Consider the following 41,545-nt stretch of genomic DNA (forward strand, 5'->3'; position numbering starts at 1 on the left):
TCCTTCCGGCGAGAGCTTCGAGGACAAGGTTTCGACCCACGGGCAGCCGCTTACGGCCGCCGGTGCCGACTTCGCCGCTACGGTGAAGAATTTGGGCGGGGATCCGAACGATCCGTTCGCCGTTTTCTCCGAGAGTCGCGAAGCGTTCTCCGAGCGCCGCGAAGCGTTGCGCGCATGGGCCTCGCGTCAGGCCGAGGTCGAGAAGACGTGGCGCGCCGAACACGGCGATCTCGCCCGCAAACTGGATATGTTCCTTTCGGGGCGCGTGCCCGAAATCGACTACAAGTCGATCGAGGTGAAGGCCGGTGTGGCGACGCGCGCGGCATCGGCTGCCGTGCTGGGCGTCTTCGCCGAAAAGATCGAGAACATGATCGTGGCTTCTGCGGACCTTTCGAACTCGGACAAGACGGACGGCTTCCTCAAGAAGACCAAGGCCTTCACGAAGGGCGACTTCAGCGGTAAATTCTTTCAGGCGGGAGTCTCGGAGCTGACGATGGCCTGCGTGGCCAACGGCATGGCGCTGCACGGGGGTGTGATTCCTGCGTGCGGCACGTTCTTCGTCTTCTCGGACTACATGAAACCGGCAGTGCGTCTCTCGGCGCTGATGCGCCTGCATGTGATCTATATCTGGACGCACGACTCGTTCCGCGTTGGCGAGGACGGTCCTACGCATCAGCCGATCGAGCATGAAGCCCAGATCCGCCTGATGGAACACCTCCGAAACCACCACGACGAACGTTCGATGGTCGTGCTGCGCCCGGCCGACGGCGATGAAACCGTCATGGCGTGGAAGCTGGCCGTCGAGGAGCAGCGTCCCGTTGCGCTGGTGTTGTCGCGTCAGAACATCAAGAGCCTTCCGGCGCTGGGGGCAAGCCGCCGCGAGGAGGCCTCTCAGGTCGCCAAGGGCGGTTACGTGGTGCTTGATTCGGCCAAGCCCGAAGTTGTGATGGTCGCCACCGGCTCGGAGGTCTCGACGCTCGTGGAGGGTGCCAGCCTGCTTGCCGCCGAGGGTATCGCCGTACGTGTGGTGAACGTACCGAGCGAGGGTCTTTTCCGCGACCAGCCCCGTTCGTATCAGGAGAGCGTGCTTCCGGTGGGCGTGGTGCGCTACGGCCTGACGTCGGGACTTCCTGTGAACCTGATGGGTCTTGTGGGCGAGAAAGGTATGATCCACGGTCTGGATCACTTCGGCTATTCGGCTCCCTATACGGTTCTCGACGAGAAGTTCGGTTACAACGGCAAGACCGTAGCCGAAGAGGTCAAGAAGCTGCTCGGAAAGTAGTCGGGACGTTTGGACTCTTCGGCAACGGATATTAACTTGTCGAATGGAATAGTTAATGGCTGCCTGTTTATCAATATATCCTGAAGATCTGCCGAAAGGTTATAAGTTGTACCTAATCGCAATTAGTGGAGCCGCGTATCGCGTAAGTGATACGCGGCTTTTGTTAATTTAGAAATCGTATAGACGAGCAAATGTTTTTAACACACATGAAACTTCTGAATATGGAGCAAGAGATCAAAAAAGTTCTACAACTTTAGATATTTGGATAAACCTTATACTTCATTAGATAATAATCAGAATCAATTTGCAGCAATAAACTTACACTCAGATAGACAAATTGTTACATGCGTCTTTATATCGGGTCATCTTAAATAACCGAATCGCAATGTTTCCGCATGCAAACCTGCTTTTACGAATTTGCGCGCCATATTACAGTCCTTTGTGTTAATACGATTGTATGTCGGTATTGCATAAGTTAAATTATACGTAAATTCAATTACAATCCTTCTTATTTCGAGTTTCTGAATTTTCTGTATCGGCTGCGGGCGATTCGCTCGGCTTACTGCGCGACCTTGAAGATACTGTCGAGTTTCTCGCTCAACGCCGCCATATCCCGGCCGATCTTGTCATTGGTGATTTGGGCGTAGATTTGGGTCGTGGTGATCCGTTTATGTCCCAGCATTTTGCTGACCGTTTCCAAAGGTACGCCCTGTGCAAGCGTAACCGTCGTGGCAAAGGTATGCCGGGCCATGTGCATTGTCGGATTGAACGATAATCCTGCGAGTCTGGCAACATGCCGCAAGGACATGTTCATCGTCTTATAGTAGCGTTTGATCGGAAAGACCTTATTACCTTCCAGATGCAGATTTTTATAACGGTCATAGATTATTTCGGCTATAGGAAGGAGTTTAACACGGAACTGTGTACCCGTCTTTTGCCGCTTGTCGATGATCCAATGATTCCTGTTGTAGTCCGTATGGATGTCCGCATGGGTAAGTTTCACCACGTCTGCATGGCTCAGACCCGTAAAGGCGCAGAAAACGAAGACATCCCGGTTAATGCCCGTACGGTAGTTGGGAAGTTCGACGTCCATCACGGCCTGCAGTTCCGAAGCGGACAAATAGCGCCGTTCGGCGTATTTAGGCCTGACATGGAATCCTGCAAAAGGATCGACGAGAATCCACCCGTTCTTATACGCCGTATAGGTCATCAGACGCAGTTTCTTGACCCCGGCACTGATCGTTCCGGAAGCAAGACCTTTTACCGTGGAGAGGTAAACGACGAACTTTTCGATAAAATTCCGATTCAACTCTTTGAAAGGAATGTCCTTGACGTGGTATTCGTATTCGAGGAAAGCGGCAAGACGTCTGCGACGCAGACAGTAATCCTCGTAGGTGGAATAAGCGCGGTCTTTGCCCACACGCTTGCGGAACTCCGCAAGATATTCGTCGAAGGTCTGTAACAGCAGGCGGCAATCATCGCCCATACCGAGGAAGGCGTTGCGGACCTTTTCGGCCGTAACGTATGAGTCCCGGTCGCAGAGACGCTGGTACTGTTTGCCGATATTGGTCTTGATATTCTCCAGCTTCTCGTTGATGCGCTGCGATTCGAGACTTTTGCCAGAGGCTTTGTTGGCTTTGGCATCCCAGAGAGAGGAACGAACGGAGAGTTTGCAGCTGAACTGCGACATTGTACCGTTGATCGTAATACGACCCATGACGGGAACCTGACCGTGTTTTTCCGACTGCCTTTTTACGTAGAAAAGGACTTTGAAAGTGCTGCGTTGCATGATAACTTGAACTTTGTGGATGGGTTAAACGTTAAGTCAAGTTATTTGTTATGCGGAAATTCGATGCAACGAACTGAAAACGACTGCCTTAAATGCAAATCAAAGCATTTCGGGCAGGTAACGGATAAGTAACAAAACTCATCGTTAAACCTGCCCGATTTTGCAATTGTATCACTCCGAGTACATGTAGAAGAGAGAATTTAATAACTGTAAACAAAATATTTACTCTTTTCTGCACTTTCTCTTACCTACAAAACTCCGGCCTGTAAGGCCGGGGTTTTTTGTTCCAGCTCCCGGCGGGGCGGAGTTACCGGGTCGTCGGGTGTTGTTTGCGGCGAATTTAGGGGTTGAATTTCTGTTTGTCAGATGTAAACTATATTTTTTAGTTTAAAAACTATGTAAAATAGTTGCATGTGAATTTTTTTTAGTTACCTTTGCTGTCGGACACCGGGACTTACTCTTTTTCCCGGTCTTAAAAACAACCGACGCTATGGAAAAACTGACACGCAGGGAAGAGGAACTGATGCGCTGTTTCTGGGAACACGGCCCGCTGTTCGTGCGGGAACTGGTCGCGCTGGCCGCCGAGCCTAAACCCCATTTCAATACGCTCTCGACGATGGTCCGCGCCCTCGAAGCCAAGGGCTATGTCGGTCACAAGACCTTCGGAAGCACCTATCAGTATTATCCGGTGGTGACCGAAGAGGAGTTTTCCCGCCGCACGCTTGGCGGTGTCATCAGCAAGTATTTCGAGAATTCCTATCTTGGGGCGGTTTCCGCGCTGGTCGAGGAGGAGAAGATTTCGGTCGAGGACCTTCGAGAGCTGATCGACCGCATCGAAAATCAAAACCGCCGGTAGCCATGTACGCCCTGATGATCTACAGCCTGAAGGTCGGCGCCTGTCTGGCGGTGTTTTACCTCTTTTTCAAACTGCTGCTGAGCCGCGAGACCTTCCACCGCCTGAACCGTATCGTGGTGCTGGCGGCTATGGTGTTGTCGTTTATACTGCCGTTCTGTGTCATTACGATCTACCGTGAGCTGCCTGCCGCACCGGAGATGCCGGCTGCGGAGCAGCTCTTCGAGGCGTCAGCCGAACCGCAGCCCGAACCGTTTCCGTGGGATAAGGCCGCTGCCCTTGTTTTTCTGACCGGAGCGGGGGCGACGCTGCTCTGGACGTTCGGATCGGTTTTCGGCGTGATCCGCATGATCCGCCGGGGGCGTCGTGAACGGCTGGCCGACGGAACGGTGCTGGTGCGTATTGGCCGTTCGGTGACGCCTTTCAGCTGGTGTCGTTATATCGTGCTGTCAGAGAAGGATTTGGCCGAAAACGGCGACGCGATCGTCCTGCACGAAAAGGCCCATCTGCGTTTGCGCCATTCGGTCGATCTGCTGCTCACCGATCTCGCGGGCTGCCTCCAGTGGTTCAACCCCGCGATGTGGCTGCTTCGCCGCGAACTGCGGGCCATTCACGAATACGAAGCCGACGAGGCCGTCCTCGACAGCGGCGTCGATGCGAAACATTATCAACTATTATTAATAAGGAAAGCTGCCGGCGGGAGGTGGTACTCAGTCGCCAACAGCTTTAATCACAGTAAACTTAAAAACCGTATTACCATGATGTTACGTAAAAGATCGTCGCGGTGGGCCGTAGCCAGAGTGCTTTTCGTGCTGCCGCTTGCGGGACTCGCCCTCGGAGCGTTCGCCCGCACCGCCTATGTTTTTCCTGATGACAAAGGTAAAAAAGAAAATGTTACGATTCTCATTCGGAACGCAAAAATCGACCCTTCGGACGGAAAATCCGGCAATCCGCTGATTCTGGTGGACGGCCGCGAAGTGAAATCGATCGATTCGCTGTCGCCCGACCGGATCGCTTCGGTCTCGGTGCTCAAGGATTCCGCGTCGAAAGCTTCGTACGGCGAAAAGGGCCGGGACGGCGTGATTATCGTCACGACGAAGGAGGGCGGTGCCGACCCGCAGATGCAGACGTTCACGTACGGCGGCAACAGCAGTTCGACTGCCCTCGTGGTGCGCGGAGCCGGGACAGAGCCTGATTCCCTTGCGGGGAGAGTGCGTACGATGACCTACAGGATCGACGGCAGGCGCGACTCGCTCGGCGGAGACATGGTCTGGAAAATAAACGGGCGGGACGTCGATGCCGGCGACTTGGAAGAGTTGTCCGGAAACGTCCGGTCGATCCGCATTACCAAGGACGCTGCCGTGCAGGGGGAAGACTCCGCTGCTGCGGAGGGGATGATGCGCATTATGACCGGACAGACGATGCAGGCTGCGGACGCCGGCCTGAAAGCCGCCGAAGCGGGGATGCAGGCCGCCCGTGCCGGGCTGGATGCGGCACGCCGGTATATGTCGGCCGAGGAGTGGAAGCGGGCGCAGAAACAGCTCGAAATGGCGCAGAAGCAGCTGGACGAAGCCCGCGCGCAGGCAAAGTCGGAAATCTCCTTCTCCGAGGCGATCGCAGTCGATATGCAGGACTCCTCCGCCGATACTGCTGACGGCGGGGCGGTCGTCGCGGGTGCGGTCGGCGGGACGGCGTCGGAAACGCCGTCTTATTGGCGCGTTACGACCGGCGAAGGCACGACGCGCGTGGATCATTCGAAAACGGAGTCCGGCAAAACGGTCTTTACGGGCCGCGTCACGCTGCACAATCCTTCGGAGATACCGGATAACTACGTGATTTTCATTAACGGCGAGCAAGCGTCCAAAGCGGACGTGCTTCGGCTTGCACCCCAGAAAATCAAGCGTATGGAGGTGTTGCGGGGCAAGGAGGCCGCCAAGGAATACGGTGCCGGCAGCGAGGGCGTAATCAAGATTACGACGCGCAGATAGCCGCAGGTAACCGCAGACAGCCGGAGGGGGACGGATTGCCGGGTTGAGACGATAAAATCCGTTGCCGTCCGGTTGTATACGACGAAAACCAACCGCCATAAGCATAAAAAGTTCGCGCCCGGAACGGTTTTGCCGTTCCGGGTTTTTTCGGCGTGCGGGCAATGCAGGCCCGAAACTTGCGGAAATCGCCCGTGACAAGTTGTCCTTGCCTGCGTAAATTCCGGTTGGCGGCAGTCTCGGCGGGCGTCGGCGCGGTGAATTTTCAGCCCGGCCGCCGTCGGTTTTGCCGGGACGACGCCTTCCCTGCGGAGAACCGTTCCGGGCGAAACCGAAAAATTTGGTTCTGCGCCCGGCTTGCGCTATCTTTGCATGGGAAACACAAAACAGAAGCTATGAAACGCCTGCTATTTTTTCTTACAGTCGTAACGCTCGTCTCGTGCGGCCAGTCGTTCGAAAAACGTACGGCCAAATATGCCGAAGTGGGGGAGATGAGCGACAACCGCGCGGCCGTGCTCGATATCAACGAGGGCGTAGGCCGCTGGGGCTATGTCGATGGAACGGGGCGGCTGGCGATCGAATGCCGCTATGCCGACGCCCGCCGATTTGCCGACGGACTGGCCGCGGTGCAGGTCCCCGAAGGAGCTTGGGGATATATCGACACCGTGGGACGGCTCGTGATCGCTCCGCAGTTCGTGCTTGCCGAACCGTTTGAGGACGGCATGGCGTGGGTGCAGGCCGCGGGCGAGCTTTGGGGCCGCGTCGATAAGTCGGGGAAGATGGTTATTCCCTGCCTGTACTCCGAAATCGGCGAGCCGGACGAGCGGGGCTGGATGCGTGTGCTGCGCGACGGCAAGTGGGGCTATCTGCGCGAAAACGGCGAAGTGGTCGTGCCGTGCGACTACAACCTGATCGGCGAGCCTAACGCATACGGGCTGATTCCCGTGACGAGCGGCGGCAAGCACGGCTTCTTGGACGCCGACGGCCGCGAAGTGCTTCCCTGCTTCTTCACCTACATTTCCGATTTCAAGGACGGCTATGCCCGGACCAACTACGGAGGCAGCATGATGCTGCGCGACGAGCCTTACGGCGGGCAGTGGGGACTGATCGATACGCTGGGCCGCGAGACGATTCCGTGCCGGTACTACTACCTCGATACGCCGGGCGAAGGACTTGCGGCCTTTATGCTCGAACAGTTCGGCAATTTCGGCTATGTGGACGTAAAGGGCAATGTGGCGATTTCGCCCCGTTTCGCCGTGGCGAAGCCCTTTTCGGGCGGTGTCGCCGTGGTGAGCTACAACAATGTCAATTACGGACTGGTGGACCGCAACGGCAATGAAGTCAGCTCGTTCCGCTATAAACGCATCGGGGAGTTCCATGACGGTCTGGCGCCGTTCAATACCAACCTTTACGGCATGAATTTTCAGGGGATGGAGCCGCGCTGCGGGTATATCGACACCGAAGGGCGCGAAGTGCTCCCCGCCAAGTGGGACGATGCCGGCGAGTTCAGCGAGATGCGCGCCCCGGTGATGCGTTTCGGCGTAAATTCCGAGGATTTCTACGACGCCCGCTGGGGCTATATCGCCACGAACGGCCAGCTCGTCGTACCCTTCAAATACCACGAGGCATATCCTTTCAGCTGCGGTCTGGCCCGCGTTTTCGTCAAGGGGCTGGGGTACGGCTATATCAACCGCAAGGGCGAAGAGGTCGTTCCCTGCAAGTATCAGGAAGCCGAAGATTTCCACGACTTTACGGCGAAAGTGAAACAGTACGACCGGGTGATGACGATCGACGACAAGGGGCAGATCGTCGAAGGGCAATAAAAAAACGGAGGTCCGAGACCTCCGTTTTTTTGTTGGCTGTCCGGTCCGCCGACTTATTTGAATCCCACGATTTCGGGCCGTGTCGGACGGTAACGGTATTGTTCGATGCGGGTCTGGTTCGATACGCGGACATATTCGCTCTCGACCAGTCCGCGTTTGCCGAAGGCGAGTCCCAGACGTATCTGTATCGTGTTGAAAATCAGCCTTTCGTTCTTGATGCGCACGCCGAAGCCGAACGAAGTGAAGAAGTCGTTCTTGAAGATGTTGGGGGAATAGCCGATCAGTCCGAAGTCGGCGAATCCGAACAGGGCGATACGGAAGCCGAGGGGCTGGTAGGGGGTGAAAAATACGGTCTCCGTGTTGAGGATCATGCGGTTGGTGCCGGTGACATGCTCTTTGAGCGCCTGCAGTCCGTTTATGCGGGTCATGCGGATTATTTCGTCGCTGCCCGTGCCGCGGTTCCATCCCTGCGTATAGTTGAAGGCCAGAAACTGGCGGATGCGGCTGCGTTTGAACATGAAAAGGTTCGAGAACCACTTCAGGTCCACGTCCACCGCACTATGGCGCCACATGCCGGTTGCAAGGTCGATATAGCTGCCCAGCGTGAAACTCCCCATGACGTAGCCCACCGAGCGGAATCCGCCGGTCGTATAGGTCATGCCCAGATACATTTCGTCGTTGAATTCGCCCCACGAGTATCCGCCGACCAGCTCGGCCTTGTAACCCGTCGCAAGGTACTCCCTTGTGCCGAATCCGTAGATCATGTTGGCCGAATAGAACTTCTCGCGGTAGAGACCGGCCCCGAAGAGCATGGCGTCGTAGTCGTGCAGCGCGGGGTTGTGGTTGGGGGCTACCAGCGGCCGCCGGCTGAAACGGGCGTAGCTGTAGCGTCCCGTGAAATATATGCTCGAATTGATGGAGCGGATATAGCGCGACTTGCCGCCCCATGCGTCCAGATTGCGGACCTTGATGAGCAGCGAAGTGTCGAGGTCGATCATGTAGCGCTTCGACTTGACATCGCTGTACGTAAGGCCGATTTCATAGTCCGTCGGACGTATGAACTCCTTGCGCAGCCCCATGTTCAGCTCCGAGTTGTAGAAGTCGCGTCCGGCCGAAAAATCCGCCGTGTAGAAACTTCCCAGAACGTTGGGGATTTCGTATTCGACGATGTTGCCGCCGTATGAGAAGTCTTTGCGGCTGAAGTTGGTATTGAACTTCAGGGTGTTGCCCCAGCCGAAAATGTTGGCGTCCGACAGTCCGACCATCGTGCGGCCCTCGCCGTGGATGGCGCCGTCGACGCTGATCGTCCAGCTGTCACGGGTGCATATGACCATATTGACGCGTGTCGAATCCAGCGAATCGGGCATCAGGGTGATATCGACGTCGGAGATGTAGGGGCGCGAGCGGAGCAGCTGCTTGTTGCGCACGATCAGCTGCGGGTCGATCTTGTCGCCCGGCTTGAAGAGCAGGTCGCGGCGGATGACCCGGTCGCGCGTCAGCATGTGTATCTTGTTGCCCGTGCGTTCGAGCCAGTTGCCGTCGGAGTCGAAGGGATGCTGACGCTCGATGGTGATGTCGCCCACGGTTTTTCCCGCATAGGGTTCCAGCAGGCGGCTTTCGTCCACTACGCGGCCGCTGAATGTGGTGTCCAGCACGGGCTTTACGAAAAGCATTCTGTAGAGCATGCGCGGCACGGCGCGGCGGTTAGTCTTGGACTGGATGCTGTCATATAGCCTTTGATTGCGCTCGGAGGTGGCGGTGTTCAGGCTGTCGGGCTTGAATCCGTCGGGCGAGTTTATGTTGGGCGAAGTTATTTCGGGACCGCGCATGCCGGGACCGGCCGTTCGGGCGAAACAAACGCTCACTGCCGCGAGGACGGTTAGTACGAGTATGCAGATCCGGCGATACATGTCATCAAAGATAACGTAATTTTTCGGCAAAACGTATAAAAAAGCGGCTCCCCGAAACAGGAAAAGACGGCCGTGACGGTCGTCTTTTCCTCAATATACACTCTCTGCGGATGTTATCTCCGGGCATGTCCTGCGATTTTTCCGCCTTCCGGAATCGTACCGGGGCCGTGACGCCGCGTCGGAGTCCGTCTGCGCGCCCTTCCGGTTCTACCTGCGTCCCTCCTTGGCCTCGATACACTCGGTGGCGTGGGGCACTTTCATCAGGCGCTCCTTGGGAATGAGCTTGCCCGTGGTTTTACAGATGCCGTAAGTCTTATTCTCGATACGCACGAGCGCCATTTCCAGATTGCGTATGAACTTCATCTGGTGCGCCGCCAAGCGTCCGCTCTCCTCTTTCGAGAGAGTCGCTGCGCCCTCTTCGAGGACCTTGAACGTCGGCGAGGTATCTTCCGTGTCGTTGTCTGCCGTGTGGGTGATAGTGGCGCGCAGCAGCTCGTAGTCCGCACGCGCGTTCTCCAGCTTCTTCAGGATAAGCTGCTTGAACTCTTCGAGTTCGGCGTCGCTGTATCTCGTTCTTTCGTCTGCCATAGTCGTCTTCTCCTTAATTAGGTTTTATGTAAAATTAACTATTTTTTTCGTAAATACCAAATTTTACATCTCATTATACGATTCCGTCCGGACATACCCGCGCATCGTGCTCAGCATGAAACACTTGCCGTTCCAAATTCACCGAAAAAGGGATTCGGAGACGTTCCGGACGGGCTAAATCCGCGTTACGGCGATCCGTACCGGCTCGTCATCGACATCCGAATCGACGATCACTCCGCCCGCAGGTTGTGCCGCGGTCTTGACCTCGACGGCCAGCGTCTGCGATGCGATGTAACCGGCGTATTTGGTGACGGCGTCGGCCACAAGCTCCTTCTGCTCGATCTCGACCCGGATCTTGTCCGTCACTTCGAATCCCGAATCCTTGCGGATATTCTGGATGCGGTTTATCAACTCGCGTGCCACGCCTTCCGCGCGCAGCTCCTCCGTTACGGTGATGTCGAGCGCCACGGTCAGCTTGCCTTCCGACGCCACGAGCCAGCCCGGCATGTCCTCCGAGGTGATCTCGAAATCGGCGGGGGTTACGGCGATCTTCTCGGCGCCGAGGTCGAGAATCGTCTCCGGAGCGGCTTCGATTTCGGCGATCCGCTCCTGCGTGAACTCCGCGGTCATGGCGGCGATCTGCTTCATGTATTTGCCGTAGCGCGGTCCCAGCGTCTTGAAGTTGGGCTTGATGCGCTTGGTGATGATGCCCGCCGTGTTCTCGATCAGCTCGATCTCCTTGACGTTCACCTCGTTCATGATGAGCGTCTTCACGGCGGCGATATGCTGCGTCATTGCCGGGTCGAGCACCGGAATCAGTATTTTGGTCAGCGGCTGGCGCACCTTGATCGAGACTTTGCGGCGCAGGGCCAGCACCATCGACGATACGCGCTGGGCCAGCGACATCATCTCTTCCAGATCGGCGTCGATCAGCTTCCCGTCGGCCTTCGGGAAGGTCGAGAGGTGTACCGATTCGTCCGTATGGCGGCCGCTTACGGCGTTCAGGTCGCAGAAAATGCGGTCCGAGATGAACGGTGCGAACGGCGCCGCGAGCATCGAAACGGTCTCCAGACAGGTGTAAAGCGTCTGATAGGCCGCCAGTTTGTCCTCGTTCATGCCGCCGCCCCAGAAACGCTTGCGGTTGAGGCGTACGTACCAGTTGGAGAGGTTTTCGCCCACGAACTCCTGAATGGCGCGCGCCGCAGGCGTCGGGTCGTAATCTTCGAGCGAACGCGTCACGTCCCTGACCAGCGTGTTGAGCAGCGAGATGATCCAGCGGTCGATCTCCGGACGCTTCTCCACGGGAACCTCCGGCTCCCGGCCCGTAAATCCGTCCACGTTGGCGTAGAGGGCGAAGAACGAATAGGTATTGTAGAGCGTTCCGAAGAACTTGCGGCGCACTTCGTCCACGCCGTCCCTATCGAATTTGAGGTTGTCCCACGGCTGCGAGTTGGAGATCATGTACCAGCGCGTGGCGTCGGCTCCGTAGGTGGCCAGCACCTCGAACGGATCGACGCCGTTGCCCAGGCGCTTGGACATCTTGTTGCCGTTCTTGTCGAGCACAAGACCGTTCGAAATGATGTTCTTGAAAGCCACCGAGTCGAACAGCATCGAGGCGATGGCGTGCAGCGTGAAGAACCAGCCGCGCGTCTGGTCCACGCCTTCGGCGATGAAGTCGGCCGGATAGACCGTCTTGAAATGCTCGCCGCCGTTCTCGAACGGGTAGTGCAGCTGCGCATAGGGCATGGCTCCCGAATCGAACCACACGTCGATCAAGTCGCTTTCGCGCTTCATCGGCTCGCCCTTCGACGAGACCAGCACGATGCCGTCCACATAGGGGCGGTGCAGGTCGATATTTTTGGTCGAATAGTTCTCCGCCGACATGTCGCCGACCTTGAAATTTTTGTAGGGATTCTCCTTCATGAAGCCTGCGGCGACCGACTTTTCGATTTCGCCCGTCAGCTCTTCGATCGAGCCGATGCACTTCAGCTCCGAGTAGTCCTCCGTCGCCCATACCGGCAGCGGGGTTCCCCAGAAGCGCGAACGCGAAAGGTTCCAGTCCACCAATCCTTCGAGCCACTTGCCGAAACGGCCCGTGCCGGTCGATTCGGGCTTCCAGCGGATCGTCTTGTTCAGTTCGATCATCCGCTCGCGCAGGGCCGTGGTGCGGATGAACCACGAGTCGAGCGGGTAGTAGAGCACCGGTTTGTCCGTACGCCAGCAGTGGGGGTAGGAGTGGGTGTGCTTCTCGATCTTGAAGGCCTTGTTTTCGGCTTTGAGCATCACCGCGATGTCGATGTCGAGCGTCGTCTCGGCATCGCAGGCGATATTCGGATCGTATGCGTTTTTCACATAACGGCCCGCATACTCCCTGTATTTTGCGGCGTCGACATTATTTTTCACGAATTCGGGATCGAGCTCCTCCAGCAGAAAGAATTTGCCCTGCCTGTCTACCATCGGCTGATTTTTGCCGGCCTTGTCCACCATGAACAGCGGCGCAATGCCTGCGGCGCGGCCTACGCGGTCGTCGTCGGCACCGAACGTCGGCGCGATATGCACGATGCCCGTACCGTCCGAAGTGGTCACGTAGTCGCCGACGATCACGCGGAACGCGTCGCCCATCGGCTTTACCCACGGGATGAGCTGCTCGTAGCGGATGCCTTCCAGTTCGGGACCCTGCCAGCTTTCGCCCGTAATCTCATAGGTTCCCTCCATTTTCTTGGTGAAGTATGCGGGCACGAGCTCTTTGGCGAGGATGACCGTCTGCGGACGGTCGGTATAGGGGTTGCGGCATTTGACCTTGACGTATTCGATCGCGGGACCTACGGCCAGCGCCGTGTTCGAGGGCAGGGTCCACGGCGTGGTAGTCCAAGCCAAGAAATAGAGCGGTCCCTCGACGCCGGCGAAAAGCTTCTCGCTCTTCTGGTCGCGGATGACTTCGAACTGCGCCGTGCAGGTCGTGTCCTTGACGTCGCGGTAGCAGCCGGGCTGGTTCAGCTCGTGGGTCGAGAGACCCGTTCCCGCCGCCGGCGAGTAGGGCTGGATGGTGTAGCCCTTGTAGAGCAGCCCCTTGTCGAAGAGCTGCTTGAGGAGCCACCACAGCGTCTCGATGTATTTGTTGTCGTAGGTGATGTAGGGATCGTCCATGTTGACCCAGTAGCCCATCTTGCGGGTCAGGTCCTCCCACATGCCCGTAAACTCCATGACGGCTTCGCGGCAGGTGCGGTTGTATTCTTCGATGGTGATCTTTTTGCCGATGTCCTCCTTGGTGATGCCGAGCTTCTTCTCGACGCCCAGTTCGACCGGAAGTCCGTGCGTATCCCAGCCCGCCTTGCGGTGCACGAGGTAGCCCTGCTGCGTTTTGTAGCGGCAGAAAACGTCCTTGATCGTACGGGCCATGACGTGGTGGATGCCCGGCGTGCCGTTGGCCGACGGGGGGCCTTCGTAAAATACGAACGCGGGGTGTCCTTCGCGCGTGGTGATGCTTTTATGGAATGTATCGCGGGCGTCCCACTCGCCGAGCACGTCGGCGGCCGTCTGCGCCAGATCGAGACCTTTATACTCTTTGAACTTCATGGTGTATGTGTTTTGTTTTCGTTCGGATCCTGCACCCGGAGCAAAGCCGGAACTGCCGGAAACGTCATTCGTTTTCCGACAACTCGCAAAGATATAAAAAAGATTTGAAAATCTGCAAAATTCCGCCGATTAGGCCGCCGCCGCAAAAACGGCGTGGGCTTATTCCGCGATCGGCATTTCGACCCGGAAGCAGGAACCTTCGCCGACGGCGGAATCGACGCCGATTTGTGCGCCCATCTGCTCCGCGATGCTCTTGCAGATCGAAAGTCCGAGTCCGGTGCCCTGCGTGAAGGTGTCCACCTTGTAAAACCGTTCGAAGATTTTGTCCAGCTCTTCGGCCGGAATGCCGATGCCCGTGTCGCGGACATAGAGACTCAGCCGGTCCCGTTTGCGTTCGAATCCCACCGTGACGAATCCTTTTGGTGTGAATTTCAGTGCGTTGCGGATGAAGTTGGCCAATATCTGCATCAGCCCCTGCCTGTATTGGCAGACGGTGCAGGAGGGCAGTCCCTTTTCGACGTCCAGCACGACTTCCTCCGGAGTCTGCAGGCGGAACGTTTCGACGGCTTCGCGGCAGAGCGTCCGCAGGTCGAACCGGGTCCTGACCAGATCGGCATGCCCCGATTCGATGCGCGAGAGGTCCAGTACGTCGGATATGATCTGCAGCAGCAGTCCGTTGTTGAGCGACACGATGTCGTTGTACTCTTTGCGCACTTCGGGGTCCTCCTCGGTGGTCAGCAGCTGCGAAAAGCCTACGATGGCGTTGAGCGGCGTGCGGATTTCGTGGCTCATGTTGGCGAGGAACGCCGTCTTGAGCTTGTTGGACTCCTCGGCCCGCTCCTTGGCGGCGATCAGCTCCTGCTCGGTCTGTTTGAGCGCCGTGATGTCGTAATTGATTCCCAGCATGTCGATCACCTGCTCCTGCGGCCGGTATTCGCGGCAGATGAGGTGGCTTTTGATCCATGTCGTCCGGCCGTCGTCGTGCAGGACGCGGCAGGAGACCGATGCCGACTGTATCTCCCCGGACTCGAACTGCGCCAGCCGGTTCAGCAGCACCGTGCGGTCGTCGGGGTGGATATGACGGTATTTGCCGATGACGTCGCCGATGGCGGCCGTGTCGGCTTCGCCGTAGTTGCGCAGCCAGACGCTCTGCGCATAACCCTCTTTGTTGCAGAGGTTGTAGTTGATGTATCCCACCTGCGCGTATTCGGAGATAAGGCGGAACAGCGCTTCGAATTCCGTGAGCCGGTCCTGCGTCTGGCGGAGTTCCGTGTTGTCGATGTTGATGAGCAGGTAGTGGGTGATTTCGCCCGTGTCGTTGTAGAGACACCGGATGCGGGCCGTCCAGTCGATGTAGCCGCTCCGGCTGGTGTCGTAATAGCTTCGGGCTTTCGAAAAATCGTAGCGTGTGGTGAAGTCCGTACCCCGGCCTTCGCGGATGCAGTCCTTGATCTCGGCCGAGAAGTTGGGGTTGTCGAAAATGCTGAGTCCCCGGATGCCTGCCGGATCGGTTACGCCGAACATTTCCAGATCGCGGGCGTTGATGTCCACCAGATGCCCTGTGCGGTCGTATATCTCGATGCCGATCGGGGCGTTCTGAATGACGTTGCGCAGCAGTTTCTCCTTTTCGTCGAGCGCCTGATGCGCCGTGACGACGTCCGTGATGTCGAGGATCAGGATCACGATCTCCGTCGCGTCGTTGGGGGTGTTGTAGAGGAAGCTGCGGCAGTAGCGGCCGGTTTTGGAGGCATGCCACTGGTCCATCTTGTAATCCCCCAGCCTGATGGCCGCCAGCTCGTCGATGTGCCGGTCTACGGGGATGTCTATTTCGCGGGCGGTCTTGTCGAGGTAATCAGCGGCGTCTACGCCCAGAATCTGCTGCGCCGTCTGGTTGACCGAGAGGAAAAGGTAGTCGGTCGCCTGGCCGTCGTCGTCGTAGAGCAGCCGGATGCGGAAGTAGCCGATCGGCAGGTGGTCGAGCAGCTCGTCCATGTGTTTGTTCTCCTTCAGCACCGCGTAATAGTTGCTTTCGAGCGTGAGGACGTCCGCCTCTTTCCGGCCGGCGACCGGAACGCGCTGGAGGTAGCCGAAGAGTTTGATGCCCTGCTGCGGGTCCGATTGTTTGCGGACGAGCTGCGTATGGATCCATATTTCGCCTTCCGGCAGTACGACGGGGAACGTTTCGTCGAAATGGTTTCCGACCTTGAGCGACAGGAATTCGTTGTGTATCCGTGTCCGGTAATCTTCGCGCGTCAGCGGCATCAGTTCCCCGACTGCGGCCCGGTTGCTGCCGAGTCCCAGCAGATCGACGATGTAGTCGGAGAAGAACAGTTCGCCCGTGCGGAAATCCGCCTTCCACCACCCCATTTGGGCCGCGTCGAGCAGCTGCATCAACGATTGAAGATCGGGAGCGCCGGAGGTAAACATAACGGAGTCGCAGTTAAGTGTGTGAAATCGTGCGGGTTACGCGGGTCGGATTGCCGGCGGCAACCGAATCCGCGGGAATGTCGCGCGTAACTACCGAACCCGCTCCAATTATCGCGCCGTTGCCGATCCGGACGCCCGGACAGACGATGACGCCGCCGCCCAGCCAGCAGTTGTCGCCGATGGTGATCGGTTTGCCGGCTTCGCGGCCTGTCGCACGCAGGTCGGGGTCCAGCGGGTGGTGCGGGGTGAGCAGCTGTACCTTGGGGCCTATCAGCGTATTGCGTCCGATACGGATCGGAGCCAGATCGAGGAAGACGCAGTCGAAATTGACGAAAGAGCCTTCGCCGATATGGATGTTGTAGCCGTAATCGCAGTAAAAGGGCGCGCGGATGAATCCGGCTGCATTGGGACAGAGCTCGCGCAGAGCGGCGCGGTATGCTGCGTCGTGGCCGGGACATTCGACGTTGAGCCGGTGCATCAGCAGCGTGGCGCGGTCGCGGTCGGCCGTCAGCTCCTCGTCGCGCGGGTCGAACCATTCGCCCGCCAGCATCTTCTCTTTCTCGCTTTTCATACGAGCGGGATATTTTATTCGAACGACTGCAGTTCGATCAGTTTGGCGTAGATTCCTCCGCGGGCCATCAGTTCGGCGTGCGTGCCCTGTTCGGCGATGCGTCCGTGATCGACGACGATGATCTTGTCGGCGTTGTGGATCGTGCTCAGACGGTGTGCGATGACTACCGAAGTACGGCCCTCCAGCAACTTGTTGAGGGCGTCCTGCACGAGTTTTTCGCTCTCGGTGTCGAGGGCCGAAGTCGCCTCGTCGAGAATCAGGATGTCGGGGTTTTTCAATACGGCGCGGGCGATGGAGAGACGCTGCCGCTGGCCGCCCGAAAGTTTCACGCCGCGGTCGCCGATATTGGTCCGATAGCCTTCGGGCGCTTCGGTGATGAAGCAGTCGGCATTGGCGATTCGGGCCGCTTCGACGATCTCCTCGTGCGAAGCTCCGGCCTTGCCCATGGCGATGTTGCCTTCGATGGTGTCGTTGAAAAGCACGGTGTCCTGCGATACGACGCTCATGTGTGCGCGCAGGCTCTCCTGCGTGTAGTCGCGGATCGAAACGCCGTCGATGAGGATGTCGCCCGCCGTAACGTCGTAGAAACGCGGAACAAGCTCGCTGAGCGTCGATTTGCCGCCTCCCGACGGTCCCACGAGCGCCACGGTCTCCCCGCGTTTGATGTCGAACGAAATGCCGTCGATCACCTCGCGGCTGCCGTCGTAGGAGAAGTGTATGTCGCGGAATTCGATCTTGTCTTTCAGGCCGTTCAGCTCCAGCGCGCCGGGCTTGTCCTGAATTTCGCTCTGGGCGTCGATGATCGAGAAGATGCGCTCTCCGGCCGCGATGCCCTGATTGATGTTGGCGAACTGGTCGATGAAGGTGCGCACGGGGCGCGTGATCTGCGAGAACATGGCGACGAAGGCGATGAAGCCTTCGGGGCTGAGCGACCCCTTGAATACGAGCGAACCGCCGAATACGAGGATGACGCCCACGGCCGAGATGCCGAGGAATTCGCTCATCGGCGAAGCCAGCTGCTGGCGGCGCGCCATCGAGAGGGTCAGCCGGGCCAGATCGGCGTTCAGGTCGTAGAACTTCTGCTTGATATAATCCACGGCGTTGTAGCTCTTGATGACCTTGATGCCCGAAAGGGACTCGTCGAGCGTCGATACCAGCTCGCCCATGCGCTGCTGGCTCGTGCGGGCCGGGTGGCGCAGGCGTTTGACGATGCTGCCGATGATGAGGGCCACCACGGGCAGAAACAGCACCGAGAAGAGGGCCAGCTCCCACGATATGGCGACCATCATCACCGTGTAGCCGATGATGAGGAACGGCTCGCGGAAAGCCACCTGCAGGGTGTTGGTGATGCAGAACTGCACCACGCCGACGTCGGAGGTGATTTTCGAAATGATGTCGCCCTTGCGCTGGTCGCTGAAAAAGCCGACGTGCATGTCCACCACCTTCGAGAACATCTCGTTGCGCATGCGCTGCAGGGTGCGGGTGCGCATGTTCTCCACCGTCCAAGAGCCCAGATAGCGGAACAGGTTGCTCAGCAGGCTCACGAAAATGGTCACCACGGCGAGCATGAGCAGTACGTTTTCGGGGTTGTATTCGTTGAACAGATGCGAGTAGGTGTAGTTGAACAAGGCTGTCAGGTATTCCTGATTGAAGGCCAGCGGGGGAAGTTTCTCCACATATACGAACGTGTAGTCGGCGTCGAACATCGTCTTGAGGATCGGCATGATCAGCAGGAACGTGAGCGAGTTGAACAGCGCGTAGAGCAGCGAGTAGAAGAAATAGGGAATTGCGTATTTCTGGATGGGTCGGGCGAAACCCAAGAGCCTCATGTATATTTTAAGCATTACGGGCGGATTATTTGCAGGTTATGTGATAATCGGGACAAAGATAGGAATAATAATGATAAAATCGGACCCTGCGGGTCAAAAGTGCGAAGTTTAGGAGAAATAAGGGCCGAAAAAGGAAAAGAGGCGGGCGTTGCCGCTCACCTCCCTTCCGGTTCATAACCAGTGTCTTCCGATAAATGCGCCTTGTCGTTGGCGGCGGCCACGGCCAGTTGGTCGCAGCGGTTGTTCTCGACCGTATCGGCATGCCCCTTGACCCATACGAACCGCACATTGTGGCGCCGGTATATGCGCAGGAAACGCATCCACAGGTCGGGATTCTTCTTGCCGGCGAACCGTTTCTTCTCCCAGCCGAACACCCAGCCTTTCGTCACGGCGTCCACGACGTATTTCGAGTCGGAATAGACCGTGACGTCCGACCCCTCGAACTTGAGCGCTTCGAGCGCCGCGCAGACGGCCGTCAGCTCCATGCGGTTGTTGGTCGTCAGGCGGAATCCCTGCGAAAGCTCCTTGCGGTGAGGGCCCGAAAGCAGCACCGCGCCGTAACCGCCCGGCCCGGGATTCCCCAAGGCCGAGCCGTCGGTGTATATGGTGATTTGTGCCACGCCGGATTATTTCAGCGCCGCCAGCTGCTCCCTGATGGCCGCGATTTTCGCTTCTGCGTCCGCCTGCTTGGCGCGCTCGTTCATGACCACCTTTTCAGGCGCCGACTGCACGAAGCGCTCGTTCGAGAGCTTCTTCATGACGCTTGCGAGGAATCCCTCGTAGTAGGCGAGACTCTCCGTCAGTTTCCCGATTTCGGCTTCGACGTCGATCTTGCCCGCCATCGGCATGAAATACTGGGTAGTCTTGACGATGAACGCCGCTGCCGCGGGGTCTTTCTCCGTCACGGTTTCGACGGCCGTCAGGTTGGCCATCTTCCGCATCACGGGAGCGTATTCGGCGGGGTAGTTCTCGTCGGCGATCACCTTGAGCGTCAGCGCTTCCTTCTGCGGCAGGTTCTTCTGGTTGCGTATGTTGCGCACCGAGGAGATCGCCTCCTTGGCCAGTTCGAACCGGGCCAGCAGGCGCTCGTCGGCTTCGACCGGCTGCGGCATGGGGGCCGTGCAGATCGACTCGCCCTCTTTGCGGGGCGCGAGGTCCTGCCAGATCTCCTCCGTCACGAACGGCATGAAGGGGTGCAGCACGCGCATCAATTCGTCGAAGAATCCGCACGTCGCGGCGAACGTCTCCGCATCGACGGGCTGTCCGTAGGCGGGTTTCACCATTTCGAGGTAGAGACCGCTGAAGTCGTCCCAGAAGAGCTTGTAGGCCGTCATGAACGCCTCCGAAATGCGGTACGACCTGAAGTCCTCGTCGATCTGGCGCAGTGCGCGGCCCAGCGTCTGGCGGAACCATTCGACCGCCAGCCGGTTGTTGTCGTCCTGCGCGGCCTTGTCGTCCGCCGACCAGCCGTTCACCAGCCTGTAGGCGTTCCATATCTTGTTGCCGAAGTTGCGGCCCTGCTCGCAGAGCGCTTCGTCGAACATCACGTCGTTGCCGGCCGACGACGAAATCAGCATCGCCATGCGCATGCCGTCGGCGCCGTATTTGGCGATCAGGTCCAGCGGATCGGGCGAGTTGCCCAGCTGCTTGGACATCTTGCGGCCGATCTTGTCGCGGACGATGCCCGTGAAGTATACGTTGCCGAAAGGCTTTTCGCCGCGGTATTCGTAACCCGCCATGATCATGCGGGCCACCCAGAAGAAGATGATGTCGGGACCCGTCACCAGATCGTTGGTGGGGTAGTAGTAGCTTATTTCCTGATTGTCCGGGTTACGGATGCCGTCGAAGACCGAAATCGGCCAGAGCCACGACGAGAACCAAGTGTCCAGCACGTCCTCGTCCTGACGCAGGTCGCTCGGCTGCAGCGAGTCGTCGCCGGTCTTTGCACGCGCCTTTGCGAGCGCCTCTTCGGCCGTCGGGGCCACGACGTATCCGCCCTTGGGCAGGTAGTAGGCCGGAATGCGCTGTCCCCACCACAACTGGCGCGAGATGCACCAGTCCTTGATGTTTTCCATCCAGTGACGGTAGGTGTTCTTGTATTTTTCAGGCACGAAGCGGATCGCATCCTCCATGACGGCTTTGGTCGCGGGCCGGGCCAGCTCCTCCATCGAAAGGAACCACTGCATCGAGAGCTTCGGCTCGATGGCCACGCCCGTGCGCTCCGAGTATCCCACGTTGTTGGTGTACTCCTCGGTCTTTTCGAGCAGGCCCGCCGCGGCGAGGTCCTTCTCGATCTGTTTGCGGACGTCGAAACGGTCCATGCCGACATACATGCCGACCTTGTCGTTGATCGTGCCGTCGTCATTGAAGATGTCGATCGTTTCGAGACCGTATTTCTCGCCCAGCATGTAGTCGTTCACGTCGTGCGCCGGGGTGACCTTCAGCGCGCCCGTGCCGAATTCGATATCGACGTATTCGTCGCGGATCACCGGGATCGAACGGTTCACCAGCGGCACGATGACGCGCGCATCGACCGGCAGGGAGGCGTAGCGCGGGTCGTTGGGGTTGACGCACAGCGCCGTGTCGCCCAGAATGGTTTCGGGGCGCGTCGTGGCGACGATGATCGCCTTGTCCGTGCCTTCGATCTTGTAGCGCAGGTAGTAGAGTTTGCCGTGCGACTCCTTGAAGACCACCTCTTCGTCCGAAAGCGCCGTTTTCGCCGCGGGGTCCCAGTTCACCATGCGTACGCCGCGGTAAATCCTGCCCTTTTCGAACAGGTCGCAGAAGACTTTGATGACGCTCTCGGTGCGCGGCCCGTCCATCGTGAAGCAGGTCCGCTCCCAGTCGCACGAGGCGCCCAGCTTGCGCAGCTGCTTGAGGATCATGCCGCCGTACTTCTCCTTCCATTCCCAAGCGTATTCGAGGAACTTTTCACGCGAGAGCGACGATTTTTCGATGCCCTTTTCGTGCAGCATCGCCACGACCTTGGCCTCGGTGGCGATCGACGCGTGGTCCATGCCCGGTACCCAGCAGGCATTCCTGCCCGACATGCGGGCGCGGCGCACCAGCACGTCCTGCAGCGTGTTATTGAGCATGTGACCCATGTGGAGCATGCCCGTTACGTTGGGGGGCGGAATTACGATCGTATAGGGTTCGCGCTGATCGGGTTCCGAGTGAAACAAGCGTTTTTCGATCCAGTAGTCGTACCATTTCGACTCGATCTCCTGCGGCGAGTATTTGTCTGCGATTTGCATAGGGATGAAATTGTTTTACTTCGTTATTTGACCTGCAAAGTTATTAACATTCTGTCAAAGATGAAATAAATATGACGAAAAAATCGTTACCTTTGCGACATTATATATTTGTAAGCTATGAGTAAAAAAGATAAATTCGAAACAATCGAAGTCGAAGACGTGAACCTGCTTCCCGATCTGCTCGACGGCAATCACCGCGTGATCCCCATCGTGACGGGCGGTGACGAAGTCGTCGAAGAGGTGGAGGTTCCTGAGATCATTCCGATTCTCACGCTGCGCAGCTCCGTGCTCTTTCCCGGCGCCATCACCCCCATTACGGTGGGCCGCGACAAGAGCATCAGTCTGGTGCGCGCCGTGAATGCCGAAGGCGGTATTCTGGGCGCCGTGCTGCAGCGCGAAAGTGACGTCGAAGACCCCGCGCCGGACGACATGTACAAGGTCGGCACCGCGGCGCGCATCATCAAGATTCTTGAAATGCCCAACGGCAACCTCACGGTGATCCTGAACGGCTTGGAGAAGGTCGAGATCCGCGAATACATTACTACCGAACCCTACTTCCGGGCCCGTGTCACCGCACTGCGCGATACCACGCCCGATCTGAAGAGCGTCGAGTTCGAAGCCCTCGTGGACTCGATCCGCGACGTGGCGCTCAATATCATCAACGTTTCGCCGTCGATGCCCAAGGAGGCGGCGTTCGCCATTAAGAACATCGACTCCAAGCGCGGCATCATCAACTTCATCTGCTCGAACATGGAGCTGACGGACGAGGACCGCCAGTCGCTGCTGGAAGCCCCCGGCCTGCTGGCCCGCGCCCGCAAGCTGCTCGAAATACTGATCCGCGAGCAGCAGCTGGCCGAGTTGAAAAACCAGATTCAGGAGCGCGTGAAGCAGGAGATCGACAAGCAGCAGCGCGACTACTACCTCCAGCAGCAGATGCGCACGATTCAGGACGAGCTGGGCGACGGCGCCGACGCCGACATCGAGAAGATGCGCGAGGAGGCCAAGAAGAAGAACTGGCCCAAGGAGGTCGGCGAGACCTTCGAGAAGGAGCTGCAGAAAGTCGAGCGGCTGAACCCCGCCGTAGCCGAGTATTCGGTGCAGATGACCTATCTGCAACTGCTGCTCGAACTGCCGTGGAACGACACGACCAAGGACAATCTCGACCTCAAGTGCGCCCGCGAACAGCTCGACCGCGACCATTTCGGTCTGGACGAGGTGAAGGAGCGTATTCTGGAGCATCTGGCCGTCATCAAGCTCAAGGGCGACCTCAAGTCGCCGATCCTCTGCCTCTACGGCCCTCCGGGCGTGGGCAAGACCTCGCTGGGCAAGTCGGTGGCGGCGGCGCTGGGCCGCAAGTTCGGCCGCATTTCGCTGGGCGGCCTGCACGACGAGTCCGAGATTCGCGGACACCGCCGCACCTACATCGGCGCCATGCCGGGCCGGATCATCCAGACCATCAAGCGGTGCGGTTCGTCGAACCCCGTGATTATCCTCGACGAGGTGGACAAGGTGACCGTTTCGAACCACGGCGACCCGTCGAGCGCACTGCTCGAAGTGCTCGATCCGGAACAGAACACCACCTTCCACGACAACTATATCGACATGGAGTACGACTTGTCGAAGGTGCTCTTCATCGCCACGGCCAACAACGTGGCCAACATCGCCCCGGCCCTGCGCGACCGTATGGAGATGATCAACATTCCGGGCTATCTGGTCGAGGAGAAGATCCGCATCGCTTTGGACCACCTGCTGCCCAAGCAGCGCGAGGCCCACGGCATCAAGGAGCAGGAACTCGTGATGACGCCCCAAATCGTCGAAGGCATCATCTCCGGCTACACCCGCGAGTCGGGCGTTCGCTCGCTCGACAAGCTGCTGGCTAAGATCGCCCGCGCCCGCGCCAAGCAGATCGCTTTCGACGAAGCCTTCGCGCCCGAAATCACGGCCAAGGACGTCGAGAAGATTCTCGGCATGCCCAAGTTCCTCCGCGAGGAGTACGAAGTGGGCGGCATGACAGGCGTGGTGACGGGTCTTGCGTGGACCGAGGTCGGCGGCGACATCCTCTACATCGAATCGGTGCTGACTCCCGGTAAGGGCAAAGTCAGCCTGACGGGTAATCTGGGCGAGGTGATGAAGGAGTCGGCGACGATCGCCCACGAGTGGGTGATGGCCCACCACGCGGAGCTGGGAATCGACGCTTCGGCGTTCGAGAAGAACGACATCAATATCCACGTGCCGGAGGGGGCGATTCCGAAGGACGGGCCGTCGGCCGGTATCACGATGGTGACCTCGATCGTCTCGACCTACACCGGACGCAAGGTGCGGGAGCGTATCGCCATGACGGGCGAAACGACCCTCCGCGGCCGCGTGATGCCCGTGGGCGGCGTCAGGGAGAAGATTCTGGCGGCCAAGCGCGCCGGCATCACCGAACTGATCCTTTCGGAGGAGAACCGCAAGGACATCGCCGAGATCAAACCCGAATACGTCGAAGGGCTGACGTTCCATTACGTGAAGACCAACGACGAAGTGCTGAAACTGGCGCTCGTCTGAAGCGAAGATGCAAGTAAAAGGTGAAAAGTTTTGATTTTCACCTTTTACTTTTTATTTTTATGGCTAAATAACCGAGACGATGAAATTTATCGCAATCATACCGGCGCGTTACGCCTCGACGCGCTTTCCGGGCAAGCCGCTGGCGATGCTGGGCGGCAGGCCCGTCATTCAGCGCGTCTATGAGCAGGTGGCGGGCGTGTTGGACGACGCCGTGGTCGCCACCGACGATGAGCGTATCTACGATACCGTGCTCGCTTTCGGCGGCCGGGCCGAGATGACCTCGCCGGACCACAAAAGCGGCACCGACCGTTGCTGGGAAGCCTATCTCAAACAGGGCAAGACCTACGACGTGGTGGTCAATGTGCAGGGCGACGAACCTTTTGTCCGGGCCTCGCAGCTGGAAGCCGTGAAACGCTGCTTCGACGATCCGGCGACCGACATCGCCACGCTGGTCAGGCCTTTCGCCGCGACGGACGGTCTCGAAGCCCTCGAAAATCCCAACTCCCCGAAAGTGGTGCTCGACGCGCAGTCGCGCGCCCTCTACTTCTCGCGTTCGGTGATCCCCTACTTGCGGGGCGTCGAACGGTCGGAGTGGCTGGCGCGCCATACGTTCTACAAGCATATCGGTCTCTATGCGTTCCGCACGGAGGTCCTGCGCGCGGTTACGGCCCTGCCGCAGTCCGCGCTCGAAAAGGCCGAGTCGCTCGAACAGCTTCGCTGGCTGGAGAACGGCTATAAGATCGGCGTGGGCGTTACCGATGCCGAGACCATCGGCATCGACACGCCCGAAGATCTGGAGAAGGCAGAAGCCTTCCTGATCAGGCATGGAAAATGAAAAGTCGGGAGTCGAAGCCCGGCTGCTTGGCGGGCGGCGGCTTCCCCGGCCTTTGTTCTTAACTCATAATCGAATCTTATGAAGATCAAATTTATCGCCGGACCGTGCGTCATCGAGTCTGTCGAACTGCTCGACACCGTGGCGCAGCGTCTTGTGGCGATCAACGAAAGACTCGGCGCGGACATCATTTTCAAGGCGTCGTTCGACAAGGCCAACCGCACCTCGATCTCGTCGTTCCGCGGCCCCGGACTCGAAAAGGGGCTTCGGATGCTCGCCGACGTGCGTGCGAAGTGGGGGCTGAAGCTGCTGACCGACATCCATGAATCGTGGCAGGCCGCGCCCGTGGGCGAAGTGGTCGACGTGATCCAGATTCCCGCGTTCCTCTGCCGCCAGACCGACCTGCTGGTCGCTGCCGCGAAGACGGGCAGGACGGTGAATATCAAGAAGGCGCAGTTCCTGTCGGGCGCCGACATGCTCTATCCCTACGAAAAGGCCCGCGACGCGGGCGCTTCGGAGATATGGCTCACCGAGCGCGGCAATATTTACGGCTACAACAACCTCGTCGTCGATTTCCGCAATATTGCGGAAATGCTGCGCATCGCTCCGACCGTGGTGATGGACTGCACCCATTCGGTGCAGCGTCCCGGCGCCGCAGGCGGCAAGACGGGGGGCAACCGCGAATTCGTACCCGCCATGGCGCAGGCCGCCAAAGCCTTCGGCGCCAACGGCTTCTTCTTCGAAGTGCATCCCGACCCGGACCATGCCAAGAGCGACGGCCCGAACATGCTGCAGCTCGACGAACTGGAAAACCTCATTAAAACTCTGCTATAATGACCGATACCACGAAAGCCCAGATTCTCGATCTGGCCCGCAAGGCGATCAACACCGAACTGCTGGCGCTCAAGCGCATGAAGGAGACGTTGGGCGATAACTTCGCCGACGCCGTCGAAATGATCCTTTCGGGTCAGGGCAAATGTATCGTTACGGGCATGGGCAAGTCGGGGCTGGTGGGGCGCAAGATCGCCGCGACGCTCGCCTCGACCGGTACGCCCAGTTTCTTTCTGCATCCCGGCGAAGCCTTTCACGGCGATCTGGGCATGATCTCGAAGGAGGATGTCGTGCTGGCGCTCTCCTATTCGGGCGAGACCGACGAAATCCTGAAAATCGTGCCTTTCATCCACTCCAACGGCAACAAGCTGATCTCGATGACCGGCAATCCCGAATCCGCGCTGGCCAAGAACTCCGACGTGCACCTCGACGTGAGCGTCGAAGAGGAAGCCTGCATCCTGCACCTCGCGCCGACGACCTCGACCACGGCGCAGATCGCCATGGGCGACGCGCTGGCCGTGTCGCTGATGCAGATGCGGGGCTTTACGAGCGTCGATTTCGCACGCCTGCATCCGGGCGGAAGCCTCGGACGCCGCCTGCTGATGACCGTCGGCAACGTGATGCGTTCGCACGATCTTCCGGTCGTGGCGCCCGATTGCTCGGCGACGGACATGATCCACGCCATCAGCAAGGGCGGATTGGGACTCATCATCATCTGCGACGGCGACCGCATCGAGGGCATCGTGACCGACGGCGACGTGCGCCGCGCCATGGAGCGCCGCCGCGCCGAGTTCTTCAACATCAAGGCCGCCGATATCGCTACGCCGAATCCGAAGACGATCTCTGCCGACCGGAAGCTGATCGAAGCCGAGAAGATGATGACCCGCAACAAGGTCACCTCGCTGCTCGTGACCGACGAAGCCGGCAAACTGCAGGGCGTGATCCAGATTTACGACATAAAACTGTAGCGGGTGTTCATCGTACTGCTGACTTACAAACTGCCGCTTGCGGAGGTCGAACGGCACCTCGCGGCGCACCGCGAATACCTCGACCGTCAGTATGCCGCAGGGACGTTTCTCTGTTCGGGGCCGCAGAATCCCCGGACGGGCGGCGTCATTCTCTGCCGCGCCGCGGACCGTGCTGCGGTCGAGACCCTGACGGCGGAGGACCCGTTCCGCATCCACGGCGTCGCCGATTACGAGATCATCGAATTCTCGCCCGTCAAACGCCTGCCCGGATTCGAAGCTTTCCTTTGATTTAACCGTTTGCTTAACCCGACCGATATGAAATCCTTCCTCTTCTCTCTTGCCGCGCTGGCCTTGTGCGGAGCCTGTTCGCAAAATACCGGGGTTACCTCCCCCGACGGCACGATCCGTCTGGCGTTCGCCGTAGACTCCGCCGGACGCATGACCTATTCGGTTACGGACGGCGGTGTCCGGCTGTTCGAACCTTCCCGACTGGGATTCGAAGCCGCCGAGGCCGATCTCGGCGGTGGTTTCGCCGTCGAGCATGTGTCGCGCACGAGCGTCGATGAGACGTGGACCCAGCCGTGGGGCGAGAACAAGGAGAACCGCAGCCGTTACAACGAAATGGCCGTGCGGCTGTGCAACGGCGGCGGCGTGCGGCTGACGCTGCGCTTCCGGGTATTCGACGACGGGCTGGGATTCCGCTACGAATACGAAGCGTGCGGGGCGGATTCGCTCCGTGTGACGGACGAACTGACCGAATTCCGTTTCGCCGCCGACGGCGATTCGTGGACCATTCCCGCCAGCTTCGACACCTACGAACTGCTTTACCGCAAACTTCCGCTGAGCGAACTGGCCGACGCCAATACCCCCGCGACGTTCAAGGTCGGCGGCCTCTACGGCAGCATTCACGAAGCGGCCTTGTACGACTTTCCCGAAATGACGCTTCGCAAGACGGACGGACTTGCGTTCAAATCGGATCTCGCGCCTTTGCCCGACGGCACAAAAGCGCATGTCGGCAATAAATTTACGACCGCGTGGCGCACCGTGCAGCTGGCGCCCGATGCCGTGGGGCTGATCAATTCGTCGCTGATTCTCAATCTGAACGAACCTTCGAAGATCGGGGATACGAGCTGGATCCGTCCGATGAAGTACGTCGGCGTGTGGTGGGGCATGCACCTCGGCGTCGAGACGTGGGCGATGGACGACCGCCACGGCGCGACGACCGAAAACGCCAAACGCCATATCGACTTCGCGGCGGTCAACAATATTCAGGGAGTGCTGTTCGAGGGCTGGAACGAAGGCTGGGAGAACTGGGGCGGCAGCCAGTCGTTCGACTTCACGAAGCCCTATGCCGACTTCGACATCGCAGAGATCGTGCGTTACGCCCGCGAACGCGGGATCGAGATCATCGGCCATCACGAAACGGGCGGCAACATCCCCGATTACGAACGCCAGCTGGAGCGCGCCGTCAAATGGTACGCCGATCTGGGAATACACAACCTCAAAACGGGCTATGCCGGCGGTATCTCCGGCGGCAACAACCATCACGGGCAGTACATGGTGCGCCATTACCAGCACGTGGTCGAGACGGCCGCGAAATACCGGATGACGGTCAATGCGCACGAACCGATCAAAGACTGCGGCATCCGCCGCACGTGGCCCAACATGATGTCGCGCGAAGGTGCGCGCGGCAAGGAGTGGGATGCTTGGAGCGCGGGCAATCCGCCGTCGCACGAAGTGACGCTGCCTTTTACGCGCCTGCTCGCCGGGCCGATGGACTTCACGCCCGGCACGTTCGACATTCTCTATGAAAATACGCGCAACTCGCCGCGCCGCAAACTCTGGAACTGCGGTCCTGAGGTCGATATGCGCGTGAATACGACCCTTGCCAAGCAGATCGCCGAGTGGGTGATCATCTATTCGCCCGTGCAGATGGCTTCGGACCTGATCGAAAATTACGAGGGGCATCCCGCTTTCCGGTTCTTCCGCGACTTCGATGCGGACTGCGACTGGTCGCGCGCGCTGGCGGGCGAACCGGGCGAATTCGTCGCCGTGGTGCGCCGCGCGGGGGAGAATTATTTTCTGGGTGCGGCGACCGACGAACAGCCCCGCACGCTGTCGCTGCCGCTCGACTTCCTGAAACCCGGCACGAAATACCGCGCGACGATCTACGCCGACGGTCCCGATGCCGATTGGAAGACGAATCCCACTTCCTATACCATTTCGGAACGCGAGGTTTCATCCGCCGATACGCTCGAAGTGGCGATGGCTCCGGGCGGCGGGCAGGCCGTGAGCTTCATGCCCGCTATATAGCGGCGCAAGTCGTCGGGAACTCTCGGCCCCGAAGCCCTCAGCCCCGGATGTAATGCGGCATCTCGGCGGGTATTTCCATCGAAATCTCCACCAGACCGCCTACCTTGTCCCCGGTCCGCCAAGCCGTCTGATAGATCATCTTGCGGACTCCCTGTTTCTCGATGGTGTAGGCGTTCGAACCGCCCTCGGCCGTCAGGCGGCGGATGATTTCGCGCGAACGTTCGTTGTGGCAGCCGAAAAGATTGCTGCCGATCAGATTGCCGTGCCGGATATAGGTCGCACGGGCTTTCTCGTTCATGTAAAGGATCACGCCTTCGGTGTCGCAGACCGTGACGGCGCAGTTCATGTCGTCGGCCCAAGGGAAAGGATTTTCTGTCGTCATGGCTGTTCGTTTTGTGTCGGTGGGAAGAGAGCCCCTCTCCTTGCGGAAAGAGGACGGCTGCATCTGCGCGGGCCGAGGGTCACTGCTGTATCTTGACCAGCTGTTCGCGGTAGGCGTTCAGGATGCGGGATTTGGAGATGAAGCCCATGTAGCGGTTCTGTTTGTCCACGACGGGCAGCATCCACGTATGTTTGTCCTCGAACTTCTGGACGACGCTCTGGATGGCTTCATGCTCCAGAATCTTGTCGGGCGGCTGAATCATGTAGTCCGAAATCGGATGGCCGTATTTCTCGCGTTTGAACATGTCTTCGCGCAGGTCGTCCAGCTGGATGATGCCGAGCAGATGCCCGAAGTTGTCGATCACGGGGAAGATGTTGCGGCGCGCCGTCGAAATGATGTGTACGATGTCGCCCAGCGTGAAGTTCTCCCTGATGCGCAGGAAATCGGTCTCCATCAGTTCGTCGAGTTTCAGGAAGACGAAGACCGACTGGTCCTTGTCGTGGGTCAGCAGCTCCCCGCGCAGGCGCAGCTGCTTGGTGTAGATCGAATCCGGATCGAGGTAGTAGTCCACGGCGAACGAGATGCAGGCGGTGATCATCAGCGGAATGAACAGCCCGTAACCGTTCGAGAGTTCGGCGATCAGGAAGATCGAAGTCAGCGGCGCCTTCATCACGCCCGACATGACGCCCGCCATGCCGACCAGCGTGAACGAGACGATCGACACGTCCCAGTCGAAGAAGGCGTTGCACAGCAGGGCTATCGACGCGCCCGTGAATGCGCCCACGAACAGCGACGGGGCGAATGTTCCGCCCACGCCGCCCGCGGCGTTGGTCGAAGCCATGGCGATGACCTTGAAGAACATCGTGGCGATGACGAAGAGTATGACAACCCAGTCGATGTCGCTGAAACGGTAGAAGAGCGAATTGTCGAAGAGTTTTTCGGCCTGTCCGTGCATCAGCGAGGTGAATCCTTCGTAACCCTCGCCGTAGAGCGGCGGGAAAATGAAGATCAGGACTCCGAGCACGGTGCCCCCGACGATCCACTTCTTGTATTGCTTGTCGATCTTCTTGAAAAGCGTGCTCACGCGCAGGTTCGTCGAGGTGAAATACCACGACATCAGTCCGCAGCATACGCCCAGCAGGATGAAGAGCGGTATCTGCCAGAGTTCGAACGCATCTGCGGGTGCCAGCGTCACGGCCAGAATCGGGTCGAAGCCCCGCAGCATGAAGGCCATCGTCGTGGCCGTGATCGAGGCGATGAGCAGCGGAATGACCGATCCTGCGGTGATGTCGAGCATCAGGATTTCCAGCACGAACACCACGCCCGTGATCGGAGCCTTGAAAATGGCGGCCAGCGCCGCGCCGGCGCCGCAGCAGAGTAGCAGCGTGGTGTGCTTGTAGTTGAGCCGCGCGATCCGTCCGACATTCGAGCCGATGGCGGCTCCCGTCAGCACGATGGGAGCCTCAGGTCCCACCGAACCGCCGAATCCGATGGTCGTGGCGCCGCCGACGATCGAGGTCCAGCAGTTGTGGCCCGCGATGCGCGAATTGCGGCTCGACATGGCGTAGAGCACGCGCGTGACGCCCTCCGAAATATTGTCCCGGACGATGTATTTGACGAACAGCGTCGCCAGAATGATGCCGACGGCGGGGTAGATCAGGAACAGGATGTGGGAGCTGTCCACCGGAAACCAGTTGGTCAGTCCGTATTTGATGCCGTACAGCAGCATCTCGAACAGATAGGTGCCCACTCCGGCGAGCACGCCGACGACCACGGCCAGAAGCATCATGATCTGGCTGTTGCTCAGCCGCCTCGTGAGGCGGAGGAACGTGCGGTAGATGTGGTCGGCGCGTAAGTTCAAATCCGTCGTGGTTTTATTGCTGTTGCGGTTTTATTCCTTGTGTGCGAAATGTTCGGCCTGACTTGCGATCAGCTCCTTGTCGTCGAAGTAGTCGATCTTCATGGCGCGTTTCACGTCGGCGAGCGTTGCGGCGGCGACTTCGCGGGCCGCTTCCGACCCCGCGCGGAGGATTTCGTACACCTCGCCGATGCGTCCCTCGTAATATTTGCGGCGTTCGCGGAACGGCTCCAGCATCTCGTTCAGCACCGCGATCAGGAACTTCTTGACCTTCACGTCGCCCAAGCCTCCGCGGCGGTAGTGGGCTTTCAGCTCCTCCAGCGAAGGGTAGTCGGGCAGGTATTTCGGGAAGTGTTCGGGACGGCTGAAGGCGTCGAGGTAGGTGAATACCATGTTGCCCTCCACCTTGCCCGGATCCTCCACGCGCAGGTGGTCGGGATCGGTGTACATGCCCATGACCTTCTTCTTGATCTCATCGGCGCTGTCCGACAGGTAGATGCAGTTGCAGAGCGACTTCGACATCTTGGCTTTGCCGTCGGTTCCCGGCAGCCGCATGCAGACCGCGTTTTCGGGCAGCAGAATCTCCGGTTCGACCAGCGCGGGGCCGTATACCGTGTTGAATTTGTGGACGATTTCGCGCGTCTGCTCGATCATCGGCTCCTGATCCTCGCCTGCGGGTACGGTCGTGGCTTTGAAAGCCGTGATGTCCGCCGCCTGACTGATCGGGTATGTGAAGAATCCGACGGGAATGCCCTGACGCTGCTGGGTGTCGCCCTCCGTGTTGTTCTCGGCGAAGCCGCGCAGCTGGATTTCGGCCTTCACGGTCGGGTTGCGCTGCAGGCGCTGTACCGTGACGAGGTTCATATAGTAGAACGCCAGTTCGCACAGTTCGGGAATCTGCGACTGGATGAAAAGCGTCGATTTGTTCGGGTCGAGACCGACCGAAAGGTAGTCGAGGGCGACTTCGATGATGTTCTGGCGCACTTTTTCGGGGTTGTCGGCGTTGTCGGTCAGCGCCTGCGCGTCGGCGATCATGATGAAGATGCGTTCGAACTCGCCCGACTCCTGCAGTTCGACGCGGCGGCGCAGCGAACCCACGTAGTGTCCCAGATGAAGCCGGCCCGTCGGACGGTCGCCGGTAAGAATGATTTTTCCCATAAAACGATTAATCCTCCGCTTGACGAATTTAAGTTATCTATGGCTTCGGGCAGCTCCAGAGATGCGGAATTCGCCAAGCTCGCATTACGGCATCCTCGATGCCGGTTCCACATCCGGAATCCTGCCCAAACTCCCTTTCTGCCGGGAGTTCCGGCTTCCCCGCGGCACTGAAACTGCGGTGAAAATCAGTGCCGGCTCTCGTTTTTTCGGTATTTTGTGGACAAACATACGAAAAAGCGCGCGGGCGACCTAATAAAGTTGTTGTTTATAGATTTTTTTTATATTTTTGCTCGTCGGAATAATTGTCTGCTATGACTATAATTCAGCTTGAATACCTGTTGGCCGTAGCCAACTGCGGCAGTTTTTCGCTGGCCGCCGAACATTGTTTCGTGACCCAGCCCTCGCTGAGCATGCAGGTCAAAGCCCTCGAAGAGGAGCTGGGCGTGGTGCTGCTCGACCGTTCGAAGAAGCCCGTGATCCCGACCGAAGCGGGCGACGTGGTGCTGGAGCGTGCCCGCGAAACGCTGCGGGCCTATAACAACATCCGCGAATCGGTGGCCGAACTCAAGGGCGAGACGTCGGGTAAACTCCGGCTGGGCGTCATCCCGACCATTGCCCCGTACCTGCTGCACAAATTCATCCCCGCTTTCGTGCGCGATTATCCCAAAGTCGAACTGGAGATCTCCGAGATGATCACTTCCGACATCGTCGAGGCCCTCAAGCGCGACCGTATCGACGCGGCGCTGGTGGCCAGCGGCACCTGCGGCGAGGGGATTCTGGAGCAGGAACTCTTCAACGACCGTTTCTTCGCATACGTTTCGCCCGAAAACGCCCTTTATGAGCGCTCAAACATCCGCATCGAGGACATCGACCTGCGCGATCTGGTGATTCTGAGCGCAGGAAACTGTATGCGCGACCAGATCATCGAACTCTGTCAGGCCAAGCGCGACATGCCGTCGCACTACTCGTTCGAATCGGGTTCGCTCGATACGCTCATGCGCATCGTGGACTGCACGTCGTGTCTTACGATCATTCCCGAAATGGCTGTCGAATACATTCCCGCGGATCACCGCGACCGGCTGAAGATGCTGGCCAAAGGCGCCACGTCGCGCAAGATCGCGGTCGCCGTGCGCCGGACCTATGTCAAAAGTTCGATCATCAAGGCCCTGACCGATACGATTATGGCCAATGCCCCGGAGGTCGGGAACTGACGTGCTTTTCACGAAATGGACGCGTCCGGCAGTTTTTTCTGCCGGGCGCGTTTTGTTTTTCGGATGCTGTTTTTTCGTTCCGGTCTGTGGCGCGTTGCTGCTCCGGTCTGTGGCGCGTTGCTGCTCCGGTCTGTGGCGCGTTGCTGCTCCGGTCTGTGGCGCGCCGCTGTTCCGCCCTATGCCGCGTCGTCATCCTCGGTCTGCATCGGTCGCCGTCCCCGTTTGTGCCGTGTCGCCGCTCTCGCCTTGTGCCGTGCCGCTGTTCCGCCCTGTGCCGTGTCGTCATCCTCGGCCTGCATCGGTTGCCGTCCCCGTTTGTGCCGTGTCGCCGCTCCGATTTGCGTCGCATTGTCATCCGCTGTCTGCGTCGTGTCGCCGTTCCGGTTTGCGGATGGCCGCCGCCGGAGAATTCTGCGGACGGTTTGGCGGGGAATCTGTGCGGACTGCGGGTCTCTTGCGGCCTTTCCCTGCGTTGCGACGATTCCGGTCGGGTCGCCCGCCCGCTTTTTTGTAGCTCTTAATTTTCAAATCTCATTCTATTTTCGTACCTTTGCAAGGTTATAGACACCTATTGAAGATTTATGGATAAACTGATCGAAACTATCGTAAGTGCGATTGAAGATAAAAAGGGTAAGGATATTGTATCGTTGGACCTCTCAGGTTTCGACGGGGCTATATGCTCCCGGTTCATCGTGTGCAACGCCGATTCCACGACGCAGGTCTGCGCCATTGCCGCAAGCATCGAAGAGAAGGTGCTCGAAACGCTGGGCGAGAAGGTCTGGCGCATCGAAGGCCAGCAGAACGGCGTATGGGTCGCCATGGACTACGTGGACGTCGTGGTGCATATTTTCCAGACCGAACTGCGCAGTTTCTACAAACTCGAAGAGTTGTGGGCCGACGCACCCATGACCAAATACGAATACGAAGAGTAATTTTTTAGTATGGCACAACAACGCAAAAACAATAATAGGATGAATATGAACATGCCGAGGCCCTCGATGCTGTGGATCTACGGTCTGATCGGCGCGTTCATCATCGGCTGGTACGTATTCGGCGATGTCAACGACACGCCGCTGCCCAGCGACTGGACGACGGTCCGGGAGATGGTCGAAAAGGGCGACGTGGAGAAAATTCAGGTCGTGAACCGCGATCAGGCGCAGGTTTTTCTGAAGAAGGAGGCTGCCGAACAGTACCGCAGGGATACGGTGGACAAACGTTTCAAGCGGCTGCCCGAAACGGGCGTGCAGCTCACCTTTACGATCGGATCGGTCGATTCGTTCCGCGAAGATTTGAAGAACGCCGAGCAGCAGTCGGGACAGACCGTGCCGGTGGTCTATGAGAACAAAGCCAACGACTGGACCAACGTACTTATCAACCTGCTGCCGTGGGTGCTGATTATCGGCGTCTGGATTTTCATCATGCGCTCGATGTCGCGCGGCGCCGGAGGCGGTGCGGGCGGCGGCATCATGAACGTCGGTAAAGCCAAGGCGCAGGTCTTCGACAAGGACGCTTCCAAGCGTGTGACGTTCAAGGATGTGGCCGGACTGGAGGAAGCCAAGGTCGAGATCATGGAGATCGTCGATTTCCTCAAGAAGTCGGAAAAGTACAAGGAACTGGGCGCCAAGATTCCCAAGGGCGCCCTGCTGGTAGGCCCTCCGGGAACGGGCAAGACGCTGCTGGCCAAAGCCGTGGCCGGCGAAGCCAACGTGCCGTTCCTTTCGATTTCGGGTTCCGATTTCGTGGAGATGTTCGTGGGCGTGGGCGCATCGCGTGTCCGCGACCTGTTCGAGCAGGCCAAGCAGAAGGCTCCCTGCATCGTCTTCATCGACGAGATCGACGCCATTGGCCGCGCCCGCGGCAAGAACGCCGGATTTTCGGGCAACGACGAACGTGAAAATACGCTGAATCAGCTCCTCACGGAGATGGACGGCTTCCAGACCAATACGGGCGTTATCGTCCTCGCGGCGACCAACCGCGCCGACATTCTCGACAAGGCGCTGATGCGCGCCGGGCGTTTCGACCGTCAGATCGAGGTGGGGCTGCCCGACGTCAAGGAGCGCGAGGCGATTTTCAACGTCCATCTGCGTCCGCTGAAACTCGATCCGCAGCTCGACCGTGAGTTCTTGGCGCGCCAGACGCCCGGTTTTTCGGGCGCCGACATCGCCAACGTCTGCAACGAAGCGGCGCTGATCGCCGCGCGGCACAACAAGAAATTCGTGTCGAAGGAGGATTTCCTCGCGGCCATCGACCGCATCGTGGGAGGTCTCGAAAAACCCAATATGCCGATGACGGCCGCCGAGCGGCGCGCCACGGCGATTCACGAAGCGGGGCACGCTACCGTCATGTGGTCGCTTCCCCAATGCGATCCCGTGCTGAAGGTCACGGTGGTTCCGCGCGGGCGGAGTCTGGGCGCGACGTGGTATGTGCCCGACGAACGCCGCATCCACGTTACCAACGAAGCCCTGCAGGAACGGCTGGCCGGGTTGCTGGGCGGCCGGATCGCCGAGGAGGTCAACTACGGAACGCTGGGCGCAGGCGCGCTGAGCGATCTGGAGCGGGCGACCGAGACGGCCTATGCGATGGTGGCCTATTACGGCATGAGCAAGAAGATCGGCCCGATCAGTTATTACGACTCGTCGGGCACGCGCGATACGTTTACCAAGCCTTTCAGCGAGCAGACGGCCCGCGACATCGATACGGAGGTGCGCCGCATCATCGAAGAGGCGTATGCCAAGGCGCGTGGCATCATCGAACGGAAAAGCGAACAGATCAACCGGATGGCGGACCTGCTGCTGGAGAAGGAGACGATCTATGCCGAGGATATCGAACGCATACTCGGCCCGGCGGCGCAGGTGCCGCGGGAGAATGACGACCCGAAAAAGGGTGTCGTCGTCGCCGACGACGATGCCGCGTCCGGAACGTCGGCTGCGCCGGCGGACGCTCCGCCGGCCGGGACCGGAACGACGCAGGAAGGCGATGCCGGAAGTGCGTCGGGAACGAAAACCGCCGCTTCGGGAGCCGCGAACGCCGAAAAATCCGAACTCAAGTAACCGACGAACCTAACCCGCTGATATATCTGATGAGTGAAAAAATGAAGAACCTCATGGTGCGTACACTGAGCGGCGCAGTCCTCGCAGTGGTGGTGCTGGGGGCCGTAATCTGGTCGCAGTGGAGTTTCGGCGCACTGTTGCTGGCGATGCTTGTCGCCGGCATGCTGGAATTTTACGGGCTGGCCGAAAAGCAGGGCAATGCCCCGCAGAAAATCGTGGGAATGGCGGCAGGCATCGTGCTTTTCGCGCTTAATTTCGCGTTCGTGTCGGACGACATCGAAATTCTGAGCGGCGCCAGTCAGGCTTTTGCCTGCGGAATGGCGTTTATGCTCCTGCTGATACCCGCGATGTTCATCTGCGAACTTTACCGCAAACAGCAGAATCCGGCTTCCGGAATCGGCACGACGCTGATGGGCGTCTGCTACATAGCATTGCCCCTTTCGCTGATGTGTTATATTCCGATCATCGGAAGCGAGGTGTGGACTCCGTGGGTGATGATTTTCTACATCTTCATCATCTGGGCCAACGACGTCTTCGCCTATCTGGTGGGAATGTCCGTCGGACGGCACCGCATGTTCGAGCGTCTTTCGCCCAAAAAGTCGTGGGAGGGATTCTTCGGCGGGCTGGCCGGCGCCGTGGCGATGGGCTATGTTGCCGCGCGGGTATTGGATGCCGATGTATGGGCGTGGCTCGGTCTGGCGCTGGTAGCGGCCGCAACGGGCGTGCTGGGCGATCTGGTGGAGTCGATGTTCAAACGCGCCGCGGGCGTCAAGGATTCGGGCAATCTGATCCCCGGACACGGCGGTGTGCTGGACCGCTTCGACGCCTTGCTGCTCTCGGCGCCGTTCGTCTTCGTCTATATGCTTTTTGTTATGTAACTGCAATCCTAAATTAAGTTATGAGAATAAATAAAGAAGGCTACAAAATTATCGGCATTTCCGGCGCCGTTTGCGTATTTTTGTGGTGGTTGATCTATCACCTGCTGGTCAGCGACGCGAATATTTCGCTGTTGTGGGTGAGCGCCGTGCTGTTGCTGCTGTTCTGGTTCTTTATCGTCGCGTTTTTCCGGGAACCCCGCCGCGTGCGCATCCACGATGCCGACCTCGCCTTTTCGCCCTGCGACGGCCGCGTCGTCGTGACCGAAGTCGTGAAGGAAAACGAGTATCTGAATGAGGAGATGCTCCAGATTTCGATCTTCATGTCCGTCACCAACGTCCATATGAACTGGGTTCCCGTGGGCGGTACCGTCGAATATTTCAAATACCATCCGGGCCGTTTTCTGGTGGCGTGGCATCCCAAGTCCTCGACCGAAAACGAACGCACCACGACCGTGGTGAAGATGGCTTCGGGACAGAAGGTTCTCTTCCGTCAGATCGCAGGCCTGATCGCGCGCCGTATCATCTCCTATATGAAAGTGGGTTCGCCTGTGGAGCAGAACAGCGTCTGCGGCTTCATCAAATTCGGGTCGCGCGTCGATGTGCTCGTTCCGAAGAACAGCGAACTGCTGGTCGAGATCGGCGATCCTGTGGTGGGTTCGCAGACTCCGATCGCACGCCTTCCGAAAGCTTAATTCATCCGATGTATGAGGGCGACACCCCAGACCTTCCTGCGGTTTATTGCGGGCGCGGCGGTTGCTGCGGCCGTCCTCTTTCTGGTCTGGTACTTCCGGTCGATCGTCGTCTATGTGCTGATCTCGGCCGTGCTGGCCGTCATGGGCAATCCGCTGGTCAAACGGCTCGCGGCATTGCATATCAAGGGCTGGAAAGTGCCCCGCTGGCTGGCGGCGCTGGCGACGCTGATCGTCATCTGGGTGGTGCTGGCGACATTGTGTTCGCTGTTCGTGCCGCTGGTCTTCAATAAGATCTACCAGTTGTCGAACGTCGATTTCGCCACCGTCGTGGCGAGCATCGAAGAACCGATAGCCCGCGCCCAAAGCTACCTGCACGAATTCTTCGCCATGCCCGAAAGCACCTTCTCGCTCTCGGAGGCCCTCGCGTCGGCGCTCAAGCAGGTGATCGACATCGAGTCGCTCAACACGGTCTTTGCGTCGATCGTCAATGTCGTGCTCTCCTCCGTGATCGCTATTTTCTCCATCACCTTCATCACCTTCTTCTTCCTGCGGGACGAGGGGCTTTTCTATGCTATGATTACGGCGATGTTCCCCGAACGTTATCACGAGAACATCACCCGTGCGCTCGACTCCGTAACCCTCTTGCTGGCGCGCTATTTTACGGGAATCCTCTCCGAAAGCCTGCTGTTGATGGTCGCCGTGTCGCTGACGATGATGGCCTTCGGGATGAAAGCCGCCGACGCGGCGTTCATCGGGCTGGTCATGGGCGTGATGAACGTGGTGCCCTATGCCGGGCCGCTTATCGGCGGCGTGGTTTCGGTCTTCGTGGGCATCGTGACCCCGATCGGGGGCATGACCGTGGGGCATACGGCCGTCGTCATCATCGGTTCGCTGCTGATCCTCAAGGGGCTCGACGACTTCGTGCTGCAGCCGACGCTCTATTCGTCGCGCGTCAAGGCGCATCCGCTGGAGATCTTCCTCGTGATTCTGATCGCCGGGTCGCTGGCCGGAATCCTCGGCATGCTGCTGGCGATTCCCTCCTATACCGTACTGCGCGTCTTCGCCAAGGAGTTCTTCTCGCAGTTCAGTCTGGTGCGTAAACTGACCGAAAAAATCTGATGGAAAAGGTGATTATCGAGGGCGTTGTGGAACACGGACGCCGGCTCGGACGCGAGCTCGGATTTCCGACGGCGAACGTGGCCGTTCCCGATTCCGTCGCCGCGGAGGACGGCGTTTACCGTTCGCGTGCCGAGATGGACGGAGCGGTTTACGACGCGATGTCGAACCTCGGCCGCAATCCTTCGGTCGGCGGGACGGCGCGGCGTCTCGAAACGCATATTTTCGGCTTCCGCGGGGCGTTGTACGGCCGTATGCTGCGCGTGGAACTGCTCGAAAAGATCCGCGACGAGCGGCGGTTCGATACGCTGGAGGAGCTGCGGGCGCAGATCGAAAAAGACAGGGAGTATATTTTGAAATTAAAATAAACAGTTATGTATTTAGACTTGACAATGCCCTACAAGGTAGCCGACATGTCGCTGGCCGGGTGGGGACGCAAAGAGATCGAGATCGCCGAGCACGAAATGCCCGGACTGATGGCCGTGCGCCGCAAGTACGGCCCGCAGAAGCCGCTGAAAGGCGTGCGCGTCATGGGGTCGCTGCATATGACCATCCAGACCGCCGTGCTGATCGAGACCCTCGTGGAACTGGGCGCCGACGTGCGCTGGTGTTCGTGCAACATCTTCTCGACGCAGGACCATGCCGCCGCCGCGATTGCCGAGACGGGTGTTCCCGTTTTCGCATGGAAGGGCGAGACGCTGCCCGAATACTGGTGGTGTACGGTCATGGCGCTGTCGTTTCCGGGCGGCAAAGGCCCGCAGCTCATCGTGGATGACGGCGGCGATGCGACGCTTCTGATTCACAAGGGCTTCAAAGCCGAGGACGACGCTTCGACGCTCGATTACGAACCCTCCTCCTACGAAGAGGAGGTGATTATAGACACGCTGAAGAAGGTGCTTGCCGAGGACAAGGATAAATGGCACCGCACGGTGGCCGAATGGAAAGGCGTCAGCGAGGAGACCACTACGGGCGTACACCGGCTCTACCAGATGCAGGAGGCGGGCGAACTGCTCGTTCCGGCCATCAACGTCAATGACTCCTGCACCAAGTCGAAATTCGACAACCTCTACGGCTGCCGCGAGTCGCTGGCCGACGGCATCAAGCGTGCGACCGACGTGATGATCGCCGGCAAGGTGGTGGTCGTGTGCGGCTACGGCGACGTGGGCAAGGGTTGCGCCGCGTCGATGCGTTCGTACGGAGCGCGCGTTATCGTGACCGAGATCGACCCGATCTGCGCCCTGCAGGCGGCGATGGAGGGCTTCGAGGTGAAGACCGTCGAAAGCGCTCTCGGCGAAGGCAATATTTTCGTGACCTGCACGGGCAACTGCGACATCATCACGCTGGAGCATATGGAGCGGATGCGCGATCAGGCGATCGTCTGCAACATCGGCCACTTCGACAACGAGATACAGATGGCGCGGCTCGAAAAGTCGGGCGCCGTGAAGACCAATATCAAGCCGCAGGTCGATAAGTTCACCTTCCCCGACGGACATTCGATTTTCGTGCTGGCCGAAGGCCGTCTCGTGAACCTCGGCTGCGCTACGGGCCATCCCTCGTTCGTGATGTCGAACTCCTTCACGAACCAGTGTCTGGCGCAGATGGAACTCTGGCAGGAGAAGCTCGAAGTGGGCGTTTACCGTCTGCCCAAGCATCTCGACGAAGAGGTGGCGCGCCTGCATCTGGACAATCTGGGCGTGGAGCTGACCCGCCTGACCGAAAAACAGGCGGATTATATCGGCGTGAGTCCCGACGGTCCCTACAAGGCGGAGCATTACCGCTATTGAGACCGGCGGCATCCGGCATGGAAAAAGAGGATACCTTG

Annotated in this window: 30 protein-coding genes; 18 read left to right on the top strand and 12 right to left on the bottom strand. The window is 58.9% G+C overall.

Annotated elements, in window-relative coordinates:
- Positions 1-1,282 (top strand): transketolase-like TK C-terminal-containing protein (locus HMPREF9720_RS12185; protein ID WP_009598710.1); only part of this gene is annotated, 1,282 nt, incomplete at its 5' end.
- 559 nt (positions 1,283-1,841) lie between these two features.
- Here HMPREF9720_RS12185 and HMPREF9720_RS12190 read toward each other — a convergent pair.
- Positions 1,842-3,071 (bottom strand): site-specific integrase, encoded by a 1,230-nt coding sequence (locus HMPREF9720_RS12190; protein ID WP_009598717.1) that lies wholly within the window; start codon positions 3,069-3,071, stop codon positions 1,842-1,844.
- A 490-nt stretch (positions 3,072-3,561) separates the two neighbouring features.
- Here HMPREF9720_RS12190 and HMPREF9720_RS12195 point away from each other — a divergent pair, with 490 nt between their 5' ends.
- The 3 genes from HMPREF9720_RS12195 to HMPREF9720_RS12205 all read left to right on the top strand — a co-directional run bounded on the left by HMPREF9720_RS12195 (position 3,562) and on the right by HMPREF9720_RS12205 (position 7,732).
- Positions 3,562-3,927, top strand: coding sequence for a BlaI/MecI/CopY family transcriptional regulator (locus tag HMPREF9720_RS12195; RefSeq protein WP_009598699.1), 366 nt, complete (start codon positions 3,562-3,564; stop codon positions 3,925-3,927).
- A 2-nt stretch (positions 3,928-3,929) separates the two neighbouring features.
- A complete protein-coding gene (locus HMPREF9720_RS12200) occupies positions 3,930-5,912 on the top strand; it encodes a M56 family metallopeptidase (protein ID WP_009598705.1) in 1,983 nt (660 codons plus the stop codon).
- Positions 5,913-6,304: 392 nt separating this feature from the next.
- The gene (locus HMPREF9720_RS12205) at positions 6,305-7,732 is read left to right on the top strand and encodes a WG repeat-containing protein (RefSeq protein WP_039940640.1); all 1,428 of its coding nucleotides are present in this window, start codon (positions 6,305-6,307) and stop codon (positions 7,730-7,732) included.
- Positions 7,733-7,785: 53 nt separating this feature from the next.
- On the opposite strand, the gene HMPREF9720_RS12210 is transcribed toward HMPREF9720_RS12205, so the two are convergent.
- The 8 genes from HMPREF9720_RS12210 to HMPREF9720_RS12245 all read right to left on the bottom strand — a co-directional run bounded on the left by HMPREF9720_RS12210 (position 7,786) and on the right by HMPREF9720_RS12245 (position 21,887).
- The gene (locus tag HMPREF9720_RS12210) at positions 7,786-9,642 is read right to left on the bottom strand and encodes a hypothetical protein (protein WP_039940642.1); all 1,857 of its coding nucleotides are present in this window, start codon (positions 9,640-9,642) and stop codon (positions 7,786-7,788) included.
- Between the two features lie 207 nt (positions 9,643-9,849).
- Positions 9,850-10,230, bottom strand: coding sequence for a TraR/DksA family transcriptional regulator (locus HMPREF9720_RS12215; RefSeq protein ID WP_009598700.1), 381 nt, complete (start codon positions 10,228-10,230; stop codon positions 9,850-9,852).
- Between the two features lie 174 nt (positions 10,231-10,404).
- Positions 10,405-13,806 carry an isoleucine--tRNA ligase gene (ileS, locus tag HMPREF9720_RS12220; protein ID WP_009598689.1) on the bottom strand — a complete coding sequence of 1,134 codons (3,402 nt, stop codon included), beginning with the start codon at positions 13,804-13,806 and terminating at the stop codon, positions 10,405-10,407.
- A 159-nt stretch (positions 13,807-13,965) separates the two neighbouring features.
- Positions 13,966-16,233 carry a PAS domain-containing sensor histidine kinase gene (locus HMPREF9720_RS12225; RefSeq protein WP_039940645.1) on the bottom strand — a complete coding sequence of 756 codons (2,268 nt, stop codon included), beginning with the start codon at positions 16,231-16,233 and terminating at the stop codon, positions 13,966-13,968.
- Positions 16,234-16,246: 13 nt separating this feature from the next.
- Positions 16,247-16,804 (bottom strand): sugar O-acetyltransferase, encoded by a 558-nt coding sequence (locus HMPREF9720_RS12230; RefSeq protein WP_009598704.1) that lies wholly within the window; start codon positions 16,802-16,804, stop codon positions 16,247-16,249.
- Positions 16,805-16,818: 14 nt separating this feature from the next.
- Positions 16,819-18,648 carry an ABC transporter ATP-binding protein gene (locus HMPREF9720_RS12235; protein WP_009598706.1) on the bottom strand — a complete coding sequence of 610 codons (1,830 nt, stop codon included), beginning with the start codon at positions 18,646-18,648 and terminating at the stop codon, positions 16,819-16,821.
- 140 nt (positions 18,649-18,788) lie between these two features.
- Positions 18,789-19,253: a ribonuclease HI gene (rnhA, locus tag HMPREF9720_RS12240; protein ID WP_009598701.1), complete on the bottom strand. Its 465-nt coding sequence runs from the start codon at positions 19,251-19,253 to the stop codon at positions 18,789-18,791.
- Positions 19,254-19,259: 6 nt separating this feature from the next.
- Entirely contained in the window at positions 19,260-21,887 is a 2,628-nt protein-coding gene (locus HMPREF9720_RS12245) for a valine--tRNA ligase (RefSeq protein ID WP_009598711.1), read from the bottom strand.
- Positions 21,888-22,004: 117 nt separating this feature from the next.
- Here HMPREF9720_RS12245 and lon point away from each other — a divergent pair, with 117 nt between their 5' ends.
- From lon to HMPREF9720_RS12275, 6 genes are all read left to right on the top strand, one after another.
- Entirely contained in the window at positions 22,005-24,434 is a 2,430-nt protein-coding gene (lon, locus tag HMPREF9720_RS12250; RefSeq protein ID WP_009598691.1) for an endopeptidase La, read from the top strand.
- A gap of 79 nt (positions 24,435-24,513) precedes the next feature.
- The gene (gene kdsB, locus HMPREF9720_RS12255) at positions 24,514-25,269 is read left to right on the top strand and encodes a 3-deoxy-manno-octulosonate cytidylyltransferase (protein ID WP_009598688.1); all 756 of its coding nucleotides are present in this window, start codon (positions 24,514-24,516) and stop codon (positions 25,267-25,269) included.
- 78 nt (positions 25,270-25,347) lie between these two features.
- Positions 25,348-26,100, top strand: a complete 753-nt coding sequence (kdsA, locus tag HMPREF9720_RS12260) for a 3-deoxy-8-phosphooctulonate synthase (RefSeq protein ID WP_009598715.1) — start codon at positions 25,348-25,350, stop codon at positions 26,098-26,100.
- Positions 26,100-27,065: a KpsF/GutQ family sugar-phosphate isomerase gene (locus HMPREF9720_RS12265; protein WP_009598708.1), complete on the top strand. Its 966-nt coding sequence runs from the start codon at positions 26,100-26,102 to the stop codon at positions 27,063-27,065. Before kdsA ends, HMPREF9720_RS12265 begins: the two co-directional genes overlap by 1 nt.
- A 3-nt stretch (positions 27,066-27,068) precedes the next feature.
- Positions 27,069-27,353, top strand: coding sequence for a YciI family protein (locus HMPREF9720_RS12270; RefSeq protein ID WP_009598702.1), 285 nt, complete (start codon positions 27,069-27,071; stop codon positions 27,351-27,353).
- Positions 27,354-27,380: 27 nt separating this feature from the next.
- Positions 27,381-29,378, top strand: a complete 1,998-nt coding sequence (locus tag HMPREF9720_RS12275; RefSeq protein ID WP_009598709.1) for a glycoside hydrolase family 97 protein — start codon at positions 27,381-27,383, stop codon at positions 29,376-29,378.
- 37 nt (positions 29,379-29,415) lie between these two features.
- Here HMPREF9720_RS12275 and HMPREF9720_RS12280 read toward each other — a convergent pair whose 3' ends face one another.
- The 3 genes from HMPREF9720_RS12280 to trpS form a co-directional block, all read right to left on the bottom strand.
- The gene (locus HMPREF9720_RS12280; protein ID WP_009598697.1) at positions 29,416-29,760 is read right to left on the bottom strand and encodes a hypothetical protein; all 345 of its coding nucleotides are present in this window, start codon (positions 29,758-29,760) and stop codon (positions 29,416-29,418) included.
- Positions 29,761-29,839: 79 nt separating this feature from the next.
- Complete coding sequence (locus tag HMPREF9720_RS12285; protein ID WP_009598695.1) at positions 29,840-31,621, bottom strand: chloride channel protein; 1,782 nt, start codon at positions 31,619-31,621, stop codon at positions 29,840-29,842.
- Between the two features lie 30 nt (positions 31,622-31,651).
- Entirely contained in the window at positions 31,652-32,776 is a 1,125-nt protein-coding gene (trpS, locus tag HMPREF9720_RS12290) for a tryptophan--tRNA ligase (RefSeq protein ID WP_009598718.1), read from the bottom strand.
- Between the two features lie 311 nt (positions 32,777-33,087).
- Between trpS and HMPREF9720_RS12295 the strand changes: the two genes are divergently transcribed.
- From HMPREF9720_RS12295 to ahcY, 8 genes are all read left to right on the top strand, one after another.
- Positions 33,088-33,987 carry a hydrogen peroxide-inducible genes activator gene (locus HMPREF9720_RS12295; protein ID WP_009598692.1) on the top strand — a complete coding sequence of 300 codons (900 nt, stop codon included), beginning with the start codon at positions 33,088-33,090 and terminating at the stop codon, positions 33,985-33,987.
- Between the two features lie 581 nt (positions 33,988-34,568).
- On the top strand, positions 34,569-34,919 hold the full coding sequence (gene rsfS / locus HMPREF9720_RS12300) for a ribosome silencing factor (protein WP_009598690.1): 351 nt from the start codon (positions 34,569-34,571) through the stop codon (positions 34,917-34,919).
- A gap of 39 nt (positions 34,920-34,958) precedes the next feature.
- On the top strand, positions 34,959-37,037 hold the full coding sequence (ftsH, locus tag HMPREF9720_RS12305) for an ATP-dependent zinc metalloprotease FtsH (RefSeq protein ID WP_009598696.1): 2,079 nt from the start codon (positions 34,959-34,961) through the stop codon (positions 37,035-37,037).
- Between the two features lie 29 nt (positions 37,038-37,066).
- On the top strand, positions 37,067-37,915 hold the full coding sequence (locus HMPREF9720_RS12310) for a phosphatidate cytidylyltransferase (protein WP_009598712.1): 849 nt from the start codon (positions 37,067-37,069) through the stop codon (positions 37,913-37,915).
- Positions 37,916-37,935: 20 nt separating this feature from the next.
- The gene (locus HMPREF9720_RS12315) at positions 37,936-38,607 is read left to right on the top strand and encodes a phosphatidylserine decarboxylase family protein (RefSeq protein WP_009598707.1); all 672 of its coding nucleotides are present in this window, start codon (positions 37,936-37,938) and stop codon (positions 38,605-38,607) included.
- Positions 38,608-38,619: 12 nt separating this feature from the next.
- Positions 38,620-39,726 carry an AI-2E family transporter gene (locus HMPREF9720_RS12320; protein ID WP_009598703.1) on the top strand — a complete coding sequence of 369 codons (1,107 nt, stop codon included), beginning with the start codon at positions 38,620-38,622 and terminating at the stop codon, positions 39,724-39,726.
- Positions 39,726-40,091, top strand: coding sequence for a riboflavin kinase (locus tag HMPREF9720_RS12325; RefSeq protein ID WP_009598713.1), 366 nt, complete (start codon positions 39,726-39,728; stop codon positions 40,089-40,091). The genes HMPREF9720_RS12320 and HMPREF9720_RS12325 overlap by 1 nt, the downstream gene beginning before the upstream one ends.
- 6 nt (positions 40,092-40,097) lie before the next feature.
- Complete coding sequence (gene ahcY / locus HMPREF9720_RS12330) at positions 40,098-41,507, top strand: adenosylhomocysteinase (RefSeq protein WP_009598720.1); 1,410 nt, start codon at positions 40,098-40,100, stop codon at positions 41,505-41,507.
- Positions 41,508-41,545: the final 38 nt, after the last annotated feature.

Source organism: Alistipes sp. HGB5, from assembly GCF_000183485.2.
In the GTDB taxonomy this organism is placed as follows: domain Bacteria; phylum Bacteroidota; class Bacteroidia; order Bacteroidales; family Rikenellaceae; genus Alistipes; species Alistipes finegoldii.

Excerpts from the sequence above, each read along its gene's own strand:
- HMPREF9720_RS12325 (WP_009598713.1), top strand. The coding sequence starts at position 39,726 with ATGGAAAAGGTGATTATCGAGGGCGTTGTGGAACACGGACGCCGGCTC.
- ahcY (WP_009598720.1), top strand. The coding sequence starts at position 40,098 with ATGTATTTAGACTTGACAATGCCCTACAAGGTAGCCGACATGTCGCTG.
- HMPREF9720_RS12190 (WP_009598717.1), bottom strand. The coding sequence starts at position 3,071 with ATGCAACGCAGCACTTTCAAAGTCCTTTTCTACGTAAAAAGGCAGTCG.
- HMPREF9720_RS12195 (WP_009598699.1), top strand. The coding sequence starts at position 3,562 with ATGGAAAAACTGACACGCAGGGAAGAGGAACTGATGCGCTGTTTCTGG.
- rsfS (WP_009598690.1), top strand. The coding sequence starts at position 34,569 with ATGGATAAACTGATCGAAACTATCGTAAGTGCGATTGAAGATAAAAAG.
- HMPREF9720_RS12320 (WP_009598703.1), top strand. The coding sequence starts at position 38,620 with ATGAGGGCGACACCCCAGACCTTCCTGCGGTTTATTGCGGGCGCGGCG.
- HMPREF9720_RS12275 (WP_009598709.1), top strand. The coding sequence starts at position 27,381 with ATGAAATCCTTCCTCTTCTCTCTTGCCGCGCTGGCCTTGTGCGGAGCC.
- HMPREF9720_RS12205 (WP_039940640.1), top strand. The coding sequence starts at position 6,305 with ATGAAACGCCTGCTATTTTTTCTTACAGTCGTAACGCTCGTCTCGTGC.
- kdsB (WP_009598688.1), top strand. The coding sequence starts at position 24,514 with ATGAAATTTATCGCAATCATACCGGCGCGTTACGCCTCGACGCGCTTT.
- HMPREF9720_RS12215 (WP_009598700.1), bottom strand. The coding sequence starts at position 10,230 with ATGGCAGACGAAAGAACGAGATACAGCGACGCCGAACTCGAAGAGTTC.
- HMPREF9720_RS12235 (WP_009598706.1), bottom strand. The coding sequence starts at position 18,648 with ATGCTTAAAATATACATGAGGCTCTTGGGTTTCGCCCGACCCATCCAG.
- ftsH (WP_009598696.1), top strand. The coding sequence starts at position 34,959 with ATGAATATGAACATGCCGAGGCCCTCGATGCTGTGGATCTACGGTCTG.
- HMPREF9720_RS12210 (WP_039940642.1), bottom strand. The coding sequence starts at position 9,642 with ATGTATCGCCGGATCTGCATACTCGTACTAACCGTCCTCGCGGCAGTG.
- lon (WP_009598691.1), top strand. The coding sequence starts at position 22,005 with ATGAGTAAAAAAGATAAATTCGAAACAATCGAAGTCGAAGACGTGAAC.
- HMPREF9720_RS12225 (WP_039940645.1), bottom strand. The coding sequence starts at position 16,233 with ATGTTTACCTCCGGCGCTCCCGATCTTCAATCGTTGATGCAGCTGCTC.
- HMPREF9720_RS12280 (WP_009598697.1), bottom strand. The coding sequence starts at position 29,760 with ATGACGACAGAAAATCCTTTCCCTTGGGCCGACGACATGAACTGCGCC.
- HMPREF9720_RS12315 (WP_009598707.1), top strand. The coding sequence starts at position 37,936 with ATGAGAATAAATAAAGAAGGCTACAAAATTATCGGCATTTCCGGCGCC.
- trpS (WP_009598718.1), bottom strand. The coding sequence starts at position 32,776 with ATGGGAAAAATCATTCTTACCGGCGACCGTCCGACGGGCCGGCTTCAT.
- HMPREF9720_RS12200 (WP_009598705.1), top strand. The coding sequence starts at position 3,930 with ATGTACGCCCTGATGATCTACAGCCTGAAGGTCGGCGCCTGTCTGGCG.
- HMPREF9720_RS12310 (WP_009598712.1), top strand. The coding sequence starts at position 37,067 with ATGAGTGAAAAAATGAAGAACCTCATGGTGCGTACACTGAGCGGCGCA.
- HMPREF9720_RS12265 (WP_009598708.1), top strand. The coding sequence starts at position 26,100 with ATGACCGATACCACGAAAGCCCAGATTCTCGATCTGGCCCGCAAGGCG.
- HMPREF9720_RS12230 (WP_009598704.1), bottom strand. The coding sequence starts at position 16,804 with ATGAAAAGCGAGAAAGAGAAGATGCTGGCGGGCGAATGGTTCGACCCG.
- HMPREF9720_RS12295 (WP_009598692.1), top strand. The coding sequence starts at position 33,088 with ATGACTATAATTCAGCTTGAATACCTGTTGGCCGTAGCCAACTGCGGC.
- kdsA (WP_009598715.1), top strand. The coding sequence starts at position 25,348 with ATGAAGATCAAATTTATCGCCGGACCGTGCGTCATCGAGTCTGTCGAA.
- ileS (WP_009598689.1), bottom strand. The coding sequence starts at position 13,806 with ATGAAGTTCAAAGAGTATAAAGGTCTCGATCTGGCGCAGACGGCCGCC.
- HMPREF9720_RS12245 (WP_009598711.1), bottom strand. The coding sequence starts at position 21,887 with ATGCAAATCGCAGACAAATACTCGCCGCAGGAGATCGAGTCGAAATGG.